Origin of the sequence: Dinoroseobacter sp. S375 (assembly GCF_049800775.1) — a bacterium.
Classification (GTDB): Bacteria; Pseudomonadota; Alphaproteobacteria; order Rhodobacterales; family Rhodobacteraceae; genus Dinoroseobacter.
Genome location: NZ_JBNAFR010000013.1, coordinates 1 through 57,065 on the forward strand (window position 1 = coordinate 1; position 57,065 = coordinate 57,065).

At 65.5% G+C, this 57,065-nt stretch carries 48 protein-coding genes and 2 pseudogenes (1 of these 50 running past the window's edge); 26 read left to right on the plus strand and 24 right to left on the minus strand.

Going from position 1 to position 57,065, the window contains the following annotated elements; genetic code table 11:
- Positions 1–80 precede the first annotated feature (80 nt).
- Positions 81–1,234, plus strand: a protein-coding gene (locus ACP150_RS19985; RefSeq protein WP_424964469.1) for an IS3 family transposase whose coding sequence is annotated in 2 segments (ribosomal slippage) — positions 81–342 and positions 342–1,234 — 1,155 coding nt in all. Because the reading frame shifts where the segments join, the coding sequence is not laid out codon by codon here.
- Here the strand turns inward: ACP150_RS19985 and ACP150_RS19990 are convergent.
- Complete coding sequence (locus tag ACP150_RS19990) at positions 1,231–1,680, minus strand: zinc ribbon domain-containing protein (RefSeq protein WP_424968466.1); 450 nt, start codon at positions 1,678–1,680, stop codon at positions 1,231–1,233. The genes ACP150_RS19985 and ACP150_RS19990 overlap by 4 nt on opposite strands.
- Before the next feature lie 144 nt (positions 1,681–1,824).
- Positions 1,825–2,757, minus strand: a pseudogene (locus ACP150_RS19995) (IS5 family transposase).
- 375 nt (positions 2,758–3,132) lie between these two features.
- Here ACP150_RS19995 and ACP150_RS20000 point away from each other — a divergent pair.
- Positions 3,133–3,417 carry a hypothetical protein gene (locus tag ACP150_RS20000; RefSeq protein WP_424968467.1) on the plus strand — a complete coding sequence of 95 codons (285 nt, stop codon included), beginning with the start codon at positions 3,133–3,135 and terminating at the stop codon, positions 3,415–3,417.
- Positions 3,418–3,717: 300 nt separating this feature from the next.
- Here ACP150_RS20000 and ACP150_RS20005 read toward each other — a convergent pair.
- Positions 3,718–4,898: pseudogene (locus tag ACP150_RS20005) on the minus strand (IS3 family transposase).
- Positions 4,899–5,346: 448 nt separating this feature from the next.
- On the opposite strand from ACP150_RS20005, the gene ACP150_RS20010 reads away from it, so the two are divergent.
- The gene (locus ACP150_RS20010; RefSeq protein WP_424968468.1) at positions 5,347–5,889 is read left to right on the plus strand and encodes an RNA polymerase sigma factor; all 543 of its coding nucleotides are present in this window, start codon (positions 5,347–5,349) and stop codon (positions 5,887–5,889) included.
- On the opposite strand, the gene ACP150_RS20015 is transcribed toward ACP150_RS20010, so the two are convergent.
- Positions 5,886–6,449 carry a hypothetical protein gene (locus ACP150_RS20015; RefSeq protein ID WP_424968469.1) on the minus strand — a complete coding sequence of 188 codons (564 nt, stop codon included), beginning with the start codon at positions 6,447–6,449 and terminating at the stop codon, positions 5,886–5,888. The genes ACP150_RS20010 and ACP150_RS20015 overlap by 4 nt on opposite strands.
- Positions 6,450–6,591: 142 nt before the next feature.
- Here ACP150_RS20015 and ACP150_RS20020 point away from each other — a divergent pair, with 142 nt between their 5' ends.
- Positions 6,592–7,752 carry a S8 family serine peptidase gene (locus ACP150_RS20020; RefSeq protein ID WP_424968470.1) on the plus strand — a complete coding sequence of 387 codons (1,161 nt, stop codon included), beginning with the start codon at positions 6,592–6,594 and terminating at the stop codon, positions 7,750–7,752.
- 78 nt (positions 7,753–7,830) lie between these two features.
- On the opposite strand, the gene ACP150_RS20025 is transcribed toward ACP150_RS20020, so the two are convergent.
- The 4 genes from ACP150_RS20025 to ACP150_RS20040 form a co-directional block, all read right to left on the minus strand.
- Entirely contained in the window at positions 7,831–9,462 is a 1,632-nt protein-coding gene (locus tag ACP150_RS20025) for a calcium-binding protein (protein WP_424968471.1), read from the minus strand.
- Positions 9,463–9,487: 25 nt separating this feature from the next.
- A complete protein-coding gene (locus ACP150_RS20030) occupies positions 9,488–9,727 on the minus strand; it encodes a hypothetical protein (protein WP_424968472.1) in 240 nt (79 codons plus the stop codon).
- A 215-nt stretch (positions 9,728–9,942) separates the two neighbouring features.
- Positions 9,943–10,314, minus strand: a complete 372-nt coding sequence (locus tag ACP150_RS20035; RefSeq protein ID WP_424968473.1) for a Lin0512 family protein — start codon at positions 10,312–10,314, stop codon at positions 9,943–9,945.
- The gene (locus ACP150_RS20040; protein WP_424968474.1) at positions 10,311–10,658 is read right to left on the minus strand and encodes a Lin0512 family protein; all 348 of its coding nucleotides are present in this window, start codon (positions 10,656–10,658) and stop codon (positions 10,311–10,313) included. The genes ACP150_RS20035 and ACP150_RS20040 overlap by 4 nt, the downstream gene beginning before the upstream one ends.
- Before the next feature lie 366 nt (positions 10,659–11,024).
- Here ACP150_RS20040 and ACP150_RS20045 point away from each other — a divergent pair, with 366 nt between their 5' ends.
- The 6 genes from ACP150_RS20045 to ACP150_RS20070 all read left to right on the plus strand — a co-directional run bounded on the left by ACP150_RS20045 (position 11,025) and on the right by ACP150_RS20070 (position 17,055).
- The gene (locus ACP150_RS20045; RefSeq protein ID WP_424968475.1) at positions 11,025–12,428 is read left to right on the plus strand and encodes a hypothetical protein; all 1,404 of its coding nucleotides are present in this window, start codon (positions 11,025–11,027) and stop codon (positions 12,426–12,428) included.
- A gap of 590 nt (positions 12,429–13,018) precedes the next feature.
- Positions 13,019–13,687 carry a cupin domain-containing protein gene (locus ACP150_RS20050; RefSeq protein WP_424968476.1) on the plus strand — a complete coding sequence of 223 codons (669 nt, stop codon included), beginning with the start codon at positions 13,019–13,021 and terminating at the stop codon, positions 13,685–13,687.
- Positions 13,687–14,370 carry an SDR family NAD(P)-dependent oxidoreductase gene (locus ACP150_RS20055; protein WP_424968477.1) on the plus strand — a complete coding sequence of 228 codons (684 nt, stop codon included), beginning with the start codon at positions 13,687–13,689 and terminating at the stop codon, positions 14,368–14,370. Before ACP150_RS20050 ends, ACP150_RS20055 begins: the two co-directional genes overlap by 1 nt.
- A gap of 3 nt (positions 14,371–14,373) precedes the next feature.
- On the plus strand, positions 14,374–15,447 hold the full coding sequence (locus ACP150_RS20060) for a flavin monoamine oxidase family protein (protein ID WP_424968478.1): 1,074 nt from the start codon (positions 14,374–14,376) through the stop codon (positions 15,445–15,447).
- Positions 15,437–16,039, plus strand: coding sequence for a TetR/AcrR family transcriptional regulator (locus ACP150_RS20065; protein WP_424968479.1), 603 nt, complete (start codon positions 15,437–15,439; stop codon positions 16,037–16,039). Before ACP150_RS20060 ends, ACP150_RS20065 begins: the two co-directional genes overlap by 11 nt.
- Positions 16,040–16,236: 197 nt before the next feature.
- On the plus strand, positions 16,237–17,055 hold the full coding sequence (locus ACP150_RS20070; protein ID WP_424968480.1) for a DUF2189 domain-containing protein: 819 nt from the start codon (positions 16,237–16,239) through the stop codon (positions 17,053–17,055).
- A 44-nt stretch (positions 17,056–17,099) separates the two neighbouring features.
- Here the strand turns inward: ACP150_RS20070 and ACP150_RS20075 are convergent, their stop codons facing one another.
- Positions 17,100–18,035: a LysR family transcriptional regulator gene (locus ACP150_RS20075; protein ID WP_424968481.1), complete on the minus strand. Its 936-nt coding sequence runs from the start codon at positions 18,033–18,035 to the stop codon at positions 17,100–17,102.
- 111 nt (positions 18,036–18,146) lie between these two features.
- On the opposite strand from ACP150_RS20075, the gene ACP150_RS20080 reads away from it, so the two are divergent.
- From ACP150_RS20080 to ACP150_RS20115, 8 genes are all read left to right on the plus strand, one after another.
- Positions 18,147–20,573, plus strand: coding sequence for a GcvT family protein (locus ACP150_RS20080; RefSeq protein WP_424968482.1), 2,427 nt, complete (start codon positions 18,147–18,149; stop codon positions 20,571–20,573).
- A 166-nt stretch (positions 20,574–20,739) separates the two neighbouring features.
- A complete protein-coding gene (locus tag ACP150_RS20085; RefSeq protein ID WP_424968483.1) occupies positions 20,740–21,648 on the plus strand; it encodes a LysR family transcriptional regulator in 909 nt (302 codons plus the stop codon).
- A gap of 95 nt (positions 21,649–21,743) precedes the next feature.
- Entirely contained in the window at positions 21,744–23,831 is a 2,088-nt protein-coding gene (locus tag ACP150_RS20090) for a hydantoinase/oxoprolinase family protein (RefSeq protein WP_424968484.1), read from the plus strand.
- The gene (locus ACP150_RS20095; protein ID WP_424968485.1) at positions 23,828–25,537 is read left to right on the plus strand and encodes a hydantoinase B/oxoprolinase family protein; all 1,710 of its coding nucleotides are present in this window, start codon (positions 23,828–23,830) and stop codon (positions 25,535–25,537) included. Before ACP150_RS20090 ends, ACP150_RS20095 begins: the two co-directional genes overlap by 4 nt.
- Positions 25,534–26,760 carry an NAD(P)/FAD-dependent oxidoreductase gene (locus ACP150_RS20100; RefSeq protein WP_424968486.1) on the plus strand — a complete coding sequence of 409 codons (1,227 nt, stop codon included), beginning with the start codon at positions 25,534–25,536 and terminating at the stop codon, positions 26,758–26,760. The genes ACP150_RS20095 and ACP150_RS20100 overlap by 4 nt, the downstream gene beginning before the upstream one ends.
- Positions 26,760–27,533, plus strand: coding sequence for an HpcH/HpaI aldolase family protein (locus ACP150_RS20105; protein ID WP_424968487.1), 774 nt, complete (start codon positions 26,760–26,762; stop codon positions 27,531–27,533). Before ACP150_RS20100 ends, ACP150_RS20105 begins: the two co-directional genes overlap by 1 nt.
- Positions 27,530–28,744, plus strand: coding sequence for a pyridoxal phosphate-dependent aminotransferase (locus tag ACP150_RS20110; protein WP_424968488.1), 1,215 nt, complete (start codon positions 27,530–27,532; stop codon positions 28,742–28,744). Before ACP150_RS20105 ends, ACP150_RS20110 begins: the two co-directional genes overlap by 4 nt.
- Positions 28,741–29,580, plus strand: a complete 840-nt coding sequence (locus tag ACP150_RS20115; protein WP_424968489.1) for an NAD-dependent epimerase/dehydratase family protein — start codon at positions 28,741–28,743, stop codon at positions 29,578–29,580. Before ACP150_RS20110 ends, ACP150_RS20115 begins: the two co-directional genes overlap by 4 nt.
- A gap of 66 nt (positions 29,581–29,646) precedes the next feature.
- On the opposite strand, the gene ACP150_RS20120 is transcribed toward ACP150_RS20115, so the two are convergent.
- Entirely contained in the window at positions 29,647–30,132 is a 486-nt protein-coding gene (locus tag ACP150_RS20120; protein WP_424968490.1) for a flavodoxin family protein, read from the minus strand.
- Between the two features lie 198 nt (positions 30,133–30,330).
- On the opposite strand from ACP150_RS20120, the gene ACP150_RS20125 reads away from it, so the two are divergent.
- Positions 30,331–31,320 (plus strand): aldo/keto reductase, encoded by a 990-nt coding sequence (locus tag ACP150_RS20125; RefSeq protein ID WP_424968491.1) that lies wholly within the window; start codon positions 30,331–30,333, stop codon positions 31,318–31,320.
- A gap of 65 nt (positions 31,321–31,385) precedes the next feature.
- On the opposite strand, the gene ACP150_RS20130 is transcribed toward ACP150_RS20125, so the two are convergent.
- Both ACP150_RS20130 and ACP150_RS20135 read right to left on the minus strand, forming a co-directional pair.
- On the minus strand, positions 31,386–33,017 hold the full coding sequence (locus tag ACP150_RS20130) for a pyridoxamine 5'-phosphate oxidase family protein (protein ID WP_424968492.1): 1,632 nt from the start codon (positions 33,015–33,017) through the stop codon (positions 31,386–31,388).
- Between the two features lie 54 nt (positions 33,018–33,071).
- The gene (locus tag ACP150_RS20135; RefSeq protein ID WP_424968493.1) at positions 33,072–33,698 is read right to left on the minus strand and encodes a glutathione S-transferase family protein; all 627 of its coding nucleotides are present in this window, start codon (positions 33,696–33,698) and stop codon (positions 33,072–33,074) included.
- Between the two features lie 251 nt (positions 33,699–33,949).
- Here ACP150_RS20135 and ACP150_RS20140 point away from each other — a divergent pair, with 251 nt between their 5' ends.
- A complete protein-coding gene (locus ACP150_RS20140) occupies positions 33,950–34,846 on the plus strand; it encodes a LysR family transcriptional regulator (RefSeq protein WP_424968494.1) in 897 nt (298 codons plus the stop codon).
- A gap of 164 nt (positions 34,847–35,010) precedes the next feature.
- Here ACP150_RS20140 and ACP150_RS20145 read toward each other — a convergent pair whose 3' ends face one another.
- Positions 35,011–35,622, minus strand: a complete 612-nt coding sequence (locus ACP150_RS20145; protein WP_424968495.1) for a TetR/AcrR family transcriptional regulator — start codon at positions 35,620–35,622, stop codon at positions 35,011–35,013.
- A gap of 187 nt (positions 35,623–35,809) precedes the next feature.
- Between ACP150_RS20145 and ACP150_RS20150 the strand changes: the two genes are divergently transcribed.
- The 3 genes from ACP150_RS20150 (at position 35,810) to ACP150_RS20160 (ending at position 38,134) form a co-directional block, all read left to right on the plus strand.
- Entirely contained in the window at positions 35,810–36,754 is a 945-nt protein-coding gene (locus tag ACP150_RS20150; protein ID WP_424968496.1) for a homocysteine S-methyltransferase family protein, read from the plus strand.
- Between the two features lie 38 nt (positions 36,755–36,792).
- Positions 36,793–37,413, plus strand: coding sequence for a hypothetical protein (locus ACP150_RS20155; RefSeq protein WP_424968497.1), 621 nt, complete (start codon positions 36,793–36,795; stop codon positions 37,411–37,413).
- A gap of 124 nt (positions 37,414–37,537) precedes the next feature.
- Entirely contained in the window at positions 37,538–38,134 is a 597-nt protein-coding gene (locus ACP150_RS20160) for a GNAT family N-acetyltransferase (protein ID WP_424968498.1), read from the plus strand.
- A gap of 58 nt (positions 38,135–38,192) precedes the next feature.
- On the opposite strand, the gene ACP150_RS20165 is transcribed toward ACP150_RS20160, so the two are convergent.
- Complete coding sequence (locus ACP150_RS20165; protein WP_424968499.1) at positions 38,193–39,095, minus strand: LysR family transcriptional regulator; 903 nt, start codon at positions 39,093–39,095, stop codon at positions 38,193–38,195.
- A 103-nt stretch (positions 39,096–39,198) separates the two neighbouring features.
- On the opposite strand from ACP150_RS20165, the gene ACP150_RS20170 reads away from it, so the two are divergent.
- A complete protein-coding gene (locus ACP150_RS20170; protein ID WP_424968500.1) occupies positions 39,199–40,707 on the plus strand; it encodes a proton-conducting transporter membrane subunit in 1,509 nt (502 codons plus the stop codon).
- Between the two features lie 34 nt (positions 40,708–40,741).
- Positions 40,742–43,105, plus strand: a complete 2,364-nt coding sequence (locus ACP150_RS20175; protein WP_424968501.1) for a YbcC family protein — start codon at positions 40,742–40,744, stop codon at positions 43,103–43,105.
- Between the two features lie 150 nt (positions 43,106–43,255).
- Here ACP150_RS20175 and ade read toward each other — a convergent pair whose 3' ends face one another.
- The 9 genes from ade to ACP150_RS20220 all read right to left on the minus strand — a co-directional run bounded on the left by ade (position 43,256) and on the right by ACP150_RS20220 (position 55,371).
- Positions 43,256–44,950, minus strand: a complete 1,695-nt coding sequence (ade, locus tag ACP150_RS20180) for an adenine deaminase (RefSeq protein ID WP_424968502.1) — start codon at positions 44,948–44,950, stop codon at positions 43,256–43,258.
- Positions 44,951–45,042: 92 nt separating this feature from the next.
- Entirely contained in the window at positions 45,043–45,924 is an 882-nt protein-coding gene (locus ACP150_RS20185; RefSeq protein ID WP_424968503.1) for a bile acid:sodium symporter family protein, read from the minus strand.
- 2 nt (positions 45,925–45,926) lie between these two features.
- The gene (locus ACP150_RS20190; protein ID WP_424968504.1) at positions 45,927–47,648 is read right to left on the minus strand and encodes an AMP-binding protein; all 1,722 of its coding nucleotides are present in this window, start codon (positions 47,646–47,648) and stop codon (positions 45,927–45,929) included.
- 120 nt (positions 47,649–47,768) lie between these two features.
- A complete protein-coding gene (locus ACP150_RS20195; RefSeq protein ID WP_424968505.1) occupies positions 47,769–49,724 on the minus strand; it encodes a tripartite tricarboxylate transporter permease in 1,956 nt (651 codons plus the stop codon).
- Positions 49,725–49,818: 94 nt separating this feature from the next.
- Entirely contained in the window at positions 49,819–50,769 is a 951-nt protein-coding gene (locus tag ACP150_RS20200) for a tripartite tricarboxylate transporter substrate binding protein (protein ID WP_424968506.1), read from the minus strand.
- Between the two features lie 135 nt (positions 50,770–50,904).
- The gene (locus ACP150_RS20205; protein ID WP_424968507.1) at positions 50,905–51,840 is read right to left on the minus strand and encodes a hydroxyacid dehydrogenase; all 936 of its coding nucleotides are present in this window, start codon (positions 51,838–51,840) and stop codon (positions 50,905–50,907) included.
- Between the two features lie 148 nt (positions 51,841–51,988).
- Entirely contained in the window at positions 51,989–53,134 is a 1,146-nt protein-coding gene (locus ACP150_RS20210; RefSeq protein ID WP_424968508.1) for a trans-sulfuration enzyme family protein, read from the minus strand.
- A gap of 15 nt (positions 53,135–53,149) precedes the next feature.
- Positions 53,150–54,166 (minus strand): phosphotransferase family protein, encoded by a 1,017-nt coding sequence (locus tag ACP150_RS20215; RefSeq protein ID WP_424968509.1) that lies wholly within the window; start codon positions 54,164–54,166, stop codon positions 53,150–53,152.
- Positions 54,163–55,371 (minus strand): acyl-CoA dehydrogenase family protein, encoded by a 1,209-nt coding sequence (locus ACP150_RS20220; RefSeq protein ID WP_424968510.1) that lies wholly within the window; start codon positions 55,369–55,371, stop codon positions 54,163–54,165. The genes ACP150_RS20215 and ACP150_RS20220 overlap by 4 nt, the downstream gene beginning before the upstream one ends.
- 179 nt (positions 55,372–55,550) lie before the next feature.
- Between ACP150_RS20220 and ACP150_RS20225 the strand changes: the two genes are divergently transcribed.
- Complete coding sequence (locus ACP150_RS20225) at positions 55,551–56,474, plus strand: YihY/virulence factor BrkB family protein (protein WP_424968511.1); 924 nt, start codon at positions 55,551–55,553, stop codon at positions 56,472–56,474.
- On the opposite strand, the gene ACP150_RS20230 is transcribed toward ACP150_RS20225, so the two are convergent.
- Positions 56,436–57,065: the 3' portion of a zinc-binding dehydrogenase gene (locus tag ACP150_RS20230; RefSeq protein WP_424968513.1), read on the minus strand. Its footprint extends 456 nt past the window's final position; 630 of the gene's 1,086 nt are visible here — the last part of the coding sequence; its start codon lies beyond the right edge, outside the window; its stop codon occupies positions 56,436–56,438. The genes ACP150_RS20225 and ACP150_RS20230 overlap by 39 nt on opposite strands.

Here is a 57,065-nt window from a genome sequence, read left to right on the forward strand (position 1 = left end):
TGAGCTACCCCCCGAAATTCGGACACTGACGTAAGCTACGAATTGCTGTCTGCTGATCTTCGACGAAGAGGAGATCAGAGATGTCGAAACGGAAGAACCATTCGCCTGAGTTCAAGGCCAAAGTTGCGCTTGAGGCATTGAAGGGCGAGCGGACGGTTGCTGAGTTGGCAAGCCAGTTTGGCGTTCACCCGACGATGATCCACAGCTGGAAGCGTGCGCTGCTTGAAGGCGCGTCTGGCGTGCTCGAGCGTGGTGGCCGAAAGACGCCGGAAGTGGACGAAGAACAGGTCAAGGACCTGCACGCCAAGATCGGGGAGCTGGCTGTGGCCAATGATTTTCTGTCACGAAAGCTCAAACCGTGGACCGGCAAGTGAGGCGGAAGATGGTTGAACCAGCCAATACCGATCTGTCGATTGGCAAACAGTGCAGGCTGCTGTCGATCTCGCGGTCATCATTCTACTACACGCCCAAGGGCGAGACGGCGATGAACCTGATGCTGATGCGTCAGATCGACGAGCAGTTCCTGGAAACACCGTTCTTCGGTGTCCGGCAGATGACTTGGCACCTGCGCAACGAGGGACATCTGGTCAACGAGAAGCGTATCCGCCGATTGATGCGGCTGATGGGGCTCATGCCGATCTACCAGAAGCCCAACACCAGCAAGGCGGCGAAGGGGCACAAGACGTATCCCTATCTGTTGCGCGGTTTGCGGGTGACCCGGCCCAACCAGGTCTGGGCCGCAGATATCACCTATCTGCCGATGCGGCGTGGGTTCCTGTATCTGGTGGCGGTCATGGACTGGTACACCCGCAAGGTGCTGGCCTGGCGCATATCCAACACGCTGGAAGCAGACTTCTGCGTCGAGGCGCTGAACGAGGCGATCCACCGCTTCGGCCCGCCCGAGATCATGAACACCGACCAGGGCAGCCAGTTCACGTCGTTTGCCTGGACCGACCGGCTGCGGCGATCCGGCGTGCGCATCTCGATGGATGGCAAGGGACGCTTCCTCGACAACATCTTCGTGGAACGGCTCTGGCGAAGCCTCAAATACGAATGCGTCTACCTGCACGCTTGGGAAACCGGATCAGAGGCGACGGCGGGTGTCGGAAAATGGATCGAGTTCTACAACCGCAAGCGCCCCCATTCCGCCCTTGGCGGCCAACCGCCAGCCATGGTCTATTGGCTGAGAAAAGACGAAACCCAACCCGATCAGCAGGAGCAGAGAGTAGCTTAGATCACGCCGGAAACTGTCCAAACATTGGGGAGTAGCTCAGTGTTCTTGGTCTCGACCATACGGTCAACGAGTTCCAAGCTACTCTCATCAGCAGCTTTCACTTGGCGCGCCCACTCAGCACGATCCGCTTTGGCCAGTTCCAGACGACCGTTCCATGCGTCTTTGAACATGGCGATTGCCAGATCGACCAAATGCTTAGTCGGTTGGAGGCTCTTGAGAACATCCTCGAAGCCGTCTTCAAGTCTGGCTTTCGGGATAGACTTGCTCTTTTGCGAGCAACCGAGTGATTCGCAGCGGTAGTATGCGTAATGCTTGTATTTGCCTTTGGACCAAGCACCTGTCATCGCGTTTCCGCACGCGCCGCAATGAACGTGACCGCATAGCGGGAAGTCAGGAAAGAAGTCAGCTCTTGCTATGGGACGCGCACCCTCTTTCAGGTTCCGCAAGATTTGCTCATGGGTCGCATAACTAATCAGCGGTTCATGATGGCCACGACGGAGCGAAACTCTCCACTTCTTGGCCTGAACATGCCCCGCGGCTTTGTTGCGCAAAGTGCGTAGAGTCCGAATTTCCCCTTTCCCCAGAGATAGTTATCCTGCGGGCTCGGTGACGGGTATGCCGAGCGCGGTGTAGCCGTTGAGCACGGCGGCGCGGATCCGTAGTTCGGCAACCTGACGATCAAAATCCCGTGCCATGAGGCTCTGCCGCAACAGCCTCACGCAGTGCATCTTCGTCTCGGCGCGGCTTCAGCGGTGATAGCCGCTCCATTTTCGCCAGATCGCGGGGCCGAGGTATTTGGACGTGTGTAGAGCCTCGTTCCGGGCAATCGCGCCGGCTGTTGAGGGCGTCCACGGTTTGGCGTTCTTGCGTGGCGGAATAACTGCATGGGCACCACGGTCGGCGACGGCGTCGTGGCATCTACGCGTGTCGTAGGCGCCGTCTGCAGTGACCAACCCGATCTGTACGTCGTCAGCGATCGGGCCGAGCAGTTCTGGCAGCATGGGCGCGACGCCGACGTTGCTTCCGGTAATCTCGATGGCACGGATCTCCAGCGTCTGGTCGTCGAGCCCGATGTGGATCGAACGCCAGAGACGGCCTTTCGCGCCGCCATGCTTGCGGGCACACCACTCGCCTTCGCCCTGCGCTTTGATGCCGGTGCTGTCGATCAGAAGGTTCAGCGGGCCCTGCGCGCCACGGTAGGGAATGCGTACAGCCAAGGCCTTGTGGCGCCTGCTCAAAGTGCTGAAATCCGGCACGGCCCAGTCCAGGCCGACCAAGCGGAGCGGGCTCTTCACGAACCCTGTTGTCTGCCTGAGCGCCATTCCAAAGAGGACGTTCATCGTCAGACACGTCTGGATCGCGGCATCGCTATACTGCGGCTGCCGACCTCGCTAGCCGGCCGGCGGCGGCACTCAGACCATGTCCGGATCAAACCAGATCGCAAGGGAGCCGCGCTGCTTGAGCGCTTCGTTGTGAGCCGGTCAGTTCTTGGTCTAGCAGCTCCGCGGGATGGGTCTGCTCATGCAGGTCAGCTAACACGCCGGATTCACGACATGAATCCCTCATCCTGCCGTTGCGCAACACAGCCGTCCGAAAGAAGTCCGTCGGGTCATGGGCGTCGGAACGCCTTGGCGAATTTCATCTACTTAAGGATCAAGCGGCTGATATCATCCGACGCTGTGTCGATAGCTACAAACTCTGGCACGACGACCCGCCTCCACGTGAAGTGTTCATTCATGGAAAGACCAATTTCAATCGAGAAGAGATCGAAGGTTTTCGTGAGGGTGCGCCCGAAAGCACGATAGTTTGTGGCATTCAAATCCGGAGACCCAATGGCCTAAAGTTGTTTCAAAAAGAGGGACGACGCGGGATTATGCGAGGCCTTGCACTAAAAGTCGATGGCAGGAACGCTTTGCTATGAAGTTCGGTTTACGTGCCGAAAATTTAAGACCTATCCTTGCTGTGAAATCCCGACGCCAACAAAAGCCAAAATCGATTTCGGCGATACGCTCATCGAGCAGGTGGTGAACAAGATACTTGCTCTCACGATGCTCAATTTCAACACATGCATGTACGGCGACGGCGTCCCTGTACCCTTGCGTTTTGCCGATGACGTAGGTGAAATAGCGACCGCAATCCCCGAAGTCAGCTCCAAACCGCTCCGACTCCGTCACTATACTTGATCTCAGCGCAACCCGTTAGGTCGGGCTGTCGTAAACCGAGCCCGCAAGTGGTCTCGGCCATGCGGCTTCCATCCCTCGCGCGCCCTTGGCCAGCGGTGAACGGCTGACGTCTCTTCCTTGTTTGGGGGCTTTGCAGCCCCATCCCCCGTCAAGACCAAGCCCCGCGTTGTAACTTCGGGCGAAAGCCTCGGAACCGTGGCACGGCTACGCCTGCGCCCGCACCACGTCCATGTTTTTCGGTCTGGACGGCCGTCCCCCGCTCATTGGCACGGGGCCTAGTCCGGGTACATGCGCAACCGACTACCCAAAAAAGGTAAAAGCCAATGTGCTCAGCTCCACCTGAGTGGTCCGTTTTGGTTGTTGGTGCACGATCGGGCGTGGGTCTACCTGGGCGATGGTTTCCGGAACCGGTGGGCGGTAGCCCAGAGCTCTGTGTGGTTGTTTCGTGTTGTCGTGATTCCTCCATTGCGCGATCAGGATTTGGGCTTCGCGCGGGCTGTAATAGATTTTACCGTCCAAGAACTCATCGCGGAACCTGGCATTGAAGCTCTCACAGTATCCGTTTTCCTATGGGGAGCCGGGTTCGATGTATGCGGTCTTTGCGCCAACCGCCTTGATCCAGTCCTGGACCGCTTGGGCGACGAACTCTGGCCCGTTGCCAGACCGAATGAACGACGGCACGCCTCGCAGGATGAACAGGTTACTCAAGACCTCGATCACGTTGCCCGAGTTCAGCCTTCTATCAACACGGATCGCCAAGCATTCCCGGGTATACGCGTCGATGATGTTCGGCGTCCGAAACGCGTTCCCATCATTGGTCCAGCAATGCGCGAAGTCGTAACTCCAAACGTGGTTGCGACGCTCTGATCTTAGCCGAACGCAAGAACCGTCGTTCAGCCACAATCGGCCTTTCTTTGGCCGTTTCATTGGTACTTCCAGCCCTCTCGTCGCCACGGTCGTCACGCTTGTCATTCACTCGCCAACCCGCGTCTCGCAGCAAAGCCGCGACCCGACGATAACCGTCACGGCCATATTGCTTGGCCAGTTCGATTATGTCGGCCACCAACAGGTCTTCGTCAGGACGTCCAACCGGTACTCTGCGTTGCGTGGATCGGTGCTGTCTCAGAACACGACATGCCCGGCGTTCCGAGACCTTCAACTCACCGCGAACACGATCAGTGCAAGCGCGGCGGCGAGTGGGGCTTAGAAGTTTCCCTTTGCAGCTTCGGCCAACATCAGTTTGTCCAGCATCAGAGCTGAAACAGCTTTTCGAAGCCGTTCGTTCTCTTTCTGGAGGCGCCTGAGCTCGTTCAATTGGTCCGTGCCCATTCCACCGTACTTCTTCTTCCAACGGTAGTAGGTCTGTTCAGTCACGCCAATCTGCCGGATCGCGACCTGACGCGGCATAGCTTGCCCACCAGGACCTCAACCTGCCGTAACGTCGTGACAATCCCCTCGGGCTTTGGACGCTTCTGTGCCATGTGTTTCCTCCGTTTTCCTAAACATAGCGGAGGACCAATCCAGTGAGGGAAGACTAGGTCAGTCAGAAAAGACCAGACATGTTTACCGCTCGGTTTCCGAGCCGTGAAACTCGCCGCCAGGGGGAAATCAGCGGGTCCTGCCCATAGGTTTCACTGAAGTCGTTTCGCGTTTGTCGCCAAACAGAGCGATCCGAGCGGTCGCCAGTGGAAGAACCTTCGAGGCTCGCATGCGCGGCGGTCATCATCTGCGGCCGACGTAATTCAATAAGGCCTTACCCCAAGCCATTTCTATGATCTTGCGGACCAACTTGACCTCGCCGCCCGCGTCTAAAGCAGGCCAGTGGGCCTTCATTACCGGTCCAAATGATGCAACGTCGCGTTGAACACGATGGTGTGGGATGCCAGTGTTGGTGCGGCGGATACTGCGTCGGCAAGCGCGTGAGGGGCCTTGGACGATTTCGAGCTCATTCGGCGGATCGGGCGGGGCGACACCCGGGCGATGCGCAGTCTCTACGAGAGGTATAACGGGGCGGTTTACGCCTTTGCGATGTCGCGCGCGAAAAATGCGGAACTGGCCTCGGACTGTGTCCACGATACGATGATGGAGGTCTGGCGCACTGCCGACAGGTTCGCCGAGCGGTCCTCGGTGCGGACCTGGCTTTTCGCCATTGCGCGCAACAAGCTCGTTGATGCTCTGCGGAAACGTGGCCGTATGTCCTATGTCGAGGACGTGCCCGAGACCGAAGATCCGGCCCCTAGCCCGGAGGCAGCGGCCATCGCGGCAGCGGAGCGCGGGCGGCTTCATCGCTGTCTCGAGGGGCTATCCGGACCGCATAGCGCGGCGATCCGGCTCGCGTTTTTCGAGGAGTTGACCTATCCGGAAGTGGCCGAGGTCGAAGATGTGCCCGTGGGCACGATCAAGACGCGGATCTTCCATGCCAAGCAAGCGCTGATGCGATGTCTTGAAACGGGGCTGCGGAAAGCGCGCTAATCCGCGATCAGCTCCACAAGGTCGGGCCGCGCGGCAAGCGCCTGCCGCGCGGCCGCCGCGGCGTCGGCATCCGTGAAGGACAACTGCACAAACCCGAGCGCCGTGGGCCCGTCGGTGATAGTGCCGCCGAGAGGCATGAGTGCCTCGGCGATCTCCACCAAGGTTGCGGTTTCGGCAAAGCGGACCTGCAACGCGGCCTCGACCTGAGTATCGCTGGCCGTGCGGAAATTGCCCTCGCCTTGGAGGAAGCGTGGGGCGAGCGTGACCTGCCAGACGGCGATTGCCAGCACGGCCACCGCCGCGTAGCGCAACGCCTGGGCCCAGGGGCGGCGGTTCTCGTTGGCGGGTGTCGGCATCTCAATCTGTGCGGCGATCCGATCCCATACGGCCTCGGCTTCGCGATGCTCCGGTTCGTTGGCCAGTTCTGTCTGGACCTTGCGCAACAGGTCGACCTCAGCCGCGAGCGCGGCATCGCGGGTCATCTCAGCCTCGAACGCGGATTGCGCCTCGGGGCGCATCCGGTTCTGCAGATAGTCGAGAATATACTGTTCGCGATCCACGGTTTTCCGCTCGTTTTTTGCCGTTTAAAATTGGTTGTCGCACAAACCGGGCCGAAGGTTCAAAATTATTGTGATCGGAAGGGCATTGACCGCGGGGGTGCGTCGATGTCCCCAACAGAGTGTCGCCGAGCAGGAGAGTGCCATGCCAGTTCAATCGTCTCGGGCCGTGCGGTTCGCCCTGCTGATCGCGGCGCTTGCGCTGGCCGGATGCGCTGCGCTGCTCGATGACGCGGGGCCTCAGGATGCGCCGGACCTCGTGAACCCACGGCAGGTGATCGCGCTCTTGCCCGATGCGCAAGGGGTGGCGCAGATGCGCGCCGAGACCGAGGCGGAGGGCTATCGCGAACTGCGCGTCACGCGGCTTGCCGGGCTGGGCTTGACGATGATGACCTACCGAATGCCCGACGGGGTCACCGGAGAAGAGGCGATCTTCGCGCTGGAGGCGGCGGTTCCGTCCTCGTCGGTGGGCCTGAACCACGCCTATCGACCGCAGCAGGCCGGCGCGGTGCGGGGGCTCGACTATGCCGATGGGTTGATGGGCTGGACCGAAGGGGCGTGCCGGGCGCAGATGGCCATCGGGATGATCGACACTGCCATCGATCCCTTGACGCCGAGCCTCGAGGGGGTGCGGGTCGAGACGCGACAGTTCTTCAACGGCCCGGCGGCAGACCCCCAGCACGGCACGGATGTCGCCTCGATCCTCGCAGACCCGGCGCGGTTGCGCGATGTCACGCTCTACAGCGCGAATGTATTCGGTGGCTCGGGGGGCGGGGACCTCGTGACCGGGGCGGAGGCGCTGGTCCGCGCGCTCGACTGGCTGGCAACCGAGGAGGTTCGGCTGGTCAATCTCGCGTTGGCGGGCCCTTACAACAAGCTCTTGGATCTTGCCGTGGCGCGGGCCAGCGCGCGCGGGCTGATTCTGGTGGCGGCTGTGGGGAATGATGGCCCGGCCGTTGAGCCGATGTATCCGGCAGGCTTCGACAATGCGATTGCTGTGACAGCCGTCGATGTGGACCGGCGGGTCTACCGGAATGCGGTGCGCGGGCCCCATGTGGACGTGGCCGCCCCGGGGGTCGATGTCCGGATCCGCGGAGCCGGAGGGGCACGGTTCGTGACCGGTACCTCGATCGCGACCCCGTTTGTCACCGCCCGGCTCGCCGCCGATCCCGACGTGGTGGCAGCACGAAACACGGACGAGGTGCGCGCCCTGCTGGCCCGCACCAGCGCCGAGTTGGGCGCGTCGGGCCGTGATCCGACCTTCGGCTTTGGTCTGGCCAAGGCCGAAGGCGTCTGCGGGGGCTGACGCGGCATTGCTGCCGCGTGTTGTTCTGGAATGAACCCCCGCCGGCAGGGCGGGGGTGAGGATCGAACCCGGGTTCGGTCAGGCGATCAGGAACATGTCGGCGGTGAAGTCGGCGACCTCAACATCCTCGAAGGTGATGAGCTTGTTGTTCAGCGCCAGTTCCACGTCATCGCCCGTCTGGGACAGGCTGTCCAAGAGGTTGGCCTCGGTCACATCCGGGTCGTTGGTAAAGAAGGCCAGCTGGTCGATGCCGACTTCGAAATCGAGGATCACATCGACGCCTGCGTCCTCCTGAAAGAAGACGAACGTATCCGCCCCTTCGCCCCCGCTCATGGTGTCGTCGCCCGACCCGCCGCGGATCACGTTGTCCGCGTCATTTCCGGTCAGGACGTCATTGCTGGCCGTGCCGGTGACGTTTTCGAAATTGATGGCGCGACCGTCCGGACCCGGGCCGTTGTCGATCTCGATCACCCCGGTGGCAAGGTCCACACTGACCGGGCCGGAGGCGGCACCAAGGTCGAGCGTGTCGACACCCGCACCGCCGTCGAGGTCCAGCGTGATCGCGTTCACCACATCGCCCTCGAGGACTGCGGTGTCATCGCCGCCGCCGAAATTGGTCTCGAGCGTTTCGGTATTGCGGATGTCGAGCTGGAAGAGCCCGTTCACCGACTGGTCATTGACCTCGATACGGGCGAATTGCACACCCTCGGCGGTGGTCGCAAAGGTTGCCACATCCTTGTTCTGCAGGTCCGTATTCACGAGATCTGTATCGAAATTGACTTGAACCCGGTCCTCATCCGCGCCCCCGTCGAACAGGTCCGAGCCGTCCCCGTTGTTCCAGATGATCGTGTCGTCCCCGGCGTCGCCATGAACCGTATCGCCGCCCTTGTTGCCGATCAGGGTGTCGTCTCCATCGCCGCCCAGGATCCGGTCATCGCCGCTCCCGCCGGAGATCACGTTATCCGCGTCGTTGCCGATGATCTGGTCGCCGCCCTCGGTGCCGATCACGTTCTCGAACCCGATTGCTTTTGAGGTTTCGACCGCAGGTCCGAGGTCCAGACCTTCGAAGTCTTCGGGCGCAATGACGCCATTCGCGAAGAACACGTTGTCGACAAAAGCGCCGCTGTCGAGATTGACCGAGACGTTGCTGGTGATGCCGCTGAAATCGAGCGTGTCGATGCCTGCGCCGCCATAGAGCTGCAGCTGAATCGCGTCGAGCACCCCGTCGCCGATGATCGCGGTGTCCTTGCCACCGCCAAAATTCGTCTCCTGCACCTCGGTTTCGCGGATATCGAGTTGGAACAGACCCCGCTCGGTCTGGCCGTTCACCTCGATCCGGGCGAACTGGATCCCGTTTTCCGTCGTGGTGAAGGCCGCCACATCGTCGTTTTGCAGATCGGTATTCACGAGGTCGGTGTCAAAATTCACTTGCTGGCGGTCCGTGCCATCCCCGCCATTCATCAGGTCCGAACCGTCCCCGTTGTTCCAGACCAGCAGGTCATCACCCGCGCTGCCGAACATCTGATCGTTGCCGGTATTGCCGATCACCACATCGGCGCCATATCCGCCAAAGAGGCTGTCGGCCTCTGCGCCGCCAGAGATCTTGTCATCGCCGAACAACCCAAAGGCAATGTCCTTGCCGTCGGATCCGAGGATGTGATCGCCTTTGAAAGAGCCGAAAATAAGCTGGAAAAGTGTAAGATAAGACATTGGGGTCTCCGTTCTGGTATTGTCCTCAACACATGCCCGCCGACCTCTCAGAGGCGCTCTTCTGCGCATGGAGCCGGCCAAGTGTGCGGTGGTCGCGAGAGCGCGCGGAACGGTTCAAAAGTTTTTGCAATTTTTTCTGGGGTGCGGCGTTGCCGGGCCAGTTCTGACCCTTGAGGCCGGTTCGGCCCTTTGGCAGGCGCGTGGCGCGCAGCGACGATGCCTGTTTGCCGACAAGCTCTCTCGCCTGCAGGGGCAGCTTGCTCACCTATGCGGCCATCGGACCCCAAGTGGAAAAGAGGTGGCTGAGTGGAGTGACGATCGATGGCATGCGGGCTCGTGTTGAAAACCGCGCGCCGAACGCGGCGGCCATCGGATCGCGGCTGGGATCCGGGACCATGCGCCTGTCGATGCTGAGTGCGGTGGGGGCGGCGCTAGATGGCGCTGGAAACGCGTGGGGTCGAGCGCTTCAAAGGGCGCCCCTCAGCCAGCCTGGCCTTGTCGGACCCACCCGTCCTGTCTTGGCAAGAAGGCCTCCACGGAGGCGCTGGCGATCACGATCAGGCCGCCCGTCTCGGGGTTGGGGACGTTGAGCCCGCCCTTCACGGCGCGAACCGTGACCCGCCCCCTTGGGAGCTTCGTTGTCAAAGCCTCGCAGTCCACGGCCTCGGGCTCCTGAATGCCGACGGTCACCTGAACCCGCATCTGGTCGTGAGACAGGCCCACGGTCTCGAAGATCGGCAGGGCAGAATGGCGGATGGCGTCTTCAATCGCGCGCGCGGCCGCTTTCGTATAGTCCTGCCCGTACTGGTCGTTGCCCATGCCCATTTCGATGATGAAACGCTGTTCACTCATTGCGCGCGCTCCATGTCAAAACTGACCGAGAGGGCGACATTGGCGATGATCGTAGGATTGCCCGAGCCCTCGGGGCGCGGGATGTCGAGCCCTCCCGTAGTGACGTGAAACTCCGTCTGGCCGTAGGGAAAGACCTTTTCGAGCTCTGCGATCTCCACAGCGCCCGGGTTCTGCACCCCCACATCGACGCGGATCCGCATATCGGTTTTCTCGAACCCGAAAAGCTCCGCGAGGTTGATGGAGTTGTGCCACAGGGCGTCCTTGATGCCGCGTTTCACGGCCTCCGTATAGTCACCGCGCCGCAGGGAGGTCCCAATCCCGAATTCGGTAATCAGTCTTGGCATCAGTCAGCGCGTCCCTTGCTGCAAGATAAGAGATGGATGAGCATTCGTTCGACCCGACATGCTCCGATGCGCCAAGCCTAGCGGCTTCAAGACAAACTGCAATCATGGCGCCGAAAGTCGATGACCCGGGGCGGCCTTGATCCGCAAACATCTCGTCCGCCCTGCGACGAGTACCTGCGCCCATGGCGGATATCGCGCGCGCCGCCGATGCAGCAGGAGCGATGCGATGAAAGGCCGGAACGGTCCGCGGATGAGACGCTTAAAATGATCCGGAACAAGGCTTGAAGGGCACGTAATCGTCCCTCGGCAAGTAAGGGCGTCCAACGCCGAAGTTTTTTTGAACCGTTCGCGGCACTCGCACGACCTTTGAGCGATCCGGCCTGCTGGTCGATCCGCAAACACCAACGCACAAAGGCAAAAGACATGGCAAAGACATCGAATGATTTGATCGAGGACAGCGGCGGGTTTGGCGACCCGGTTGCGCTGTTCACTCCGGACCAATCCCGCACGGACAACGCAGCGAGAGCATGGCCACAGGCCCTTTCCAAGACATTTGGCTCGCAACGGTTTGCACGCGCCATCGAACAGGCAAGGCAGACCATGTCGCTGGCACCGTGGCTGCAATACAGTGCCAATCCGGACTTGGAGCAAGCAGCCGCCGAACGACAGCTCAAGCACCAGATCGCCGCCGCGCTGGATCAGGGATTTGTCCTGCATGACCCCTGTTTCCCCGAGTTTGCCCGGCTTGATAAGCACAACCAGTTTGGCTTTGTGAACCCTGACAACCTCTATTTCCTGGCCAGTATCGAAACGCCCGGAAGCTACGTGATCTCCGGCAAACGGGGAACCAGCGCTGACCTGCAGATCCAAGTGGGCGCAGGTGAACCAGGCTTTGATCCAGACCTTACGAGCCCGATCCCGGTCAGCGAGCTTGACCTGAGTGCCTTGTCGGTCAAACGGAACGGCGAATTCACCATCCTCATCAGTGACACCCAGCCCTGTGACCTCAAGCGCGGGGAAAACTGGCTTTGCAACACCAAGGGAGGGCTGTGCGCAAACAGCGTCCTGATCAGAGAAAGCCTGATGGACTGGAACACAGAGACGGGCGGCACGTGGCGGATCGAACGCTTGGACACTGTGGGCAAAAGAAACCCTCTTCCAACCCCTGAGCTTGTGGACCTGCAATACGAACGGGCGGCGCGCTATCTCACCGGCTCAACGACGGGTTGGATAAAATTCGTCGAGCAACTCAGGGTCAATCTGCCTGCCAATCACATCAGTGCGCCGCGCAAGACCGGGCAAGGCTTGCCGGGGCAGTACAATTCCGCTGGTCATTTCCGGATGCGCCCTGACACGGCAATCCTCATCACCGTGGAGGAATCCGACGCGCGGTATCAGGGCATCCAACTCGGCGATCTCTGGTTCAACGCCCTTGATTTCCGCCGCCGGCAAACGAGCCTGACGACGAAACAGGCGTATCAAAGCGAGGATGGCAAGTACCGCTTCGTAATCAGCGCGGAAGATCCCGGATTTGAAAACTGGCTGGACCCAGCTGGCGCCTCCATCGCTTTTGTTTTCATGCGCTGGCAAGGCATCCCGCACGGCCCGGGAGAAAACCCAAAAGCACCAAACGCGCCTGGCAGCCAAGTCTTGACGTTTGATCAGCTTGCCGAAGAGCTGAAATGCGAACCCGTTTTCTCGCCAGAACAACGAAGAGCTCAACTCGCCGCTCGCCACGTAAGCGCGATGAAGGTTCCCAGAGGATTCTGATGACCTGAATGACAGAGGGGTACGCGCGTGTATCCCCGACAGGACGCAGCGTGAAGGCCGCCGCGCAGCACGACAAGCGTCGCTACAATCGCCCCTCTTGAGACAGTGTTGCGTGATGCCCTGCCGGGCAGTGATCGAAATCATGTCCGGTGGGCTCATAGATTGGCGGCGCGTCGCCGCTCCGAGGGCTCATCGACCTGCGGGGGGACTGTGTGGACGCGCTCCAAACGCCTGTCCGGGCATGTCGTGACACCCCGCATGTGCCGACGGGGCAGATGACGGGGACAATTCCACCGCCCCGATGCCGAGCCGCGGCTCACATGCCTTTGAAAGCCGGCCAGATGCCTCGAAACCAAGTTGCACCGAACCTCTACCTAATGGTAGGTAGAGTTCAGCTGAGGCGGAGAAACAATTCGAGTTGAAACCCGGGGTGCACGTGCTGGGGCGGATCCGCATGGGGTTCGACCGCTTGCCAGCATCGCTGATGCCACCGACGCCGTTTCGACGCCCTGCGCGGTGCAGGCAAGACAGCCGCGTACCGGAGCAGGGCGGTGCAGACAGATGAAACGCCATGTCGAAAGGTCAGGGCCATGGAATTGAACGCAGATTTTTCGCAGCGCGTGGTCATCCACTCCGATCAGCTGGACTGGGCGGCCTCGCCGATGCCGGGCGTCGACCGGCGCATGCTGGACCGTATCGGCGGCGAGGTTGCGCGGGCCACGACCATTGTGCGTTACGCGCCCAACAGCAAGTTTTCCGCCCACACCCATACGGGTGGCGAGGAATTCATCGTGCTGGATGGCGTGTTTCAGGATGAGCATGGCGATTTTCCCGAAGGCACCTATGTGCGCAACCCACCGACCAGCGCCCATACGCCCGGGTCCGATGCGGGGTGCACCATTTTCGTCAAGCTCTGGCAGTTCGACATGGCTGATCGCACCCAGTTTCGGAAATCCATGGCGGATGAGCTCGGGGCACCGGTAGACGGCGTTGCGCGTGCGATCCTCCACGAGGATCCGCGGGAAATTGTCAGCTATAGCCATCTCGATCCGAGCGCGACATTGCGCGATGCGGCGGAGGGCGGCCTCGAACTTCTGGTGATCGCGGGCAGCCTGACCGAGGGCGGGGATGCGCTTGGCAAAGGCGGCTGGCTGCGCCTACCCGAGGGGCAGCCTCTGGTCGCCAAGGCAGGACCGCAGGGCGCAAAGGTCTGGATGAAAACCGGTCATTTACGCCACGCCAAGCCGCCGGCCGTCTGATGGCGGCGCAGAACCGACTGGCGCTCGTTGCCGGGGCGGGGCCGGGATTGGGGCAGGCGCTGCTGGCGCGCTTTGCCGCCGGCGGGCTCACCCCGGTTGGTCTCGGGCGCACGCAGCCGGATCAGACCACCGGGGCGTTCCACGCGCTCGACCTCGCAGATCCGACAGCCGTCGCGCCGGTGATCGCTGAGCTTATGGCCGAGCACGGTCCGCCTGCGATCGTGGTGCATAACACTGCGGAGCTTGTGATCGCACCCTTCGCCTACACCACGCTGGAAGACCACCAACGCTGCTGGAGCTCCATGGTGCAGACGGCCATCGTGCTGGCTCAGGCTACGCTGCCGTCCATGGCCCAGACCGGGGGCGGGGCGTTCCTCGTTTCCGGAGCCACGGCCTCGCTCCGGGGTGGGGCGCGCTTCTCGGCCTTTGCCAGTGGCAAATTTGCGCTCCGGGGGCTGACCCAATCCCTGGCGCGCGAGTATCAGCCCGCTGGTGTGCATGTCTGCCACGTGATCCTTGATGGCATCATCGACACCGCAAGATCCCGCGACCGGCATGGCCTGGAGCCGGACAAGATGATGCAGCCCGCCGATATTGCCGAGGCCTATTGGCAGCTGGCCCATCAACCCAGATCCACATGGACGCATGAGCTGGATCTGCGTCCCGCAAGCGAGGGGTTCTAGCCGATGACCACCCTGATTATCGGCGGCGGGCTCTCCGGTCTTGCCTTGGCCGAACGGATGGAGGCCGAGGGCCGGGACTACCTGCTGGTGGAGGCCCGTGACCGGTTCGGCGGGCGCATTCTGACCGAGCGCGTCGGGGCAGGGGCGTTCGACATGGGTCCCGCCTGGTTCTGGCCGGGACAGCCGCGCATCGCGGCCCTGATCGACCGCTTGGGGTTGGAGAGGTTCGATCAGGTCTCTGACGGGATCCTGACCTTCGAGGATGAACAGGGACGCGTGCAACGGGGGCGCGGCTTTGCCTCCATGGAAGGGTCCTGGCGGATCAAGGGCGGGCTCGTCGAGGTGACGGATGCGCTTGCCAGCCGCCTACCGACGGGGCGCAAGCGCCTGTCGGCGCAGGTTGTCGCGCTGGACCAGATGCCGGAGGGCATCGTTGCGACCCTGTCCACGGCGCAGACCCTGAGCGCGGCCCAGGCCGTGGTCGCGCTGCCGCCCCGTGTGGCGGCGGGGATCCGCTATGCCCCTGCGCTGCCGGAGGACGCGCACGCGGCACTGCGCGGCGTGCCCACCTGGATGGCGGGGCAGGCCAAGGCGGTGGCGGTCTATGACACGCCCTTCTGGCGTGATCAGGGACTGTCCGGCGACGCCATGAGCCGCCGGGGACCGATGGTCGAGATCCACGACGCCTCCCCGGACCGTGGCGGTCCCTATGCGCTGTTCGGGTTCATCGGTGTGCCGCCCCAGGCGCGCCGCGACGCACCGGCTCTGCGCGCCCATCTGCTGGCGCAGCTGGAGCGGTTGTTCGGCGCGCAAGCGGCCACGCCGCGAGAGCTGCTGGTCAAGGACTGGGCGTTTGATCCGCTCACGGCCACGCAGGCGGATCACGCGCCGCTCCATGCCCATCCGAGCTATGGCCCGCCCCGCGCCCTGGACGGCCTGTGGCAGGGCAGGCTGCAGTTCGCTGGCACCGAGATGGCGCCGCAATTCGGGGGCTATCTCGAGGGCGCGCTCGAAGCGGCAGAGATCGCCTTCGGCAAGCTGGATGCCACATCCGGGAGCCGCACCCATGCGCACTGACACGAAAACTGCCCTGTTGGTCTCTGCCGAACGTGCGGCGCGGGCGCGCGGCTTCGACGGGTTCAGCTATGCGGATCTCGCCGCCGATGTGGGTATCCGCAAGGCCAGCATTCACCACCATTTCCCGAGCAAGGCCGCCCTGGCCGTCGCCCTGATGGCGCGGTACCACGCGGAGCTCGAGACCGCCTGCGCCGGGATCGACGCGACCCACGCGACGGGGGGCGCACGCCTGACCGCGCTGATCGATCTCTACCGGCGCGCCCTGGATGAGGGCAGACGTCTTTGTCTCTGCGTGTCTTTCTCGACCAGCCGCGACAGCCTGCCGACCGAGGTGTTGGAGCAGCTTCAGCGGTTCCGTCAGATGATGCTGGGCTGGATCGCGGATGTCTTTGCGCTGGGCCAGCAGGACGGGACGATTGCCGGGGTCCGGGACCCCGAGCTTGAGGCCGCCGCGACCTTGCCGCTTCTCGAAGGAGCCCATCTCGCCGCGCGGGCGCAGGAGGATGCGGCACTCTTCGATGCGGCGGTGCGGATGCTGGCGCAGCGGGTCCAGGGCGCGACCGGCGGGGCGGGGGCCTCTGGCCAAGCATAGCGCCCCGCCTTGCGCAGCGAGGCGGGCGCCCACCCCATCATGGGCCCATGGCAGCCGGTCACCGCGTCGGATGCAGGCCGCACTTGCTCTGAGGCCTGTCCCTATGCACACTCGACCGTGAGACAGGGATGTCCGGTCTCCCGCAGGGGCTTTGTCGAACAACGCCGCGCGGTGCCATGCTTTGGGAGGAGTGTGCCATGACATCCAAGACCACCGGAACGACGCCATCGGCCCCGATCACACCGCGGGGGCAGGGGTTGCCCGAGGTCAACACCCTGACGGCAGAGGACATCAAGGCGTCCCTCAAGGCCGGTTTCGCGGACTTTCTCGCGCGCCCGGTCATGAGCGGGTTTTTCGGCCTCTTCTATGCGGTGTTCGGGATCCTGCTTGTCTGGTGCCTGGTCTGGCTGGGCAAGATCTGGATGATCATCCCCGCCGTGATCGGCTTTCCGCTGGTCGCCCCCTTTGCCGCGGCGGGCCTCTACGAGATGTCCCGCCGGATGCAGCGGGATGAGGGGTTCGGCTGGTCCGAGATCCTCACGGTCATGGCGCGGCAGCGCAAACGCGAGATGGGCTGGATGGCCTTTGTCACGCTCTTCATCTTCTGGGTCTGGATGTACCAGGTGCGGCTGTGGCTGGCGATCATCCTGCAGGATTCCTCCTTTTCGGATTTCGACGGCTTTCTGCATATCGTGTTCTTCACCTCGCAAGGCTGGACCTTCCTCGCCATCGGAACCTGTGTCGGGGCGTTTCTGTCGGCTGTCCTGTTCACTGTCACCGTGGTCGCCATGCCGCTGCTGCTGGAACGGGAGATCGACTTCATCTCGGGCATGCTCACCTCCATCCGCGTCGTGACGGAGAACCCGGTGGTGATGCTCTCCTGGGCGGCGATCATCTCGATTACCATGCTGTTGTCGCTGGTTCCGGCGTTTCTCGGCCTGATCTTCACCTTGCCGATCCTGGGGCACACCACCTGGCATCTCTACCAGCGGGCCGTCGCCCCCATGGGGGAGTAGCGGACCCTGCGACGGGGGGGCAGTCCGCGACGGAACGCGCCGCGCTAGGCGCGCGGTGAGATCCGGAGCCGGGCGGCATCCTCGACGCTGAAAAAGCCCCGCAGCTCGTCCACAAACATCCTGACCAGGCGGCGCGGGTTGTCCGGAAGATGGCCCAGCACGATCTTGAAGGGCTCGATCGCTGGCTGCAGCGGGATGGCGGTGACCCGGTCGCCCGCATAGGTGATGTCGGTTTCGGTCACCATATGCAGCACCGAGCAGCCGATCCCGTCGCCTACAAGACTGCGCACCATCTCCAGCGAGGTGGCGGTTGCGACGACCCGTGGCGCCACCCCCGCCTGATCGAACTGGGTGGCGTAGTATTCGCTGATCACCGGCAGATCCAGCAGCACGAGGCTCTGATCCGCGAGATCCGTCAAAGACAGGCTGCGCCGCGCGGCGAGCCCGTGATCCACGGGCAGCAGCACATAGGCCGGAACCTCCAGCAGCGTCTCATAGGTGATCCCGGGCTTCATCGCATTGGCGACACAGACGATCACGTCATAGATCCCGGACAGCAGCCCGTCCTGCGCGCTCTGGGTGTCGCATTCAAAGAACTTCACCGTGACGCCCTCATTGTCGGACATCATCTGACCAAGGATCCTGGGCATGAAGGCGGGAGCCGCCGGGGCGTAGTAGCCCACGCGCAATGTGCCGGTCAGCTGCGAACGCATGTCGCTGCCATCCCGCATCAGGCTCTCATACTCGTCCAGCAGGCTCTGGATCTTCGCCTCCATCTGCTGACCTGTGGCCGTCAGGGAAATGCCCGTCGCCCGGCTCCGAATGGTGAGTTGCAGCCCGAACGCCGCCTCGACCTGATTGATCGCCGTATGCACGGCCGAGGGGACCACATTCACCACCCGCGCCGCTTCGGTGATGCTGCCGACCCGGATGGCGGTCATGAAATAGCGGAGCGCCTTGAGGCTGACATCGGCGGGCATTGGGGATCCTGAATTCTGGTTTTCCGAATATAGTATTCCAATCATTGTGTTTCATGAAAGACGTGATTGCGTGGATACTCGCCCGGATTTGTCAGCAGGAAAGAGTCCCCCATGCGCAGTTCAGCAAAAGTGGTCATTGTCGGCGGTGGTGTGAGCGGTCTGTCCGCCCTTTATCATCTGACACGGGAAGGCTGGACAGATGTCATGCTGCTGGAGCGGAACGAGCTGACCTCGGGCACCACATGGCATTCCGCGGCGCAATGCCCGCAACTGGCCTTCAACCAACTTCTGCTGCTTTTGCGGAAATACACGATCGGGCTCTACAAGGAGCTGGCCGAGGATCCCGACTACCCGATCAATTACCACCACCGCACTGGGGGGATGCGGCTGATCACGGATCAGGACAATATGGACGCGTCCCATCATATCATCTCGGTGGCCAAGGGGCTGGGGATCGAGTTTGACCTGCTGGATCCGGCCGAGGCCGTGCGGCGGAATCCTCTGATCAACCAGGATGGATTGCTGGGGGCTCTCTGGGACGATCTGGACGGGGATATCGACCCGGCGCAGCTGTGCCAGGCCCTTGCACGTCGGGCTCGAAAGGCCGGGGCCGAGATCACGCGCAACTGTCCTGTCACGGGGCTGATCCAGAAGCCCAATCACGAATGGGTCGTGCATACGGATCGGGGGAATGTCGAGGCCGAGCATGTCGTGATCGCCGCCGGCTACCGGGCCAACGAGGTCGGTGAAATGCTGGACATCACCTATCCGGTGATCAGCCTCGAACATATGTATTTCGTCACCGAGGATATCCCCGATCTGCTGGCGCGCGACACCCGCGTTCCCATGGTCCGCTGCCCGCGCGACACCTTCTACATGCGTCAGGAAAAGAAGGGGCTGCTGGTCGGCATCTACGAAGAGGACTGCAAGACCTTCGGGATGGACGGCATCGATCCGGATTTCGTCAACGCGCTCTGCCCGGATGATCTGGACCGCCTGCTGCCCAAGATGGAGCCGATTTTTGAGCGGCTCCCCTGCCTGCAGGAGGTGGGCATCAAATCCGTCGTGAACGGCCCGATCGCCTATGCTGCCGATGCCGGACCGCTGGTGGGCAAGCAGCCCGGGCGCCGCAACCTGTGGTCCATGAACGGCATCCGCGTCGGGATCGGCGAGGGGGGCGGTTATGGTAAGATGTTGGCGCAGATGATGGTGCATGGCGAGACCGAATGGGACAGCTGGCAACTGGACCCGCGCCGGATCACCAGCTTCGCCAATACCGAATACACCGCGCTCAAATCCATCGAGGACTACCAGATGGAGTTTCAGTGGCACCTGCCACATGAGCATCGCCCCGCCGGTCGCCCGGCGAAAACCACGCCGCTCTATCCGGTCCTGCAGGCGCAGGGCGCGGCCTTTGGCGTGGTCAACGGGTGGGAGCGGACGAGCTTCTACAAGCCGAGCCCCGACTTCGTCGAAGAGCACAGCTATCATTTCTGCAACTGGCACGATGTCGTGGCCGCCGAGGTCGCGGCGGTGCAAACCCGTGTCGGTCTCGCCGAGCTGTCCGGGTTCAACCGGTTCGAGATCACAGGGCCACGCGCGGCGGCCTGGCTCGACAGCCTGACCTGCTCCAAACTCCCCAAGAGCCCGGGGCGCGTGGGCCTGTGCTACTTCCTCAGCTGCAACGGCAATATCGACGCCGAGGCGACCGTGGTGAAGTTCAGCGAGGACAGGCTCTGGTATTGCTCGGCGGCAGCCGCTGAAGACCATGACATGGATTGGCTGACCGAGCGTCTGCCCTCGGGCTCCGACATTCGGATCACCAGCCTGACCAACACCCATACGGTGCTGATCATCGCGGGCCCCCAGGCGCGCGCCCTGATGGACGCTGCCTGTCCGCGCACCAGCTTTGCCCAGGCCGATTTCCCCTGGATGACCGCCCGGTCCTGTTTCGTCGGTCATGTGGAGGCGATGGTCATGGCCGTCAGTTTCTCGGGGGAGCAGGCTTTCGAGGTCCATATCCCCAACATCCAGCTGCACGCGGCCTATCTGGCCCTCACCCGCGCGGGCGAGGCCCACGAGCTCGCACATTTCGGCATGTACGCCATCGAATCCATGCGCATGGAAAAGGGATACGGCCATTGGAAAGGCGACTTCATCACCGAGTTCAACCCGATCGAGGCCGGGCTGGAGCGGTTCGTGGATTTGTCCAAGTCATTTCCCGGCAAGGCCGGGCTGGAGCGTCAGATCGCGCTGGGCAACCGGCGCAATCGGGTGTTGCTCGCGCTGGACAGCACGACCACCCCGGCCCATGCGGGCGAGACGATTTTCGACGGGGACAGGCCGGTGGGTACGATCACTTCCGCCGCCTGGGGGTACCGGGTCCGGCAGAACCTCGTCATGGCCTATGTGGATCCGGCGCAGGCCACGATTGGAACAGAGCTCTCCGTTCTGCTGATCGGGCAGAAAACCCCTGCCACCGTGGTCGCGCCCTGCCTCTATGACCCCGAGCATGCCATCCCGCGCGGGCGCGTCTAAGCTCCCACCCTTCCGGTCTTGATCAGCGCGCCGGGCGACACGCCCATGCGCCGTGGGGCAGGGGCGGGCAACCACCTCTGTTGCGATGGCATCGCCTCGGGCCGTCGCGCGCGCTTTCGCGCAGGATCCCGTTGCATGATCAGTAAATCTGATCATCCTGATCCGCATGATAAAGAGTCAGATCACCCTAAAGCAGTTGGAGGCCTTCGCCTTCGTGGTCGATACGGGCACCTTCCGGGCCGCTGCCACGGCGCTGGGCACGACCCAGCCCAACATCTCCTCCCGGATCGCGGCGCTGGAGGGGGCCTTGGGTGTCACGCTGCTCTATCGGGATGCGGGGTCCGTGCGGCTGACCGCCCGGGGGGCCGAATTGCTGGAGCGCACGCGGGATGTGCTGCGCGCGGGTGAAGCCTTGCTCGAAGCGGCGGGCCAGCAGGCGCTGATCGAGGAGCGGCTGCGGCTCGGGGTGACCGAGCTTGTCGCCTGCACCTGGCTTCAGCCCTATCTGCGCCTGCTGCGGCAGGCCTATCCGAGCCTGCGGGTCGAGCTTCAGGTGGATCTCTCGGACCAGATCGCAGAGCGCTTGCGCGAGGGACAGCTCGACCTTGCGCTGCAGAACGGACCCTTCGCTTTTCAGGCAACGGGGGAGCTGGTGCTCGCGCAGGAGGCCTATCTCTGGGTCGCGGCACCGGACCTTGCGGCATCGCTGGCAGAGGGGCGTTCGGTCGCGCGGTTTTTCGACAGTGCGGTCATCACCCATGCCCGGCAAACCACGGCGGGGCGCGCCTTGCACACGCTGGCAACCCAGCAAAGCTATGATCCAAGCAAGATCGTGCATTCCAGCTCGCTCTCGGCCTGCCTGCCGCTGGTCCGCGAGGGGATGGGTGTGGCACTCCTGCCCGAGGCGCTGGTAGCGGAGGACGTGGAAAGCGGTCGCCTCCGGGCCCTTGCGGCCGACTGGACGGCGCCGCCGCTGGCCTTCTTTGCCCGGTTCAACGCCGACCGCGCGCCGCGTTTCGCGGAAAAGGCCTGTGATCTGGCGGCGTCCCTCCGTCCGCCTACCGTTCAAGGATAGGGAAAATTTATCAGGTGGAGAAAATCAATTGATTTGATTTCTGCTATCTTCCGGTCCCTTCTTCCCATGCAAGACAGGTGCAGGCGGAGGCACGGATGAAGGATCAATCGATCAGGCTGGGCGTCGATATCGGGGGGACCTTCACCGATGTGGTGCTGGAAAAGGCGGGCGTGCCCGTCTCGGTCAAGGTTCTGACCACCTATGCCGCGCCGGAAAATGCGATCATCGACGGAATGCATCAGGTCTGCGCCAAGGCGGGGATCACGCCCTCCCAGATCGAGCAGATCATCCACGGCACCACACTGGCGACCAATGCCCTGATCGAGCGGCGCGGGGCGAAGACCGCGCTGATCACCACCGAGGGGTTTCGCGACGTGATCGAAATGCGAACCGAAAGCCGGTTCGAGCAATATGACCTGAACCTCACCCTGCCGGAGCCGCTCTTGCCGCGTCAGATGCGGTTCACCGTGCCGGGGCGTGTGGATGCCAAGGGGCAGATCCTCGTGGATCTGGACCGCCGGGATGTCGAGGCCGTGGTGGACAAGATCGCCGAGGCGGGCTTCACCTCGGTCGCGGTGGGGCTGATCCATTCCTACCTCAACCCGACCCATGAGCTGCTGGTGCGCGAGGTGCTGGCCGAGCGCCTGCCGGAGGTCGCGGTCTCGATCTCGTCCGAAGTATCCCCGCAGATGCGCGAGTACGAACGGTTCAACACGGTGGTGGCCAACGCCTATATCAAGCCGCTCATGGCCTCCTATCTCGGTCGGCTCGAAGAGCGTCTGCGCGGCGAGGGGGTGCAGTGCCGGATCTTCCTCATGCATTCGGGCGGCGGCATCATCTCGCTCCAGAACGCGGCCGAGTTCCCGGTGCGGCTGGTTGAGAGCGGCCCGGCCGGTGGCGCGGTCTTCGCGGCGCATATCGCGGCGCGCTACGGGCTCGACAAGGTGCTGAGCTTCGATATGGGCGGCACCACGGCCAAGATCTGCCTGATCAAGGACCAGACCCCCAAGACGAGCCGCGTCTTCGAGGTTGCGCGCACCTACCGGTTCAAGAAAGGCTCGGGCATGCCGATCTCGATCCCCGTGATCGACATGGTCGAGATCGGTGCCGGGGGCGGCAGCCTTGCCCATGTGGACGGGATGCGCCAGATCCGGGTCGGCCCTGAAAGTGCCGGGTCCGAGCCCGGCCCGGCCTGCTATGGGCGCGGTGGGACGCGGCCCGGGGTCACGGATGCGGATCTGGTCCTCGGCAAGCTCGATCCGGACAATTTCGCGGGCGGCTCGATTGCCCTGCACCCAGAAAGTTCTCGTACGGCGCTGACGGACCATGTGGGCGATAGTCTGGACATGGACCCGATCGAGGCGGCCTTCGGCGTGGCCGAGGTGGTGGACGAGAACATGGCCAATGCCGCCCGGGTCCATGCGGTGGAGAATGGCGAGGACCTGTCCGAGTATACGATGATCGCCTTTGGCGGTGCGGCCCCGCTCCATGCCGGACGGCTCTGCGAAAAGCTTGGGGTGACGCGCCTTCTGGTCCCGCCCGGCGCCGGGGTGGGCTCGGCCATCGGGTTTCTGCGCGCGCCCTTCAGTTTTGAGGCCAACCGATCCGTCTATATGCGGCTCAGCGATTTCGATCCGGGTCGGATCAAGCAGTTGCTCCTTGATCTGAAAACCGAATCCACCGGGTTTGTCCGCACCTGCGACGCGGTCAGCCCGATCCTCTGCGCGTTCAAGGTCTATATGCGCTACGCGGGTCAGGGTTGGGAAATCCCGATCACGCTGACCGAGGCGCAGGCCATGGCCCCGGAGGCCGCGACCTTCGAGGCCCGGTTCGAAGAGGATTATGCCAAGCTCTTCGGCCGCCCGGTCGCCGGAATGGATATCGAGATCACGGTCTGGTCCGTCAACGCCACCACGCCCCCCGAGACGGTGGCCCCCATCGCGGCGGCGGCGGGTAATGGGCTGGCGCCTGCGGTCGGATCCCGAAGCCTCTTTGACGCGGCCTCCGCGCGCTATCTCGAGGCGCCGGTGATCGACCGCAGCGCCATGGAAACGGGGCAACGCGCCCCGGGACCCGCGGCAATCACCGAGGCAGAGACCACCATCATCATCCCGGCCAGCCGGGAGGCCATCCGCCAGCCCGATGGCTGCATCGATCTTGTGACCAAGGGAGCTGTCCAATGACGCAAGAGCACTCCAGGGTCGCCTATCAGGTCATGTGGAACCGCCTGATCTCGGTTGTCGAGGAACAGGCGCAGGCCCTGATACGCACCGCGTTCTCCACGTCGGTCCGCGAGGCGGGCGATCTCTCGGCGGGGGTGTATGATCCGCATGGCAATATGCTGGCCCAAGCGGTCACCGGGACGCCGGGTCATGTCAATGCCATGGCCGATGCGGTCGCCCATTTCATCCGTCGGATCGGGCGGCAGAACATGTTCGAGGGCGATGTCTACATCACCAATGATCCCTGGGAGGGGACCGGTCACCTCCATGACATCACCATGGTCACCCCCTCCTTCCACAAGGGCGCATTGGTCGGCTTTTTTGCCTGCACGGCGCATATCGTGGATATCGGCGGGCGCGGCTTTGGCGCGGATGCGCAAAGCGTCTACGAGGAAGGGCTCTACATCCCGATCATGAAGTTCGCGGAGCGCGGCAAGGTCGATGAGACCCTTGTCCGCATCATTCGCGGCAATGTCCGCGAGCCCGACCAGCTGATCGGCGATGTCTATGCGCTGGTGACCTGTAACGAGATCGGCCATCGCCGCCTGATCGACATGATGGAGGAATTCGTGCTCGACGATCTCGACGGTATCGCGACCTTCATCCTTGACAATTCCCGTCGCGCCACGCTGGAGGCGATCGCCGCCCTGCCGCAGAAATCCGCCAGCGGCGAGATGACCATGGACGGCTTTGACACGCCGATCACGCTAAAGGTCACGGTCCGCGTCGAGCCGGACCGGATCGTCACCGATTTCACCGGCACCTCCGGGCTGGACCGCAAGGGCATCAACTGCCCGCTGGTCTATACCAAGGCCTATGCCTGCTACGCGCTCAAGGTGGCCATCGCGCCCGAGATCCCGAACAATGCCGCCTCTCTGGCGCCGTTCGAGGTGACCGCGCCCGAAAACTCCATCGTGCATGCGCTCCATCCCGCGCCGGTGGCCCTGCGCCATATCGTCGGCCATTTCGTACCCGACGCGGTCTATGATGCCTTCGACAAGATCGTGCCGGGTCTGGTCCCTGCCGAGGGGGCGGGCTGCCTGTGCAATTTCCAGGTCAGCCTGCGGCCGCGGTCGGATGCGCCCGCCCCGCCCGATGCGCGCCGGTCCGAGGTTCTGACCTTCAATTCCGGCGGATCGGGCGCGCGCCCGGCCCATGACGGGATGAACGCCACCGCCTTTCCCTCGGGGGTGATGACCATGCCCATCGAGGCCACTGAGCATGCAGGCCCGGTCATCATCTGGCGCAAGGAGCTGCGCCCCGATAGCGGCGGCGCGGGCAGGACCCGGGGCGGGCTCGGGCAATATATGGAAGTCGGCGCGCAGGAGGGGCATGAATTCGACATCCAGGCGATGTTCGACCGTGGCCAGCACCCGGCCCGGGGCCGCCGGGGTGGGCAGGACGGGGCGCGCACCACCATCGCGCGCAGCGATGGCGCCAGCATGCATGTGAAGGGCAAGCAATTCGTTCCCCATGGCGCGCGCGTCGTCATGGCCTTCCCGGGGGGCGCCGGCTATGGCGACCCGTCCGAACGGCCCGTGGATCAGGTCAAACGCGACCTCGCACGGGGCTATATTTCCGACAGGATCGCAGCGGAGGACTATGGCCTCTCCGCCGAAGAGATCGCTGCTATTCATCAGGCCGTCGCGAAGGGAGAACCCCTGTGAGCACCCAAACCCCGGCACAGCAAAGCCCTGCGCAAAAGAGCTATGACGTGGTCATCATCGGAGGGGCGATCATGGGCGCCTCCACCGCGTGGTTCCTGTCGGACAATGCCGATTTCGACGGCTCGGTCCTCGTGGTCGAGCGCGACATGACCTACGAGACCTGCTCGACCACCCACACGAATTCCTGCATGCGGCAGCAATTCTCGACCGAGCTGAATGTGCGGATCAGCCAGTTTGCCGCCGATTTCGTCAAGAATATCAGGACCTATATGGGCGGGGACACGCGCGTGCCCGAGCTTGGCATCCGGTCCTTCGGATACATGTATCTCGCCGATACCGAGGCCTTTGCCGATGTCCTGCGCAGCAGCCTGAAGGTCCAGCAGGCTGCCGGGGCCGCAACGCAGCTGATGACGCCGGACGAGATCCGCGCCGCCTATCCGTTCTACAATGTCGAGGACGTGGTGCTCGGCTCGATCAACCTCGTGGATGAGGGCTATTGGGATGGGGCTGCGGTCAATGACTGGTGGCGGCGTCAGAGCCGCGAGCGCGGGGTCGAATGGATCCAGAACGAGGTGGTCGCCATCACCCGCAACGCGGCAGGCACCCGGGTCGAGAGCGTCACGCTCGCCTCGGGCGAGGTGATCGGCTGCGGGCAGGTGGTCAATGCCTCCGGCCCGCGGGCTGCGCGCACCGCCCGCATGGCGGGGATCGATGTGCCGGTCGAGCCGCGCAAGCGCTATTCCTGGGTGTTCAAGGCCGAGCAGCCTCTGGATCGCGACCTGCCCCTGACCATCGACCCCTCGGGCGTGCATGTGCGCGAGAATGGCGGTGGGACCTACCAGTGCGGCGGACATGCCGAGATCGATCCGGCGGTGGCGTATGACGACCACACAATGGATCACAGCCTGTGGGAAAGCCATGTCTGGCCCGTGCTCGCCACCCGCATTCCGCAATTCGAGGCGATCAAGGTTCAAAGCGAATGGGCGGGCCACTACGCCATGAACACCTTCGATCACAACGCCATCATGGGGCCCCATACAGAGCTTGCGAATTTCGTTTTCCTCAACGGCTTCTCCGGCCACGGGTTGCAGCAATCCCCGGCCATGGGGCGTGGCACGGCGGAGTGGCTCACCTATGGCGGCTACCGCGCGCTCGACATGACGCCGTTCCACTTCGAGCGCATCCCGGCAGGTCGCCCGATCATAGAGACGGCGGTGATCTGATGGAGCTTTCCGCCAACCGCTTCACCCGCGCGATTGCAGCGGGGGAGGCGCAGATCGGCCTTTGGATCAGCCTGTGCAGCAATCTCGCCGCCGAGGTCGTCGCGACCGCAGGGTATGACTGGGCGCTGATCGATATGGAGCATAGCGCCAACGACTATTTCAGCGTGCTGAGCCAGTTGCAGGTGTTCGCGGCAAGCCGCACAACCCCGCTGGTGCGCGTCGAATGGAATGATCCCGTGGCGGTCAAGCGCCTGCTCGATCTCGGGGCGCCGGGGCTGCTCTTTCCGATGGTCCAGACCGTGGCGGAGGCCGAGCGCGCCGTTGCCGCCACGCGCTATCCGCCGCGGGGCATGCGCGGTGTCTCGGGGGCGACACGGGCCACGGCCTTTGGCCGGATCCCGGACTATGCGACCCGTATCGAAGACGAGACCACCATCCTGCTGCAGCTCGAAACCCGCGCCGCCATTTCCCGCGCCGAAGAGATTGCGGCAGTGGACGGTGTGTCCGGCATCTTCTTCGGGCCGGCGGACATCGCGGCGGATATCGGCAAGCTGGGCCGCCCCATGGATCCAGAGGTCTGGGCCCTGATCAAACCCGCCGCGCAGAAGCTGATCGCGCGCGGCATGCCCGTGGGCACGCTGGTCATGGACCCGGCCTTTGCCGCCGAACTCTTGAACGAGGGCTTCACCTTTGTCGCTATCGCGACCGATGCGGGCCTGCTGGCCCGGGCGGCGGATGCGGCTCTGGCCCAGACCAAGGGCGCCCTGGCATGAGTTTCGCGGCCGCGCGCCTTGCGGCAGTGAAACCCTCGGCCTCGGCCTGGGTCAGCCAGGCCGCGCGCGAGGCCCGCGCCCGGGGGCAGAACATCATCGATCTCGGTCTCGGCGAGCCGGATTTCGACACGCCGGATCACATCAAGACCGCCGCCCATCAGGCAGCACTGGCGGGCGAGACGAAATACCCGCCGACCCAGGGCACCCACGCCATGCGGCAGGCCGTGGTCGGCAAGCTCGCGCGCGAGAACGGCCTGAGCTACACGCCGGAGGAGGTGATCGTCTCGAACGGTGCGAAGCAGGTTCTGTTCAACGCACTCATGGCCACGCTGGAGCCGGGGGACGAGGTCCTGCTCTGTGCGCCCTATTTCGGGCAATACAAGGATATCGTTCGGCTCCTCGGGGGCAGGCCGGTGCCGATCCCATGCCCGGCAGAGGCCGGGTTTCGTCTGACCCCGGCGCAGCTCGCCGGGGTCATCACCGCCAAGACCCGCTGGCTGCTGTTCAACCAGCCGGGCAATCCGTCCGGTGCGGTCTATTCCGAGGATGAGATCACCGCTCTTGGTGCTGTGTTGCGCGCGCATCCGCGGGTCCTCATCCTGTCGGACGAGATCTATGAACATATCCTCTTTGACGGGCGCGTCTTTCGGTCTTTCGCAGCCCTGTGCCCGTATCTCAAGGACCGGACCCTGACGGTGAACGGGGTCTCCAAGGCCTATGCCATGACCGGGTGGCGCATCGGCTATGGCGCGGGACCGGAGGCACTGATCGCGGCCATGACCAAGGTCCAGAGCCAGATTTCTTCCGGGGCCTGCTCGATCGCGCAGGCTGCGGCGGCCGCTGCGCTGACCGGGCCGCAAGACTGCGTGCGCGCCTTTTGCGCGGCCTTCGCCCGGCGGCGCGACCTGGTTGTGGCCCGTGTTGCAGACATTCCCGGTCTGACACTGAACCCGCCGGGCGGGGCCTTCTACGCGCTGATCGGTTGCGCGGCGCTGATCGGGACCAGATCGCCGGAGGGCGAGACGCTTGCCTCCGACGCGGATGTCACCGCCTATCTGCTGCGCGCAGCCGGGGTCGCCGCCGTGCCCGGCAGCGCCTATGACCTCTCACCGTTTTTCCGCATTTCGACAGCCGCCTCCGACGCGGTGCTGGAGACCGCGCTGGATCGTATCGCGCGGGCTGTCGCTGACCTGAAAGGACTTCGCTCATGAAGAAACTCGTGCTCACCGGTGCTGCCGGGCGTCTCGGCTCCTATCTGCGCGGGCCGCTCGCACAGCTCTGCGAGGAGTTCGTCTCTTCCGATCTGGCCGAGAGCGTGCCGGATCTCGCCCCGAACGAGACCTATGTGCGGGCAGATATCACCGATCTCGACGCCATGGTCGCGCTGCTGGAGGGGGCGGACATGGTCGTCCATTTCGGCGCTGTAGGGGACGAGGCCCCGATGGAGGTGCTCTGGGGGCCGAATTTCTACGGCGCCTACACGGTCTGGGAGGCCGCCGCGCGCAACAAGCTGCGCCGGGTGGTCTATGCGTCCTCGATCCATGCGGTGGGCATGCACAGGAAAACCGATTTCATCGGCATCGATGCCCCCCACAAGCCCGACACGTTCTACGGGCTCGCCAAGTGCTTTGCCGAGGATCTCGCCTCGCTCTACTGGGACAAGCGCGGTCTCGAGGCGGTCTGCATGCGGATCCTGTCCTGCGCGCAGGTCTCCAACAGCCGGGCGGTGGGCAGCTGGCTGAGCTATGACGACCTCGTCCATCTGGTCGAGCGGGCGATCTCGACGCCGATCACCGGGTTCAGCATCGTCTATGGAGTGTCCAATAACGACCGCGCCCCGGTGGACAATGCCAAGGCGCAGCATCTGGGCTACCGACCCAAGGACAATGCCGAGCAGTTCGCCGAGGCGATCTATGCGCAGGACGGCCCGCTCGACCCCCATGACCCGGCCAATACCCACCATGGCGGGCCCTTCGCCGCGGTGGAGCTGGGCAATAGCGGCGTCGCACATCTCAACCTGAACGCGGAGGATACAGCGAAAGGCTGAGCGCATGACCAAGCCGCCGAACTCCCGGTTGCGGGGCACCGGCGTCGCGCAGACCCGTCACGCCAGTCAGAAGACCCCCATGCTGAGCCCGGCCCCGAGGGCGGCCCCAAGGTCGCGGCAGCGCGACAGGTCTGTTTCGGGGATGGTCTTGGCGGCGAGGATGGCCTCGGGCGTCTGGGCATGGGTGCAGATGATCAGCGGCTCCTGCACTTGCCGCAACCGCCAGCCCTGGGCGACGCGCGCGGTCTGGCGCGCTGCGCCCGCGCCGTCGGATCCGGCACAGATCATCTGCGCATAGGGCCGGCCCTCGATCTGACCCAACACCGGGTAATAGCAGCGGTCAAAGAAATCCTTCATCACCCCCGACAGCGCGGCGAGGTTCTCGGGCGCGCAGAAGATGTATCCGTCCGCCCTCAGCAGGTCCTCGGGGCCGGCCTCCGCCGCCGGGATCAGGGCGGTCGCGATCTCGGCGCGCGCGCCCTGTTCGGCAGCCTCGGCCATCTGCCGACTGCCGCCCGTGCGGGAGTGATAGACGATCAGGATCCGGGCCATGGCACCTGTGTAGGTTGCCCGCCCTTGGCCCGCAACGCCCAAGGGGGCAGGCGATTGGCTGCCGCGCGCGACAGGGCAGGGGGGGGGCGCCGCCCGGACTGCGCCTCATAGCGTCCCGTTTCGCCATCTCTGGCCATATACGGGCCCGGCTCCGGGCGTATAGGCTGGGCGCATGTCAGGATCTGGGAGGACAGGGACATGGAAACGCGGGAAGTCGGGCAAACGGGCCTTCGGATCGATACGCTGGGGCTGGGCGGCGCGCCGCTCGGCGGGAATTTCGTGGACCTGACGGATGATGACGCCAAGGCTCTGGTCCAAACCGCTCAGGCGGCGGGGATGCGGTACTTTGATACCGCGCCCTGGTATGGGTTCGGACGCTCGGAGCGGGTGATGGGCGATGTCCTGCGCGGCACCGATTACGTGCTGTCGGACAAGGTCGGCCGGCTTTTGAAACCCGGTGGCGTTGCGGACCCGATGGCGTTCGGGATGGTCGATCCGCTGCCTTTCCACGTGATCTATGATTACAGCTATGACGGCATCATGCGGGCGTTCGAGGACAACCTGCAGCGTCTGGGCCTCGACCGCATCGACATCCTGCTGGTCCATGACATCGGCACCATGACCCATGGCGCCGAGAATGCTCGCCACTTCGAGGATCTGACCCGGGGCGGGTATCGCGCGCTCGACACTCTGCGTGCCTCGGGCGCGGTCACGGCCATCGGGATCGGGGTGAATGAAAACGCTGCCTGCATGGACGCGCTGCAGATCGGGTCGTGGGATGTGTTCCTGTTGGCGGGCCGCTACACCCTGCTGGAACAGACCGCGTTGGACACGCTCTTTCCGGCCTGCGCGGCGGCGGGGACGACGATCATCTGCGGCGGGCCGTTCAACTCCGGCATTCTCGCCGGGCGCGACACCTGGAACTACGCCAAGGCGCCCCCCGAGATCATCGCGAAGGCGCGCAAGCTGTCTGAGGAGGCAGACGCGTTTGGCACCCCTCTCGCGGCGGCGGCGCTGCAGTTCCCGCTGGGCCATCCCCTTGTCACCTCGGTCATCCCCGGGCCCCGTGACGTGGCCGAGCTGCGGCAGATCCTCGACTGGGTCGAGACCCCCATCCCCGCCGCGTTCTGGGACAGCCTGCGCGCCAAGGGGCTGCTGGCGGAGGGCGCGCCGGTGCCCGGCCCTTAGGGCGAGTGATTGCGTAAGGGCGGTGCGCCTGATCCGCCCGCGCGTGTCCGGCGCGGGGCGGCGGGTCAGCTCGCCGGGCCGAAGCTTTCCGTGTGGATATGCGTCAGGGGAACGCCAGCAACCTCCAGCCCGTGACGCAGGTCTGCGACAAAGCCCGTCGGCCCGCAGAGCATGTACTGCGCCTCCGGCCCCAGCGCGAGATCGCCAAGGGTCTGTGCGGTGATCCGCCCCGCGATGTCATAGTCGCGCCCCCGCTGGTCCCCGGCCCGTGGGCGGCTGAAATGGGTTTGCATCTGCGCCGCCCCATGGGTGCGGGCGAGAGTCCTGAGCTCTGCGCCATGGGCGTGATGGGCCCCGTCCCGCGCGCCATGGAGGAACCAGACAGGCCGCTGCGGGCTCTGCGCGGCCAACTCGTGAAGCATGGAAAGCATCGGCGTCAGCCCGATCCCGGCGCTGACCAGAACCACCGGGCCGGACCCGTCCGGCAGCAAAAACCCGCCCGCGGGACTGCGCGCCCGCAACCGGTCGCCGATCCGCGTCACATCATGCAGATGCCGGGAGGCGACGCCCTGCGCCTCGCGCTTGATGCTCAGACGGTAGGTCCCGGTCCCCGGCGCGCCGGAGAGCGAATAGGTCCGCCGGACGGGCCCGCGCTGTCCGGGGATGTCCAGCTCTATCGGCAGGTATTGCCCGGCCCGAAAACCGGGCAGTCGCGCGCCATCTTGGGCGGCCAGCTGGAAGGAGGTGATGCCCTCGGCCTCCTGCCGCGTGTCGATCACGACCAGCTCCCGCAGATCCGCGTCATCCGCCTGCCACCGCAAGGACAGGGCGCCGGGCCGCTCCAGCACGGCCTCGACATGGATATCGATCATGCGCAGCGCGTTCGGATCGCCGCTGTCGCGCGCGTCCCAGTCGATGCTGGCGCGCCCGGACAGATGCAACAGGCCGCCGGTTTCGAAATCCACGAAGACAAGTCCAATGGCCGGGTTTTCGAGCAGATTGCCGATGGTGTTGAAGAAATTGTTGCCCGCATAATCCGGGATCCGCAGATGTCGATCGCCGATCACCTGCACGAAGCCCGGCGCGCCGCCGCGGTGGGAGGCGTCGAACCCGTTGGACGGGTGCGTGCCCGCGCGGCTCTGCCCCGTGCCGATAAAGAGCGTATCCGCAGCGCGGATCCGGGCGATCTGTTCGGGGCTCAGGTCCGAGCTGGCGCGGGCCGGGGAGGCCGCGCGCGGCGCGACCCGGTGCCAGATCCGCTCAGAGATATATTGCGGGCAATTGCCGAAGCTCTGCCGCACGTCGATGGCAAATCCCGCCCCGCGGCGGCGCGCCACCCCGCTCAGGCGGTTGCGCCGCCGTGTGGCCAGCTCGATCCCCAGAAGACCGACCTCCCCGCCCTGCGCGATGCGTTCGGCCAGCGGATCCTGCGGGTCCGGGCGGGCATCGACGGTCAGCGTTGCGGGATCCGGCGAGCCTATGAAGCCATCGGGACCGTCGAGCAGGGTCACCCAATGGCGTCCGGCCCCATCGTCACCGGCGAGCACGAGAAAGGGCAGATCCGCAAAGAAGCTGCGATGCTGCGCCGGCATGAACGGGCGTATGAAGCCCGCCACGCGCTCGGCAAGGCCCGTCACACCGGCGCGGGTCTGGGCGCTGTGCTCTCCGGGATGAAAGGGGGTGGTCGCAAGCGCCATGGGGTGTCCTTTCTTCGCTGAGGGCGGCCCGCGCCGGGCCGCCGCCGGGGGGTGTCAGGCCGCGCTCGGGATCGGTGATCTGGCCATGGGGATGAACCCCGGCAGTGCCTCGATCCGGCCGATCCAGGCGACGATACTGGGATAGCCTGCCAGCGACACGCCCCCCTCCGGCGCGTGGGCCACGTAGCTATAGGCCGCGATATCCGCGAGGGTCGGGCGCTGGGCTGCCAGAAACGGCTGACGCCCGAGCACGGCGTCCATCACGGCAAAGAGCTTGTGCGCCTTCGCCATCGCCGCCTCTCGATCCAGAGGCGCGCCGAACACGTTGGCCAGACGGGCCGCTGCCGGTCCCGAGGCGATCTCGCCCGCGGCAATCGACAGCCAGCGCTGGATTTCGGCCTTTTCTACCGGGGTCGACCCGCTCCATGTTGCAGCATCGCCATAGCGGTGAACGAGATAGGTCAGGATCGCGTTGGAATCCGACAGGATCGTGCCATTGTCGTCGATCGCGGGGACCTGCCCGAGGGGGCTAAGTTTCAGGTAGTCCGGCGCCTTGTGCGCACCGTTCATCATGTCGAGATCGATGGTCTCATAGGCGACGCCCAGCAGGGCCATCATCAACTCGACCCGGTGGCAGTGGCCGGATTTCGGGTTGCGGTAAAGTTTCACGGGATCGGTCATCGGAACTGTCCTTTCGTCCTGAACCAGGCATGGGGCGTGCTGCGCCGTGCCGGGGGCACAGCGTGTGTGGGGTCCTCCGGTCGCGCTTGGGGCACTCCCGGAGGGGGCCGCCTTCCTGCGTCGCGGCGGTGTCTTGGAGGTGTGAATGAGGCTGTTCTGGCCTCTGCGCTGAAACTAGATTGATCTGATTGGCAAATGAATATGAGAATTTCAAAATAGATTATTTCGCCAGGTGATGGTAATGGCCCGCCATGGACCGCCTTCAAAGTCTCGAAGTCTTTATCGCAGTCGCCGAAGCCGAGAGCTTCGCCGGGGGCGCGCGCAGCCTTGGGCTCAGCGCGCCGTCGGCCACCCGCGGGGTCAACGCGCTTGAGGAGAGGTTGGGCGCGCGGCTCTTTTCGCGCACCACGCGGAAGGTGCGCCTGACCGAGCTGGGCAAGGCCTATCTCGAGGATGCGCGCCACGTCCTGGCGCAGCTGCAGGCCGCCGATGATGCGGCGGCTGGCGCGGCCCTCACCCCGGTGGGTACGCTGCGGATCACCTGCTCGAACGAGTTTGGCCGGATCTATGTGGCGCCCGTGCTGACCGAGTTTCTTGACACCTATCCGGATGTCAGTGCGCAGGTCCTGATGGTCGACCGGATCGTGAACATGATCGAAGAAGGGTTCGACGTGGCGGTCCGCATCGGGCCTTTGCCGTCCTCTGGGCTCTCGGCGGTGCGGGTGGGCAGCGTGCGGCGCGTGGTCTGCGGATCGCCCGACTATCTCGCCCGCCATGGTGTGCCCCGCAGCCCGGCGGATCTCGCCGCGCATCAGATCGCCGCCGCCGCGCCGGTCACGCCGGTCAGCGAATGGCGTTTTGGCACCCGGACCCCGCAGACGGTGCGCGTACGCCCCCGGCTCACGGTCAGCAGTGCCGCCGCGGCCATCGCCATCGCGCGGGAGGGGTGGGGCCTGACCCGGGTGCTGTCCTATCAGATCGGGCCGGACCTGCAGGCGGGAACCCTGCAGACCGTGCTCGAGGCGTTCGAGCCCGAGCCGTTGCCCATTCATCTCGTGCATCTCGAGGGGCGCCGCGCCCCGGCCAAGATCCGCAGCTTTGTCGATTTCGCCAAGGCGCGTTTGCGGGGGATCTCAGTCTTGAACTGACGCAGGGGCGCTGTCCCGATACGGCACCCGCAAACCATGTGCAGCGGGGATGCGATCCAGCGCGACCGCGCAGATCCTGTCCCCTTCCGGCGTTTCCCATCGCGGCCCGGTCGCCCGATGGCCGGGACGTCCCGGCGCGAAAAGCCGGGGATCGCCCGGCGATGCTAGGTCGGGGCGAAGAGAAGTTTCAGATAGGTGCGGAACAACATGATCTGCTCAGAGGCATTGTTGTGTTCCCGCAAGGCGCGCTGCAGCACAAGACCACCCTCGACCACGCCTGACACCATATCCCCAAGCGCATCCATGTTCACCGGCTCGCGCGGGGTATAGACCTCGGCAATCTCCTCGAACATTCCCCGGAACCGTTTGCGCCAGCCCAGAATGGCCTGCCGGTTGAGGTCGCGCACGCCCGCATCAAACAGCCGGTCCTGATAGGCGGTCGAGGCGATCACGCAGCCCGGATGCCCCGTGGGCATCTCCGCGAGCATCTCCGCCAACAGTTTCAGCCCGATCAGCATGCAGTGCAGCGGATCGTCATTCAGCTCGCGCGCCCGGGCGAAAAGATCGTCATAGAGCGCGTTCTCGACCTCGATATAGCGTTCGAGCATGGCGCGGGCCAAAGCGTTCTTGTCCTTGAAATGGTAAAAGAACCCCCCGCGCGAAATTCCGGCCCCGGCGACGATCTCGTCGATGGAGGTGGCCTCGAACCCTTTTTCGAGCACGGCGGCCTCGGCGATGTCGAGGATTCTGCTCCGTGTATCGGTTTTCTGATCCATCCTTCGATCCTGACTGTACTGCGAGTCCAGTTGACGGCCCGCGCGCGCAAATGCGGGGCGGATGCGGGTCGCTGAGCTACTGAAATTACAACGAAAATTCGTTTCAGGCAACCGGACCACGCGGCAACTATCTGTCAGAGCCGGTCCCGGGCTAGTCCTGCCGCATCAACGGAGAAGGATAGCAGTCATGCGAATTCAACAACTTACCGAGGCGCGCCGCTTCTTCCTGTCGGATGGCGGGCTGGAAACCTACATGATCTTCGACAAGGGCTATGAGCTGCCCTGTTTCTCGGCGGCGGTGCTGCTGGACACGGCCCAGGGGCGCGCTGACCTGACCGCGTATTTCGAGCGCTTCATCGGGATCGCCAAGGCAGCCGGGCGCGGGTTCATCCTCGACGCTCCGACCTGGCGGGCGGGCACGGCCTGGGCCGGGCCGCTGGGCCAGAGCCTTGGGCAGGTGATGGAGACGAATGCGCGGGCGGTCGCCTTTGTCTCGGCCCTGCGCGCGGCCCATGAGACCGATAGTTGCCCGATCCTGATCAACGGGCTCGTGGGGCCCGCGGGGGATGCTTATGCGCCCGATACGCAGATCGCGCGTCAGGACGCGCTGCTTATCCATGCACCGCAGATCCATGCGCTGGGCAAGGCGGGTGTCGATCTGATCAGCGCCATGACCCTCACCCATGCGGACGAGGCGATTGGCATCGCGCAGGTGGCAGGCGAGATCGACATCCCCGTCGTGATCGCCTTCACCCTCGAAACCGACGGGCAGCTGCCCTCGGGCCAGCCCTTGGGTGAGGCCATCGCCGAGGTCGACGCGTCCAGCGGGACCCGGCCGCTTTACTACATGATCAACTGTGCGCATCCCGACCATTTTCGCCATGTGCTCGACCCGCGCGCGGACTGGATCGGGCGGATCGGCGGGCTGCGCGCAAACGCATCGCGCCTGAGCCATGCTGAGCTTGATGCCGCCGAGACGCTGGATGACGGCGATCCGGTGGAGCTGGGCCAGCTCAGCGCCGCCTTGGCCGCGCGGTTGCCTCATCTCCGCGTGATCGGGGGCTGCTGCGGCACGGATCATCGCCATCTGGGCTGCATCGCCGGGCATGACCCGGCCCGGAGCGCCGCCTGAAACCCCAACCCAATATCATGATCAGAAAGGACATTCCCATGATGAAGACCCTATTCACCGCCGCTGCCCTCACCCTCGCGCTGGGCAGCATCGCGCAGGCCGAGGCCCTCAGGGCCTTTGACGTGGCCGAGGATCACACGCGCATCTTCATGGCCGACGCGCCCCTGCACGAAAATGGCATGCCCGCCCATGGCAACGCCTTCATCAGCCAGGGCTATATCTATCCCGCCGGAACGCTGGAGGCAGAGACGGCTGGCGTGCTGCCCGATGGTCGCCCGGCCTTCCCGGATCTGGTGCTCGGCCAGTGGACCTGCGACGGATACTTCGTGGGCGAGGGGGCCAATGCCACGAGCGGCGTGTGGATCATCAGCCGACAGGTCTTTGCCTTCGAAGGGGGCGAGACCATCGTGACCCAGGGCACCGAGATCGTCGATACGGGTGTTGAAAACCTGCGCCCGATCACCGGCGCGACCGGGACCGTTGCCGCAGGAGCGGCAGGCATGGTGCAAACGCTCCTGGGGTTCAGCGAGCAGATGACCGTGAACATCACCTTTCGGATCGCCGATGCGGGATGGGATGACGCCGCCGCGCCCGCCGGAGCATCGACCGAGATCCATGAGGCGCTCTACAGACCCGTCTCGCAGGACGCAGTGGACTAGCACACCGCCCTGCCAAACGGACCCGCCCCGCACTGGGGCGGGTCCGTCCCGGCAGGATGACACCGTGATCGCAACGGCGATAGCATCGCGCGAGGATCACCTTTGGCCAGAAAGGACATGCGCCATGACCGACCCGACACTCCCCCTGATCCGCCCGGCGGTGCCCGACGACGCCCCGGCGCTCGCGCAGCTCATCGACATCGCCGGAGAGGGGATCCCGAACTGGCTCTGGACCCGGGCCTGTACCGAGGGGCAGACCCCGCTGGAGATCGGCACCGAACGGGCGAAGCGTCCGGCGGGCGGGTTTTCCTACACAAATGCGCTGGTCGCCGACGCCGACGGGGCGCCGCTTGGCATGGTGTTGAGCTATCCGATCACCGAGCCCCCGGAGGAGGATCCGGAGGATCTGCCCGCGCCGATTGCCCCCTTTGTCGCGCTCGAGAAACACTCGGTCGGGACCTGGTACATCAACGCCTTGGCGGTGTTCGAGGCGGCGCGCGGTACGGGGCTCGGCACCCGGCTTCTGCATGCGGCCGAGGGGCTCGCCAAGGCGCGGGGTCTGCCCGCCATGAGCATTCAGGTCTATGGCCAGAATACCGGTGCTGTCCGGCTCTACGAGCGGATGGGCTACAGCTTCGTGGCGTCAGAACCCGTGCGCCTGCATCCGAGCCCGCCCTATTACACGGGCGATGTCCTGCTTCTGAAAAAGCCGCTCGTGTGATCCGTCGCGCGGGGGCGGATTTCGGATGCGGTCTGACCTGCTGGCGGGGCCGCGCCGATCACGTCTCGGCAGGCAGGTCCGGCAACGGGCTCTGGGCCAGCAGATCCGCCAGCAGCGGGTTCGGGAAGCGTCGCGGGCGCGTCACCGCATAGAAACTCTCCCGGATCTCAGGCAGGGGGGCAAGCTCGACCAGCTCGCCAGACTGCAACTCGTCGCGCACGACAATCGGCGGCAGGACCGCGAGACCCAGATCCTGCCGCGCCAGAAGGCGCAGCATCGCCATGTCGTCGACCTCTGCCGCGATGCGGATCGCCACGCCGAGCCGCGCGCTCAGCGCGTCAAAGGCGACCCGGATCAGACTGGAGGGCAGGGGCAGGATCACCGGATGCCGGGCAAGATGATCGGCGACGCTGTCCCCGGCATCGCCCCCGCGTGCGGGCGTGCCGATCAGGCTGACACGCTGGGCGCCAAGCTCCTGGGCGCGATAGGCCGTCCCGGCATCGCGCAGGGGCGGCTGGTTCGTCAGCACCACGTCATGGGCCAGCGCATCGAGCCCGCGAAAGAGCTCTTCGACACCCCCCGAGCGGAGGATGACCTCCACGTCCTCGCGGTGCAGGACCGGGTCGAGAAACGCGATCTGGAAGTTCCGCGAGAGCGTCGACTGCGCCCCCACCCGCAGGATCTGCCGCGCCTCGCCGGTCTCCTGCAGGGTCGCAAGCAGGTCATCGCCAGTGGCAAAGATCGTGTCGGCATGATCCAGCGTGATCCGCCCGGCCTCGGTCAGCAGAAGCTGTCTGCCCCGCCGCTCGAACAGGGCGTGGCCCATCCGATCCTCCAGCTTGCGGATCTGCACCGAGAGCGCGGATTGCGACAGGTTCAGGCGCGCCGCCGTACGCGTGAGGTTTCCGTCATGGGCCACGGCCCAGAAATAGCGCAGGTGATTGTAGTTGAGATCCGCCATCCATTCGTTTTAAACGAACGTTTTCATGCGAACAATGTATTTTATTTCATGATGCGCGGGCCCTACTTCCTCGTCAACACCGTTAACCTGTCGAGGATCCCCCATGTTGCTCACCTTGCTTGCCTTGCTCGTTCCCCTTGCTCTAGCCGGTCTCGGCCTGGCGTTGCTGCGCCAACCGGACCTTGTGCGTGGCCAGATCCGCCCGATCTCCGCTCTGGCCGGGGGACTGGGCCTGCTGGTCGCTCTGACCTCTGCGATCGTCGGACTGCCCGAGGGCGGGCTCGCGCGGCTCGATCTGGTCAGCGCGGTGATGGTCCCGCTGGTGGCCGGACTAGGCTGGGTGGTGCTGTCCTTTTCCAGTGTTTCCTTGCGGGACGAGCCCGAGGGCGCGCCCTTCATGGGCTGGATTTCCCTCGCACTGGCGGCGGTTCTGACCATGGTGCTCGCGGCGCATGTCGTCGTCCTCTGGCTGGCCTGGATCGCTCTGGCGGCCTGTGTCTACCGGCTGTTCCTGACCTATCCCGAGCGGCCCATGGCCCGGGCGGCGGCGCGGAAATACCTGCTGAGCGCGGGCATCGCCTCTGTGGCGCTGGGCCTTGCGCTGGCCGGGTTTGCGAGCGGCTATGGCACGTTCTCAATCGCGGGCATCGCGGCCGCCGCCGAGGCCGGGGTCGCGCCGGACACGCTCGGCTGGAGCGTCGCGGCATTGATCCTTGCGGCCATCACGGCCAGCGCGCTCTTCCCGCTGAGCGGCTGGCTGACCGAGGCCATGGAGGCGCCGACACCGTTTTCGGCGCTGCTCCATGCGGGGATCGTGAATGCGGGCGGCGTATGGCTCCTGATCTTTGCCGACCTGCTGGTGCTCGCCCCGGGGGGCCTTGCGGTGCTGGCCCTGATCGGCGGGGCCTCGGCCCTGGTGGGGGCGCTGGTGATGCTGACCCAGCCCGCGATCAAGACGGCGCTGGCCTGGTCGACCGTGTCCCAGATGGGGTTCCTGATGCTGCAGATCGGGCTCGCGCTCTTCCCGCTGGCGCTGCTGCATATCGTGGCGCATGCGCTCTACAAGGCCCACGCGCTGCTCAATTCCGGCACGGCGGTGGCGGCGGTGACCGAGGCGCGTGGGGCGGGCCCCGTGGCACTGCCCGATGCCCGGGTCGTGGCAGGGGCCTTTGCGCTGGCGCTGACGATCTACGGGCTGGGCGTGGTGCTCTTTGGTGCGCTGGACAAGGCCCCGCAGGCGCTGGCGCTCGGGATGATCCTGATCCTCGGCATCGCCTATCTGATCGCCCAGGGCATGGCCGGTGGCGCGCCCCGGGCGCTGGCCCTGAGGCTGGCCGGGTTCTCGGCCGCCGCGACTGTGGCCTATCTCGCCCTGCAGGGGGCGGCTGAGGCACTGGCGCGCGGGCATCTGCCAGTGCCGCCTGCACCGGGGGCCGCAACCTGGGCGGTGATCGCGCTGGCGCTGGTCAGCTTCACGCTGGTCGCGGTGGCCCAGACCCTGCTGCCGCGCTGGTCGCACCATCCGGCGGCGCGGGCGATGCGGGTGCATCTGTCCAACGGCCTCTATGCCACGGCGATCCTCGACCGGCTGCTGCGGCGTGCTGCGGCCTGATCTCTCCTCTCTCAGACATTCAAGGACACTTCCCATGACCCATGCCGTTCCCGCTCTGAGCGCAGAGCAGATCTCTTCCGTGACCGAAACCGCGATCCGGGCAATCCCGCCCGCCTTCCCCTTGGCCGCGACGGTGGCGGTGAACCCGTTTCTGGGGCAAAGCGAGACAGGTTTGCCCGAGACCGCCGCCCTTCTGTCACGCGTGGCAGGTTGCGCCGTGACCGCATCGCGGTCCTCTTTTGCAGACCGCATCGCGCGGGGGGAGATCACCGCCGCCGACATCGCCGCAGCCCTGACAGGCTGCGGGGCGACGCATAACGTGGCTGAGGTTCTCGCAGCCGCACAGCAGGAGCGCCCGGCGCCCGCGCCTCTGCCGACGGTGTCGGCGCTGGAGGGGCAGGGGCTGGCCGAGGCACGGATCGGGGCCTGGGCTGCGGGGTATTTCGATCAGGGGCAAGCGCTCTGGTCTGCGCAACCTGCGGAGAGGGCCTATGCCAACTGGCGGCAGTTTGCCTGCCACGACCTGCAGCCGGAACTGTCCGGCCTGCCGGGGATCCGCGCGAGTTTCGCGGCCCTGCCCGACAGCGCCGAGGAGGCGTTGGCTTGGGCCCTGGCCGAGCTGGGGATCACCGAGGCGGCCGCGCCGCTTTACGGCCACCGGTTGTTGATGTCGCTCGGCGGTTGGGCGCAGGCGGCGCGCTACCGGCTTTGGCAGGCCGAGCTGGCCGGGGAGGCTGAGACCAGCCTGTCTGAGTTGTTGGCGATCCGGGCGGCCTGGGATGCGGTGTTGCTCGCCCATCGTCCGGGGCTTGGCGAGGGCTGGGACGCGGCCAGAGCGGCTTATGCGGCCCCGATCACCCCGTCCAAGGACGACGAGATCGACGCGATCCTGCAGGAGGCTGCCGAGCGCAGCGCCCAGCGGGCCTTGGCGGAGACGCTCGGTGCCGCGCCTGCGCAGACCGCGACGGTACGGCCGACGCTTCAGGCGGCCTTCTGCATCGATGTGCGCTCCGAGGTGATGCGGCGGGCGCTGGAGAGCCAGTCCCCCGAGGTCGAGACCCTGGGCTTTGCCGGGTTCTTTGGCCTGACTGTCGCCCATACCCCCGCGGGGATCTGCGGCGCCGAGGCGCGGTTGCCCGTTCTGCTGACGCCGGGGCTCGAGAGCCGGGCCGAGGGCGATCACGCCGGGGCCCGGATCGCGGGGCGCGCCAAGCGGGCCTGGGGGCGGTTCCGGCAGGCGGCCGTGTCGTCCTTCGCCTTCGTCGAAGCGACGGGGCCGCTTTACGCAGGCAAGCTCGTGCGCGACACGCTGGGGCTCGGTCAGGAGGCCGAGGTCGCAGCCAAGCCGGTGCTCGACCCGCCCCTGCCGCTTGCCGCGCAGATCGAGGCGGCGGCGACGATCCTCGGGGCGATGTCCCTGCGGGAGAACTTTGCGCAGGTGGTGTTGATCGCGGGGCATGGGGCGCATGTGACGAACAATGCCCATGGCAGCGCGCTGCAATGCGGGGCCTGTGGCGGGTATAGCGGCGATGTGAATGCGCGGCTTCTGGCGGATGTGCTGAACCAGCCCGAGGTGCGGACGGGTCTGGCGGACACAGGGATCGTCGTGCCGCAGGATACGGTGTTTCTCGCCGCGCTGCACGATACGGCGCAGGACAGCGTGACGCTTTATCTCGACGACCTCACCGAGGCGCAGCGCGCCGGGGCGGCTGCCGCTCTGGCTCAGGTCGAGACCTGGTGCAAGGGGGCTGGGGCGCTCGCGCGGGCGGAGCGGCTCGCGACGCTGCCCGGTGCGGCGACGGAGGGTGCGATCGCCCGGCGGGCCCTGGACTGGGCCGAGACGCGCCCGGAATGGGGCTTGGCCGGGTGCAAGGCCTTTGTGGTGGCGCCCCGGGGCAAGACGGCGCGCGCGCGGCTCGACGGGCGGGTGTTTCTGCACAGTTATGACTGGCGGCAGGACGAGGGCTTCGGCGTGCTGGAGCTGATCCTGACCGCGCCGGTCGTCGTGGCGAGCTGGATCAGCCTGCAATATTACGGCTCGGTCGTGGCGCCGGAGGTGTTCGGCAGCGGCACCAAGCAGGTCCATAACGTGACGGGCGGGATGGGTGTGCTGGATGGGGCCAGCGGTGCGTTGCGGGTGGGGCTGTCCCGGCAGTCGGTCCATGACGGAGCCGCCTTCGTGCATGACCCGCTGCGGCTGAGCGTTGTGGTGGACGCGCCGGCAGAGGCGATCACGGAGATCCTCGCGCGGCATCCGGGGGTGCAGGCGCTGTTTGACAATGGCTGGCTGAAGCTCCTGCGGATGGACGAGAGCGGCGCCATCGCCGAGCGCTACGCGGGCGCGCTGCGGTGGGAGGCGTTTCACGACGCGCCAAAACCGTCGCTTGCGGCAAGGTGATTTTGCCCTGACGGGCCATGGCGCGGTCCCGTTCCGGGACCGCGCGGACGCGCGCCGCTTGGACCGGGCAGGACGCCCGACAGCTAGGACAGGCACACCCTGCGAAGCAAGGCGCGTCCGCGCGTCCGGCCTCTGGCCGGGCGCGCCACCTCACGCGATGATCTCGAACCGGGTGACGTCGACCATGCCGCGATCGGTGATCTTCAGCGCCGGGATCACCGGCAGGGCGAGGAAGGCCAGCTGCAGGAACGGCTCCTCCAGCGTGACGCCAAGGCTGCGGGCCGCTGCGCGCAAGCTTACCAACGCATCGCGCACCTCCTCGAAGGGGGCCTCGCTCATCAGACCGGCCACGGGCAGGGCAAGCTCGGCCAGCACCTCGCCCCCGGCGACCACCACGAACCCGCCCTCGATCTCGGCCACCCGGTTTGTGGCAAGGGCGAGGTCGGCGTAATCGGCCCCGACGCAGACGATATTGTGGTGGTCATGGCAAACCGTCGAGGCAATCGCCCCTTTCTGCAGCCCGAACCCGCGCACGAAACCGGTGGCGATGTTGCCGTTCTTGCCGTGTCGCTCTACCACCGCGATCCGCATCAGGTCGCGCGCCGTATCGGGCAGCTTGTCGCCATCGCGGATCGGGATCACCTCGCGCAGATGCTCGGTCAGGATCTTGCCCTCGAGGATCCCGATCACATCCGTCTCTTCCCGGTTGCCCCCGGCGCGGAACGCCTCGGCGGTGACACGCGGCGCATGGACCGAAGCACGGCCCACGGCCGGGATTTCCTTTCGCGCGGCAAAGGCGTCCGCATCCACACGCACCCCACCACAGAACACCAGCTCTGCCCGGCAATCCTCCAGCGAGGGCAGGACTACGATATCGGCGCGCAGGCCCGGCGCGATCAGCCCGCGATCCTTGAGCCCGAACGCCTCCGCCGCCGACAAAGACGCCGCGCGATAGACCGCGAGCGGCGGCACGCCCCGGGCGATCAGCGTGCGGATCATGTAGTCCAGATGGCCATGCTCGGCGATGTCGAGCGGATTGCGGTCATCGGTGCACAGGCACATATAGGGCGCGGTCCGCTCGGTCAGGAGCGGGGCGAGGGCCTCGAGATCCTTGCTGACAGAGCCTTCGCGGATCAGGACCCGCATCCCCTTTTGCAGCTTCTCGCGCGCCTCCTCGGCGCTGGTCGCCTCATGCTCGGTGCGGATCCCGGCGGCCACATAGGCGTTCAGGTCCTTGCCCGACAGAAGCGGGCAATGCCCGTCGATATGGCCCCCTTCAAACGCCTCGAGCTTGGCCATCACCCCGGCATCGCGGTAGATCACGCCGGGATAGTTCATGAACTCGGCCAGACCGATCCCCGAGGGATGCCCGCGCAGGGGGGCGAGATCCGCGGCCTCGATCCGGGCGCCGGCGGTTTCCATATCCGTGGAGGGCACGCAGGAGCTGAGCTGCACCTTGATGTCGAGCACCGTGCGTTCGCTGGCCTCTTGGAAATAGCGGATGCCGTCCGGGCCGATCACATTGGCAATCTCATGGGGGTCGCAGATCGCCGTGGTCACCCCGCGCGGGGTCACGCAGCGGTCGAACTCGAACGGGGTGACCAGCGAGCTTTCGATATGCAGATGGGTGTCGATGAAGCCGGGCACGAGGGTCAGCCCGCTGACATCCACCACCTCGCGGCCCTCATAGTCGGCGCCGGTGCCGACGATGCGGTCGCCGCAGATCGCCACATCGCCCGCAATCAGGTCCCCGGTCACCAGATCGAGCACCTGTCCCCCGCGCAGGACCAGATCCGCAGGCGCATCGCCGCGCCCCTGAGCTATCCGTGATGCGAGGTCTGACATGGGCGCGCTCCTATCTGTTGTGCCAGCAGCAGACACGAGGCGCGCGCCCTGCGCAAGTTAGAGACGACGCAAACGGGACCCGGACCGGGGCGCTAGAGCAGGCTGTCGGGCATCTTCTGTTCAGCGGCGGTATTGGCGCGGCGGAATATCATCGTCACGACGCTGGCCACGATGATGATGAAGAGCGAATAGAGCACCGGCACCGCCATCACCGCCTGCGCCTCAGTGCCCTCGAAGGTGAAGACGATGATCGCCACGGCGAGCGGGCCGTTCTGGATCCCGGTCTCAAGCCCCACGGTGCGCGCATTGCGCGGATGCAGCTTTAGCGCCCGGGCAAACCCGTAGCCGATGGTGATCCCCACGGCCCCGAGCCCGATCGCCGCCAGATAGGTCGCGCCAGAGGTCTCGAGCAGGAATTGCCAGTTCCGGGGGATCCAGCTCACCATCAGAAATGCGATGAAGAAGAGCGCAAGCGCCGAGCCAAAGAACTCGGTCACGGCCCCCACATTGGCATTCATCTTGCGCAGGACCATCCCGATCCCCACGGGCACCAGCAGCAAGACCAGCGTCACGATGATGTTTTCGCGCGGAATGCTCAGATCCAGCGCCGTGGCGTAAAGGACCAGCACCAGCGGGATCATGATCACCCCGGTCACCGTCGAGGTCACCGTCATCAGAACCGAGAGCGCGAGGTTCCCCTTGGAGAAATAGGTGAAGATGTTCGAGGTCGTGCCCCCGGGCATGCAGGCCATGATCAGAATGCCGATGGCAATCGTCTCGGGCACGGTCAGCAGGGTGGCCAGCAAAAACCCGATGAAGGGCATGAACCCGTATTGCGAGATCACCCCGATCGCGAGCCCGTAGGGCCGCCGCAGGGCGAGGTAGAAGTCACGCGGGGTGAGCGATGCGCCCATGCCCAGCATGATCACGAAGATCATCAGCGCCAGCAGCGCCTGTTCAAAGGCTCCGACCATGCTCAGACCTCCCCTGTCTGCGCGAGGTCCTCGGCGCGCAGGTCTTTCCGCAGGATCTTGCCCACATTGGATTTCGGCAGCTCATCGCGGAAAGCCACCCGCTTGGGCACCTTGTAGGCGGTCAGATGCGCCTTGCAATGGGTCCGCAGCTCTGCCTCGGTCAGGCCGGGGTCGCGCTTGACCACAAAGGCCTTCACCGCCTCGCCAGTGCCTGCGTCCGGCACGCCGACCACCGCGACCTCATCCACGCCCGGATGGGTGGCGAGGCAATCCTCGATCTCGTTGGGATAGACGTTGAAGCCCGAGACGACGACCATGTCCTTCTTGCGATCCACGATGTGGAAATAACCATCCTCGTCCATCACGCCGATATCCCCGGTCAGGAACCAGCCGTTCTTCATGACCTTCGCGGTCTCCTCGGGTTTCTGCCAGTAGCCGGCCATGACCTGTGGACCCCTGGCGGCGATCTCGCCGCGCGCGCCCTGGGCCACGGGCATGCCCTCTTCGTCGAGGCAGGCGAGCTCCGTCGAGGGCAGAGGCACCCCGATGGAGCCGGGCCGCGTCTTGTTCAGCGGCTCGAAGGTCAGCACCGGTGAGGTCTCGGTCAGGCCATAGCCCTGCAACACCTGCGCCCCGGTCACCTCCTGCCAGCGCTCGGCCACGGAGGATTGCAGCGCCATGCCCCCGGCGGAGGCGAATTTCAGGTGTTTGGGCGGGCTGTCGCTGAACCAGACCTCGTTCATCAACCCGTTGAAGAGCGTGTTCACCCCGCTCATCCAAGTGATCTTGTAGTTCTCGAAGGCGCGTTTGAGGTTCGCCAACGGGCGCGGCGAGGGGATCAGGATGTTCCGCGCGCCCAACCAGTAGAAGCCCAGCAGGTTCACCGTGAAGGCAAAGATATGGTACATGGGCAGAGCGGTCAGCGCGACCTCCTTGCCCTTTTCCATCCCCTCGATCAGCTCCATCACCTGTTCCATGTTCAGGATCAGGTTGGCATGGGTCAGCATCGCGCCCTTCGAGACCCCTGTGGTCCCGCCGGTATATTGCAGGCAGGCGACATCCTCGGGGGATACCGACTGGCGATAGCTGTCCACCGCGATCTTTTCCGCATCCGCATGGAGCCGCCCGACCTGCAGGGCATCGGGCAGGCAGATATGGGGGACCTCCACCGGCTTCACGGACCGGTCCCAGTATTTCTGCACCAGCCCGACGATCCCGCGGGGCAGGGCGGGCAGGAACTCTGCCACTCGGGTGACGATGATGTTCGGGATCGGATGGCCCCGGGTCGCCTCGGGGATCTTGTCTGCGAACATATCCACGATGACCAGCGCATGGGGCTCAGCATCGGCGAACTGGCGGGCCATTTCCTCGGCGGTGTAGAGCGGATTGACATTCACCAGCACGCAGCCCGCCTTCAGGATCCCGAAGGCGGCGATGGGAAAGCTCAACCCGTTGGGCATCTGCACCGCCACCCGGTCGCCCTTGTTGAGCCCGGCCACCTCGCGCAGATAGACCGCAAAGGCGTCGGACATCTCGTCCACTTCGCGAAAGCTGAGCGTGCCGTTCATGCCATTGGGCAGGCAGGTGGTGAAGGCGGGCGCGGCCCCGAAACTGTGCGACACCGCGCTGATCATGTCGCCCACGGTGCGGTAAGCGGGCGTGTCGATCTCGGCCCGCATGTCAGGTCCGTAGAACGCGGTCCATGGTCGGTCTGCCTCTGTCATTCTGCCCCTCCCGCAAAACCTGTTCCCCTGATGTAGGGGGTATATCATCCGGATCGACCGGAAGCCTGCTTTTTCATGGGTTTGGCGGCGCATCTTTCCGCGCGCCGCCCGACCCGGGTCTCAGGGCAGCGGCACGTTCAGCACCTGCCCAAAGAGCAGCGTCACCGCCAGGATCGTGCCCACTACCCCGGCCAGCAGCAAGGCCCACCCCCTGGGCGTGAAGGCGTCATGCTGGGCGGGGATGATCAGCGCGGCCCCCAGCAGGACCGCCGCAAGCTCGAACCCCAGCAGCGGGATCAACGCCACCGCCCCCAGCATCAAAAGCGGTACCGCGACCATTCGGGTGCGCGTGCCCTCGATCGGGGTCTCGGTCACCTGCCGCGTCGCGATCAGCTGCACGACCGCCAGGATCGTCAGGCAGAGCATGCCGATGGCGATGGTGCGCGGGAAGACCGCCGCATCCTGGTTGAGCCCCGCCGACTGCACGATCACGACCAGGGCCACCGCGCCGAACACGGCAAAGGCGATCAGGTCACGGGTGATGGCGGCGCGGCTCGCCGGGGGCAACGCCTCGGATGGGCGGCCCGGACGGCGGCTCAGGACGCTGCGGATCCGGGGCCAGAACGGATAGAGGAAGCTCACCAGCGTCAGCGCGATGATCACCATCGACAGGGGCCGGCCAAAGAACTGTCCCGGCAAATCACCAATCGCATCGCCGATGGTCCAGCTCTGGACAAAGCCCTGCTCGGCGATCCGCCCAAGGATCAGGCCCAGCACGATGGGCGAGGGGGAGAAGCCGCGCTTGGCCGCAACCCAGCCGATCACGCCGAGCACGATCATGATCACGATATCCGAGACCGAGTTGCGGATCGCGAAGGACCCGATCACGGTCATGAAGGCGACGATGGGCACGAGGGCCGCCTTGGGCGCGCGCACGATGGCCCCATAGGCGAACCGCCCGATCAAAAGGCCCACGGGCAGCATCAGGACCGTCGCCAGCAGTAGGCCGAAGATGAAGGTGTAGACGATATCCGCTCCTTGGGTGAAGAGCGTCGGACCGGTCCGCACCCCCTGCACCAGAAGCGCGCCGAGGATCACCGCATCGGGCGGAGTGCCCGGAATGCCCAGCACGAGGGTCGGGATGAACCCGCCGCCCACGGTGGCATTGTTCGCGGATTCTGTGGCGATGATGCCGCCGGGATTACCCTCGCCGTATTTCTCCTCGCCCTTGCCGACCCGGCGGGCCTCGGAATAGGCCACGAGCCCGGCGATGGAGCCGCCCGCCCCGGGCAGGGCGCCGACCATCGTGCCGATGACCGAGCTGCGCAGCACGTTGAACTTGTTCTTCATCAGCGTCCCGATCGCCTCGGGCAGGCGGAAGCCGCGGGTCTGTTCCGGGGCGGCCAGATGGCGGTTCGGCGTGGCCACCAGATCGATCAGCACCGGGATGCAGTAGAGTCCGATCAGGGCCGAGACCGTATCAATGCCGCCGAGCAAGGTGTTGGATCCAAAGGTGAACCGGACCTCGGCGCTCGTCTCCGACACGCCGATCATCGCAATCAGCAGGCCGAAACAGGCGCCGATCATCCCCTTGACGAAGTCGCCGGTGGACAGGGCCGCGATCATCGACAGGCCAAAGATCGCCAGCCAGAAATACTCCACCGGCCCAAAGGCCAGCGCGGCCTTGGCCAAGGGCGGCGACAGCAGCAGAAGCGCCAGCGCCCCCACCAGACCGCCCACGACCGAAGCGAGGCAGGCGGTGGATATCGCAAGGTCTCCATCTCCGCGCTTGGCCATGGGATAGCCGTCAAAGGTGGTGGCAATGGCCGAGGGCGTGCCCGGCGTGTTCAGCAGGATCGCCGCATAGGCCCCGCCATAAATCGCGCCCGTATAGATGGCCCCCATCAGGATCAGCGCGCTGTCGGGGGACATGGTGAAGGTCAGCGGTACCAGCACCGCCACGGCCATGGTCGCCGTCAGGCCCGGGATCGAGCCAATGATCGTGCCCGCCGCCACGCCGAACACGGCCAGCATCAGGTTCAGGGGCGTCAGCGCCGACGCGATATACTCGAGCATCCGGGGTCTCCTGATCCGGGCATGGCATGGCCCGGACCGCAACAGGGAAGCGCGCGCAAGAAGCCTCGCGCGCGCCTGTCAGTCAGCGTGTCGGTTACTCGATGATGCCGGCCGCCTTGGCCGCATCGATATAGCCCGAGGCCTTTTCGGCCATGAACGCATCCATGTCCGGGCCATAACCCACATCCACGAGGGCAAAGCCGCCATCGATCATCTGCTTCTGGAAATCCGCATCCGCGTTGATCGCGGCAATGGCCTCCGAGACCTGCATGCGGGTCTCATCGCTGGCCGAGCTCGGCACGGCGATGCCGCGATAGGCGCCCGAGACCATGTCAAAGCCCAGCTCGCGGAAGGTCGGCACATCCGGGAAGGCCGGGTGACGGTCTTCCATGGCCACGGCCAGCATACGGACCGCATCACCCTGGGCCGCGCCCACGGTGGTATAGCCCCAGGCCGCCCGGACCTGATCGCCAAGCAGGGCCGTGACGGATGCGCCCGTGCCCTTGAAGGCCACATAGGTGGATTCGATGCCCGCCAGCTTGTCGAACTGCACCTGAGCGAGATGGTTCGCCGTGCCTTTGCCCGAGCCCGAGAAGATCACCTTGCGCGGGTTGGCTTTGGCGTCATCGATCAGATCCTGCAGGGACATGAAGGGGCTGTCTGCCTTCACCACGATCGCATCCGGCGTGTAGTGGAACCAGTAGACCGAGGTGATGTCCTCGGTGGTGAAGCCCACATCGCCTTGCTGCGGCTTGATCACGATATGGGGCAGGTTCACGCCCATGATCTTGGTGCCGTCCGAGGCCATCCCGTTGAGCTGGGACCAGCCCACAGCGCCACCGCCACCGGGCTGGTAGGACACGACCAGCTGCTCGCCAAAGAGCTTTTCGAAGAAGGGCTGCTGGAAGCGCGCGGTGATGTCGCTCTCGCCGCCGGGGCCGAAGGGGATGATATAGTCGACGCTGGATTTCGGGAAGTCTTCGGCGCTGGCGACGCCCGCCATCGCGGTCATCGCGGCGGCCATCATGAAGGTCTTGAAGATCATAGGGTTTCTCCTCCTCTGTGTGATCTTTGGGGTGCCCGGATCCGGGCTGCGGCCCCGGCTTATCTGCCGAGTGCCACCAATGGGGTTAGGGGGCCTTGGGTCTGTCCTTTGCTGGGGCGCGCACGGGGCGGGGCGTCATGCCACCGGCTCCGTCAGGGCGCGGTCCACGTTTTCGACGGTGATCCGGCTGACGCGGATATTGGCCTCGGCGGTCACCCCCGCGATATGGGGTGTGAGGATCAGGTTGGGCACATCTGCAAAGCGCGCGCCGGCATTGGCGTCCAGCGGTTCGGCGGCGAACACATCGAGCGCCGCGCCCCCGAGATGACCCGTCCGCAGAGCATCGCAAAGAGCGTCCTCATCGATGATCCCGCCGCGCGAGGTGTTGATCACGATCGCACCGGGCTTGAGCTTGGCCAAGGCGGCGGCATCCAGCAGACCGGCGGTTTCCGGCGTCAGGGGCACATGGAGGCTCAGGATATCCGCCTCCCGCAGCAGCTTCTCTCGCGAGAGACGCTGGACGTCCCGCCAGGCGGGATGGTCCGGCGGCAGATGCGGATCAGCGGCCATGACGCGCAGGCCCAGCGGGGCTGCCAGCCCCGCCACCGCCTGGGCAATCGCGCCGAAACCCAGCAGGCCCAGGGATCGCCCGGCGATCTCGCCGCCCTGGCCCAGTGTGCCCCGGGGCCAGTCGCCCGCGATCATCCCCTGGGTCGCGGCATAGGCCCCGCGGCTCAAGCTGAAGGCCGTTCCGATCACGTATTCCGCCACCGAGCGCGTATTGGCCCCGGTCGCGGGGTGCACGGCGATCCCGCGCGCGGCGCACCCGGCCATGTCGATATTGTCGAGCCCCACGCCCAACCGCCCCACGACGCGCAGTCCGGGGGCCGCGGCCAGCAGCTCGGCATCGACCTGGGTCCGGTTGCGCACGATCAGCGCCTCTGCCCCAGAGGCGGCAGCCAAGAGGGCCGCGCGGTCCTCGACCAGCTCGGGTGCGTAGCGCACATCGATCCCGGCGCTGAACCCTGTCAGCGCGTCCGTGTCCATGAACTCGGTGATCACAACTTTCATGCGGGTGCCCCCCCTCCCAAGGCGGCCTGCGGTGGTCCGGCGGAGCGGTCGGGTGTCCGCCGCTCTCTGTCATTCGCACCAAGTATGCACGTTTGTCGCAGGCCCGCCAGCCCCCATGTAAGCCCTTACATCGCGTATTTTTCGTGCTTTAGCCCAAAGCCTGATCGAGATCGCGCCACAGATCTTCGGGCGCTTCGATTCCCACCGAGAGCCGGAGGAGGGTTTCGGGGATGCCGGTATTCGGCTCGATGCTCTGGCGGTGTTCCACAAGGCTTTCCACACCGCCGAGCGAGGTCGCGCGCTGGAACAGGCGAAGCCGTCCCGCCACGTCCAGCGCGTCCTGACGGCTGCCGCGCACGAGGACGGAGAGGAGCCCACCAAAGCCGCCGCGCATCTGGCCGACCGCGATATCATGGCCCCGGTGACCGGGCAGGCCGGGATAGAACACCTCCGTCACGCGGGCATCGGTGGCGAGCCGTTGGGCCAGATCCAAGGCGCTGGCGCTCATGCGCGCCACCCGCAAGGGCAGGGTGCGCATGCCCCGCAGCAACAGCCAGGCCTCGAACGGGCCGAGGATCGCGCCTGCGTCATGGCGGTCCATGGCGATGGCCTGCCATTGCGGATGCTCCGGGTCGCGGGTCACGAGCGCCCCGGCCAGCACATCGGAATGCCCGTTGATGCCCTTCGTGGCCGAATGCATCACGAGATCCGCGCCCAGCGTCAGGGGCTGTGTCAGGACCGGCGTGCTGGCCGTGCTGTCCACCACCAACCGCGCGCCCGCGGCATGGGCGGCCTCAGCGGCGGCGCGGATATCCACGGTCTTGAGCCAGGGGTTGGACGGGGTTTCCACAAAGACGAGATCCGGGTCATGGGCTGTGCAGGCGGCCTGCAGGGCCTGGGTGTCGGCGGCATCCACCTCCAGCAGGGACAGCCCGCGCCGGGCGCAGAAATCGCGCACCCATTTCGTCGTGCCCCAGTAGATTCCCGACTGCAGGATCACCCGGGCCCCGCCGGGCAGGCTGCGAAACACCGCCGCAGTGGCCGCCATGCCCGAGGGGAAGGCGAGGGCCGCTTCCCCCTGTTCCAGCCGCGCGAGCAGGGTTTCGACCGCGCGGAGCGCCTCGCTGTCATCGCGGCTATAGATATTGGCCGGGTTGATCAGGTCGTAATTCGGATCGCGCAGAAAGGTCGTCGCGGGCTGGATCGGAGGCACGACCCCGGCCGAAGCCGTGTCGGTGGCACCACCGCCATGGGCGGCGAGGGTCGCGGGATCCAGATCGTCGGGCAGGGACATGGGAGGGCTCCGGTCTCAGAAACTCAGGTCGGTCACGGCCAGCCCGCGCCGAGCAAAGGCGCGCGCCAGCGGGGCAAGATCGGCGGCGTCGCGATCCGCGGCACTGCCCGCCGCCGCCCGGTCGGCAATGCCCACGAAGATCACGGCGAAGCGGAACATGGCAAAGGCCACGTGGAAGGGCCGCAGGGGCGCGGTGGTTGGCGCGGTTTCGTGATAGACGGCGACGAACGCGTCCATCCGGGGCAGGGCCTCGGCCGCCAGATCGAGCCCGAGGATCCCGCCATATTCTCCCGGGGCCGAATGCCAGGCCATGCAGGCAAAGCCCAGATCGGCCAGCGGGTGGCCGAGGGTGGACAGCTCCCAGTCCAGCACGGCGATCACCCGGGGCGCGGTCGGGTGGAGCATCATGTTCCCCATGCGGAAATCCCCATGGGCGATGGCGACGGCCCCGTCATCCTCGGGCATCGCCGCGCTCAGCCAGTCGCGCAACGCGTCGAGTTCCGGGATGGGATCGGCGGCGGAGGCGGCGTATTGCCGGGACCAGCGCGACATCTGCCGCTGGAAGTAGTCGCCGGGCCGTCCGTAATCGCCGAGGCCAACCGCGTCAGGCCGCACCGCATGGAGCCGCCCCAGCGTGCGCGCCATGTCGCGCAGCGCAGGTCCCCGATCCGCCGGGGCCAGCTCGGGCAGGGCATAGGTCGGGCAGACCCGCCCCTCCAGCCGGGCCATCACGTAGAAGGGCGTGCCGAGCAGGACGGCGTCGGGCTCAAAGGCCAACGCCTCGGGGACCGGCACCTCGGTATCGGCCAGGGCGCGCAGCACGCGGAATTCGCGATCCACCGCATGGGCCCCTTTCAGGAGCGGCCCGGGTGGCTGTTTGCGCAGGACGAGGCGGCGGTCCCCATGGGTGACGTAGAAGGTCGGGTTGGATTGCCCGCCGCTGATCCGCGTGATCTCGGGCGGGGTGTCCGCCGGGCCGAACTGCCGGTCGCACCAGCGCCGGAGTGCTGTGGGATCAAACTCGAGGCTCATGGGGCCGCGACCGGCCAGCGCCAGAAGTCGCGCCCCTCCTCGGTCAGAACCCGGTTCAGGACCATGCGGTGGACCTCATCCGCGCCATCCACCAGCCTGGCCTGCCGCGCATAGCGGTAGATCCATTCGAGCACCGTGTCCTTGGAATAGCCCCGCGCGCCATTGATCTGGATCGCCGTATCAGCGGCCTCGTGGAGCAGGTTCGCCACATGGACCTTGGCCATGGAGACCTCCTTGCGGGCAAAGCTACCCTGATCGATCTCCCACGCGGCTTTCATGGTCAAAAGCCGCCCGATTTCGATATCCATGGCGAGCTTGCCGAGCATGAGCTGGATGCTCTCGCGGTCAGCGAGGCGCACGCCGAACCCCTCGCGCTCCGCGGCATAGGCGGTGGCAATCTCGACGCAGCGTTTGGCCAGACCGAGCCAGCGCATGCAATGGGTGAGCCGTGCGGGGCCGAGCCGGGTCTGGGTCACCTTCATCCCGCGCCCTTCGGCCATCAGCACATTGTCCTCGTGGATCTCGAGCCCTTCGAAGATCAGTTCGCAATGACCGCCATGTTCTTCGGGGCCCATGATCGGAATGCGCCGCTCGATCCGCCAGCCGGGCTGGTCCGCGTCGAACAGAAACGCCGTATGCCCCCGTTTCGGGTCGTCCGAGCTGCGCGCCAGCAGGATGAAATGCTGCGCCTCGGCAGCGCCGGTGATGTACCATTTATGGCCATAAACCACATAGGTGTCGCCGCGCTTTTCGGCCCGGGTCCGCATCATGCCCGGATCGGAGCCGCCGCCGGGATGCGGCTCGGTCATGGCAAAGGCCGAGCGCACCGCGCCGTCGATGATCGGCTGCAGCCAGCGGTCTTGCTGGGCTGGCGTGCCGAGCTTTGCCAGAACGGCCATGTTCCCATCATCGGGCGCGGCGCAGTTGAAACAGACCGGACCGAAGATCGAGCGGTTGGCCTCTTCGTAGAAGACCGCCCGGGACACGGTGTCGAGGGCCATGCCGCCCCGGTCGCGCGGCGCTTGCGGGGCCCAGAGCCCGGCGGCCTTGGCCTTGGCACGCACGTTGTCCAACACCGGCAGGGCGATGTTCTCATGGGCGTCGAAATTGGCGCGATCGGCCTCGAGCGGCAGGATCTCCTCCGCGACAAAGGCCGCGACCCGGGCGCGCAACGCCTCCAGCTCGCTGGGCAGCTGAAACTCCATCTCGATCCTCCCTCAGTGATCCCCGGGCCTCTGACGGGCCTGATCTGCGGGAAATTCCCGCACTGCGGCAGTTTACCCATGGGCGAGGGGATGCAAACCCCACCCGTGACGCTTGACCTCGCGGCACGGAGCGCGTCCCCTAGCGCGCAGGAGCTTGACCCATCCCGGAGGCGCGCCCCATGCCCGTTTTATTCAAACATGACCGATCCCAGTGGTTCGCGGCCCTGAAGGCCGTGGGCGGCAAGATCGATGACTGGAACCTGGGCCTGATCTCGGCGGGGGTGGCGTTTTACGGGTTGCTGGCGATCTTTCCGGCGCTGGCGGCGGTGATCGCGATCTGGGGGCTGGTGGCCGATCCGCTGGTGGTGGACCAGCAGATGGCGCTCTTGGCCAATATCATGCCCGGGGATGCCTATCACCTGATCGATGCACAGATCGATGCGCTGACCCATACAACCTCGGCCACGCTCGGAAAGGCGACCATCATCTCGATCCTCGCGGCGCTCTGGTCCACCCGGGCCGGGGTGAGCGCGCTGATGCGCGGGCTGAACGCGATCTATGGCACGCCGAACCGCAAGAGTTGGCGCCACTACCTGGCGGCGCTGTCGCTGACTGGTGTGCTGGTTCTGGTGGCGCTGGTCGCGCTGACGGCGGTGGTGGTCACGCCCATCGTTCTGTCCTTCTTGCCGCTCGGGCCCTGGGCCGAGCTGGCACTGCGGTTGGCGCGCTGGATCGTGGCGATCGGCGTGCTGCTGGCCGGGCTGGCCATCGTCTATCGCTACGGCCCGAACCGGAGCTGCGTGCGCATGCGGTGGCTGACGCCGGGGGCACTGGCGGTGGTGGTGCTCTGGGCGGCGGCTTCGCTGGGCTTCAGCTTCTACCTGTCGAATTTTGGCAATTACAACGAGGTTTACGGCTCGATCGGCGCGGTGATCGCGTTGCTGATGTGGCTCTATATCAGCTCGTTCCTCCTGCTTCTCGGAGGCGGGCTGAATGTCGAGCTGGAGCAGCGCGCCGGGATCGGGCCGCAGGTTCAGGCCCCGCCTGGCGCGCCCGCCGCGGGTCTAATCAAAGACGATGACGTTACGGCGGGCCTGTCCTGAGTTTGTGTCCGCGATTGCGGCGTTGATCTGGTCCAGCGACCAGCGTCCCGAGATCAGCGGCTCCAGCATCAAGCGCCCCTGACGCCAGAGATCGACCATCCAGGGGATGTCCCGCGCCAGCACCGTGTCGCCCATCATCGAGCCGCGCAGATCCTGTCCGCACATGGCAAGGATCACCGGTTCATAGCGCGCAGTCTCGCCGGAATGGGGCATACCGACCATGACCATCCGTCCACCGCGTGCAAGGTACCGTGGGGCGGTGTCATAGACCGCCGTCGCGCCCACGGTCACAAAGACCGCATCCGCCCCGCGCCCGGTCACCGCGCGGGCCAGCGCCCAGGGTTTCTCGGCGCTGGCGAGGATGACATCCGTCGCGCCAAAATCGCGGGCCTCGTCGAGCTTGCGCGGCAGCAGGTCCACCGCGATGATCCGCGCTGCGCCCGCCAATCGCGCGCCCTGGATCACGTTGAGCCCGACCCCGCCCGCACCGATCACCACGACGGTCTCGCCCACGCGGACCTGTCCGCTCTGAACCACTGCGCCGACCCCCGTGGTCACGCTGCAGGCCAGCAGGCAGGCGGCCTCGAGAGG

Coding starts and splice junctions, on each gene's coding strand:
- ACP150_RS20070 (WP_424968480.1), top strand. CDS start 16,237: ATGACATCCAAGACCACCGGAACGACGCCATCGGCCCCGATCACACCG.
- ACP150_RS20075 (WP_424968481.1), bottom strand. CDS start 18,035: ATGCCCGCCGATGTCAGCCTCAAGGCGCTCCGCTATTTCATGACCGCC.
- ACP150_RS20120 (WP_424968490.1), bottom strand. CDS start 30,132: ATGGCCCGGATCCTGATCGTCTATCACTCCCGCACGGGCGGCAGTCGG.
- ACP150_RS20190 (WP_424968504.1), bottom strand. CDS start 47,648: ATGACAGAGGCAGACCGACCATGGACCGCGTTCTACGGACCTGACATG.
- ACP150_RS20125 (WP_424968491.1), top strand. CDS start 30,331: ATGGAAACGCGGGAAGTCGGGCAAACGGGCCTTCGGATCGATACGCTG.
- ACP150_RS20110 (WP_424968488.1), top strand. CDS start 27,530: ATGAGTTTCGCGGCCGCGCGCCTTGCGGCAGTGAAACCCTCGGCCTCG.
- ACP150_RS20200 (WP_424968506.1), bottom strand. CDS start 50,769: ATGATCTTCAAGACCTTCATGATGGCCGCCGCGATGACCGCGATGGCG.
- ACP150_RS20145 (WP_424968495.1), bottom strand. CDS start 35,622: ATGGATCAGAAAACCGATACACGGAGCAGAATCCTCGACATCGCCGAG.
- ACP150_RS20025 (WP_424968471.1), bottom strand. CDS start 9,462: ATGTCTTATCTTACACTTTTCCAGCTTATTTTCGGCTCTTTCAAAGGC.
- ACP150_RS20165 (WP_424968499.1), bottom strand. CDS start 39,095: ATGGCGGATCTCAACTACAATCACCTGCGCTATTTCTGGGCCGTGGCC.
- ACP150_RS20035 (WP_424968473.1), bottom strand. CDS start 10,314: ATGAGTGAACAGCGTTTCATCATCGAAATGGGCATGGGCAACGACCAG.
- ACP150_RS20085 (WP_424968483.1), top strand. CDS start 20,740: ATGATAAAGAGTCAGATCACCCTAAAGCAGTTGGAGGCCTTCGCCTTC.
- ACP150_RS20060 (WP_424968478.1), top strand. CDS start 14,374: ATGACCACCCTGATTATCGGCGGCGGGCTCTCCGGTCTTGCCTTGGCC.
- ACP150_RS20140 (WP_424968494.1), top strand. CDS start 33,950: ATGGACCGCCTTCAAAGTCTCGAAGTCTTTATCGCAGTCGCCGAAGCC.
- ACP150_RS20095 (WP_424968485.1), top strand. CDS start 23,828: ATGACGCAAGAGCACTCCAGGGTCGCCTATCAGGTCATGTGGAACCGC.
- ACP150_RS20210 (WP_424968508.1), bottom strand. CDS start 53,134: ATGTCCCTGCCCGACGATCTGGATCCCGCGACCCTCGCCGCCCATGGC.
- ACP150_RS20080 (WP_424968482.1), top strand. CDS start 18,147: ATGCGCAGTTCAGCAAAAGTGGTCATTGTCGGCGGTGGTGTGAGCGGT.
- ACP150_RS20175 (WP_424968501.1), top strand. CDS start 40,742: ATGACCCATGCCGTTCCCGCTCTGAGCGCAGAGCAGATCTCTTCCGTG.
- ACP150_RS20215 (WP_424968509.1), bottom strand. CDS start 54,166: ATGAGCCTCGAGTTTGATCCCACAGCACTCCGGCGCTGGTGCGACCGG.
- ACP150_RS20040 (WP_424968474.1), bottom strand. CDS start 10,658: ATGCCAAGACTGATTACCGAATTCGGGATTGGGACCTCCCTGCGGCGC.
- ACP150_RS20220 (WP_424968510.1), bottom strand. CDS start 55,371: ATGGAGTTTCAGCTGCCCAGCGAGCTGGAGGCGTTGCGCGCCCGGGTC.
- ACP150_RS20065 (WP_424968479.1), top strand. CDS start 15,437: ATGCGCACTGACACGAAAACTGCCCTGTTGGTCTCTGCCGAACGTGCG.
- ACP150_RS20090 (WP_424968484.1), top strand. CDS start 21,744: ATGAAGGATCAATCGATCAGGCTGGGCGTCGATATCGGGGGGACCTTC.
- ACP150_RS20055 (WP_424968477.1), top strand. CDS start 13,687: ATGGCGGCGCAGAACCGACTGGCGCTCGTTGCCGGGGCGGGGCCGGGA.
- ACP150_RS20105 (WP_424968487.1), top strand. CDS start 26,760: ATGGAGCTTTCCGCCAACCGCTTCACCCGCGCGATTGCAGCGGGGGAG.
- ACP150_RS20185 (WP_424968503.1), bottom strand. CDS start 45,924: ATGGTCGGAGCCTTTGAACAGGCGCTGCTGGCGCTGATGATCTTCGTG.
- ACP150_RS20115 (WP_424968489.1), top strand. CDS start 28,741: ATGAAGAAACTCGTGCTCACCGGTGCTGCCGGGCGTCTCGGCTCCTAT.
- ACP150_RS20155 (WP_424968497.1), top strand. CDS start 36,793: ATGATGAAGACCCTATTCACCGCCGCTGCCCTCACCCTCGCGCTGGGC.
- ade (WP_424968502.1), bottom strand. CDS start 44,950: ATGTCAGACCTCGCATCACGGATAGCTCAGGGGCGCGGCGATGCGCCT.
- ACP150_RS20150 (WP_424968496.1), top strand. CDS start 35,810: ATGCGAATTCAACAACTTACCGAGGCGCGCCGCTTCTTCCTGTCGGAT.
- ACP150_RS20050 (WP_424968476.1), top strand. CDS start 13,019: ATGGAATTGAACGCAGATTTTTCGCAGCGCGTGGTCATCCACTCCGAT.
- ACP150_RS20160 (WP_424968498.1), top strand. CDS start 37,538: ATGACCGACCCGACACTCCCCCTGATCCGCCCGGCGGTGCCCGACGAC.
- ACP150_RS20205 (WP_424968507.1), bottom strand. CDS start 51,840: ATGAAAGTTGTGATCACCGAGTTCATGGACACGGACGCGCTGACAGGG.
- ACP150_RS20170 (WP_424968500.1), top strand. CDS start 39,199: ATGTTGCTCACCTTGCTTGCCTTGCTCGTTCCCCTTGCTCTAGCCGGT.
- ACP150_RS20135 (WP_424968493.1), bottom strand. CDS start 33,698: ATGACCGATCCCGTGAAACTTTACCGCAACCCGAAATCCGGCCACTGC.
- ACP150_RS20195 (WP_424968505.1), bottom strand. CDS start 49,724: ATGCTCGAGTATATCGCGTCGGCGCTGACGCCCCTGAACCTGATGCTG.
- ACP150_RS20130 (WP_424968492.1), bottom strand. CDS start 33,017: ATGGCGCTTGCGACCACCCCCTTTCATCCCGGAGAGCACAGCGCCCAG.
- ACP150_RS20225 (WP_424968511.1), top strand. CDS start 55,551: ATGCCCGTTTTATTCAAACATGACCGATCCCAGTGGTTCGCGGCCCTG.
- ACP150_RS20020 (WP_424968470.1), top strand. CDS start 6,592: ATGCCAGTTCAATCGTCTCGGGCCGTGCGGTTCGCCCTGCTGATCGCG.
- ACP150_RS20000 (WP_424968467.1), top strand. CDS start 3,133: ATGGCAGGAACGCTTTGCTATGAAGTTCGGTTTACGTGCCGAAAATTT.